Raw genomic sequence first — 57,671 nt, 5'->3', positions numbered from 1 at the left:
AGCTCCAGCATTTAGTTGAGCGGAGGTACGTACCGGCGTTACATAGTAAGTTAATTGGTTTTGTCCAGGTGAAACCAACTGTGGTGTACTGTACTCACCTAAGTTAATTGGTGAACGCGCTGCATCACTTAATTGCAGGCCAATCCCCTGAACACCGATAACAGCTGCCAAGCGCGGGTCTTGAGTATCTATAGGAGCCAAAAAGCGGATCTTCATTGAAGGCATTTGTTGGCTCCACAAAAGATTCCCCTGTGCAGTGCGGCTGCGGCTTTCACCACTTAGACAATCTTCTAAACGTAGCTCAATCGCAACAGGATTACCTGTTTGCCCGACATGCTGAAGCTGTCCGGTTCCCACAGTACCTAAATTAATAGTTTGATATGCTGATGACATTGCTAAACGACAAGCACTTTCCGTCAAGGCCCCATGGACATATAGCGTGCCATGTGAACCATCTACATCCCAGTTATCAACTTTATTTAGAGCTGTTCCCATCGCCATGTTACTGAATAAATTCAGCGCTAAACTTCCTAAGCCCACATAACGGAGCATCCTGCTTGTGTTTGCCATGATATTCTCCTGCTATCTCATCGCACATTTCAAATCAGTCTATTTTTTTTCAGGTACCACATGGCAGCTATTTCCCTGACATGTAAACGACAGTGTTGGACGACCACCGTAATCATTGATATAGGTCAGCACAGGTTTATTACCTAATGCGTCTGCACTGACGTTCAGTGCTTTGCTGCTTTTTGGTGCCACCATCACTGGCTCAAACCCTGCGACCGTTTGTCCATTTTTGTTGGGAACAGCATCGACAAAAGAAACGTAATAGGCAGTTGGGTTATTAATCGTATACTGGTTACCTTGGCGAGTAAGAGTCACTTTTTCCTGCCATGGGTTATCCATTTGCTCACGTGTCGGAATGATTGCTTTCGGTCGATAAAACAATTTGATACGTGTCTGTAACGCCAGTTGCAGTGTATTGGGCTTATCACTTTTTGGTGGGATCTCACGCAAATTAAAGTAATACACGGATTCTCTGTCTTGCGGCAGTGCCGCTGCACTTGGCAGTGCTTGGATTTTGATTTGGCTTTTTGCCCCTGGCTCAACACGTTGCACCGGTGGCAATACCGTAAATGGATCGCTTATTTTTTCACCTTTCTCATTTTCCACCCAACCTTGAGCGAGATAAGGTAATTGTTTGTTTTCATTGCTGATATTTAAACTGATCGATTTTTCGTCTCCCGTAATAATCGCTCGAGTTCTATCTAATGCAACTGCCGCTTGAGCAGAAGATAGCGTTGTTGAAGTCAACACAACGCCAGCCAATGCGAATACTGCTCTATGGGCATTTTTTTTGTTCATCAATTTGTTTTTCATCATGTTATTCATCATATTGTTATCTTCTATGGTTAAGGAGCACTCATCGCTCTTTGCGTACCACCATTTTTATTATTTTTGTAACCAGCGACTTGGTTCCTTTGGCGCCGTTCTTTCAACTGCAGGCACAACAAGTTCTGCTGCTTTCGGCATTGCTTCTAATGCACGACTCGCTGATTGTGTCTTTATGGTCGCTGGCGATGCGGCTTTTGCTCCCGGTTTGTGGCATGGTAGTAACCAGCTTGCCTGTAAATATTCATCTTCTGGCAAGGTATTAGGGAGTGTGATTTCACACTGCACTTGGTCATCCCAACGAACTTGCAAGGTATCTTTTGCATTTAAACCAGTAAGATAGGTATTTCCATCATCACCCACCATACCGACTTGCTGACCACGACCGTTTAAGACTATTGCTCCGAAAGGTGGTGTGCTATTGTCCGATAGCCTTAACAACGCCATCGCACTGTTTCCTGCGACAACATCAAATTGACGGTAGCCAATTGCCCCTTCTGTTAAAGTGCCTTGCTTTATAGATTGAGACACTTGCGCTTCATCTGGTAATGCATTCAAATCAACGCTAATTTGGTTACGGTAATAGCTATTCACGTCACTAATAACGGCTTGTCCAAAGCGGTTGGTACGCACAATAGAGCCGTAACCACGTAGTGGAATATTAGGTACACCATCGGTATCAACAAATATGCGAGTACCGCCAATTTGACTACCACGATGCAGTACGGCACCTTTCTCTGTTGCGGTGAAACCACCTTGCAAAGAGAACCCCGCAGACCGATAACGGTCTTGTTGGTACGTTGCGTTTGCGTTGAGCTGTGCTAAGTCCCCCTGATGAGTGTAATAGCCACTCACGAGCGCACCTGAACGCGCCCATCCGGTACTTAGCTGATAGTTATTTCTCTCATCGATGGTGCTGTAGTAACTCACACGTTGTGAGTTATCATTTTTATCCCAACTACTGTTATAACTAACGGAGCTTTTTTCACCCCAAGGCACGGTGAGTGACGCATATACGCCATCATCATTACTTTCACGATAACGATTTCGATAGGCCGTCAAGTTGAGGCTAAGATTCTTCCATTTACCAATATCAAAGTAGCGCGCTAACGAAATACTATAGCGGTCGTTATCAGGTTGATCCCAATAGGTTTGATGGTAATAGTTAATGAACGCACTTAGTCCTAACTCTGAAAATTGTTGGTTATAAGAGATGGTATACATTTCTTTGCTGTTGTATTGGCGAGCACCTGTTTCCTGCGCATCCAAATACTCAGACATACTCATAAAACCTTGCTCAGAGAATCGATATCCTGCAAATGTCACTTGGCTGTTATAGGTATCAAAACGTTTAGAGTAACTTAAACGATATGAGCTCCCACGATACGTTTTGTTGCCAATATCACTTAAGTTGGTTAGATGCGCCCGAGCATGAGTGATATCGAATGACAATGCACCGAATACCATTAAGTCACGACCAATCCCTATAGCCGCGGATGCATAGTTTTCCGCACCAATTCCACCCCCATACAGTGACCAGCCGTTGTTAACTCCCCAAGAGAACTCGCCACTTGCGAAGGTATCGCCACTAACATGATGGCGCCAATTTGTTGGGCGCCCAGCGGCTAATTTGTAACGCAGTTGTCCCGGACGTGTTAAATACGGAACACTTGCAGTATTGACAGTGAAATTCTGTGTTGAGCCGTCTTGTTCTTTAACTTCAACATCGATTTGCCCAGCTAATGCATCATTCAAGTCTTGGATACGAAATGGACCCGCAGCGACTTGAGTTTGATAAATAATTCGTCCTTGCTGGCTCACAATAACTGTCGCATTACTTTTTGCGACCCCAGTAATTTCTGGTGCGTATCCACGTAGATTGGGTGGAAGCATATTGGTATCGGTAACCAGGCTAAGCCCTGTAAATCTGAAACTATCAAAAATATCAGAGGTTAAATAATCCTCACCTAAAGTGAGTTTTGCACCTAATGATTTGATTGCTCGGTAGACATAATAACGAGTCCAATCTAGTGATGTGGTCGTGCTTTGTCCTTGCTGCTTATCAATACGCATTTGCCAGTCAGCGCGAACACGCCAAGCACCCAAGTTAACACCAGCAACCCCATTACCGCTGGTACTGTAGTTGGTTTGTTGTCCAGAGCGGGTTTGCTGGCCCACTTGTGCATTTAGGTTGTAATCAAACAATGCGCCGGGTAACCCTTCTTCCCAGCGTGCGGGAGGATCCCAATTTTCAGCGGTATATTCGAGGTAGGCTTGCGGCAAACTAATATACATAGCCGAAGTCGCAAGGTCGGCTTTAACCTCAGTTCCGGGTAAACTTTCAAGTGATAGACACTGTCCTTCGTGCCACCACTTCAATGTCGACATCAATTCAGGCTTGATACCGAATTTTTCAACTAAAGCAGGGTTCAGGCAAGGGAGGCTTTCATCCGACTCACCTTCAGGCGCATAGTAAAAGACAGTTTCTTCCGGCATGCTTTGCTTGTTTAAGAAAACCGTAAAACTGTATTCACCAGGCATGAGATAGCCTGGACGCGCAAATTGGCTTAAATCAATGTTGTTACGATCATTGACGTCTAGCATATCCATATTAAATGTAATATCGGATGCGTGACCACCAAAGCTAATAGCCAACGCGACTAAAAGCCCTAATCTGCAAGGCCGAGTTATCCGTAACACAGGCGTGTGAATGAAATTCAGGGTCATCATCTCGACCTTCTTTTGCGTTCTTTTATCCGTAATGTCATTTCGCTCACGAAGCTCGTCCTACAAAGGAGATCTTCATTTCTTAGAGGAACCGACTATTCATAATCCAGTTTGAAACGTAATTGACTGTAGTATTGACCTGATGCCAATGGGCGGTTATTCGCCACCAACCGTAGCCGATAGGTGAGATCTTTTGTTCCAGCTGTTAGTGCGCTCATTGACATTCCTTGGCCTGGTATGGCAATTTCACCATCTCCCTCACGTTGAATTTGTAATCCAACACCTTGAGCTTGTCCGTTTACACCAAATAACCCCCTATCATGGGAGCCATCGAATGTTACGCGAAAATATTGCCAATTCGGTTTGTCAGGATTTTGGCGTTCAAGAACACAATTCACTAATCGGATAACAAAAGGGCGAGCAGGTCCTTGCCCATCACGGCGAATTTGAGTCAGCGCAATACTTCCCATATCAATAGTTTGATCACGGCTGCCGACATCAATTGCACATGCTGTTTCAATAATGCTTCCATTCATACTCACTGAGCCTTGAGCATGTGCAGTTGATACCGCAGGCAACGTGCCTATACTTAAGATCAATGAAAACACTCCACTGGTTATCGAATTATTCATTGCTCCCTCTCTTACACCCAATTCAGTCGGAATGAGCCAACAAATTAATTTGTTGGCTCAAGATGAATTACTCGTAAGACAGAGTGAAATCCGCTACTGAGCTAAAGTCACCGGCAGTGATAGTGTCGATATCGCCACCATTACCTTTTAAGTAAGCAGCGAAATTCAGTGTGTTGTTACCATTTTGAACTTGTTGGAATGGTGCAGCTGTTCCTAAAGTCACCACATTGCCGCTACCATTAGTGATCTGAACACCAGCGCCAGCACCAGTACCAACAATACCCAGTGTTTTATTGGTATTGTCGAAAGATGCAGCAGCACCACTAAAGGTTAATTGAACACCTTTAGTCAGTTTAGTGATATCACAGTTCTCTAAAGTGATTTCGAATGGACGTGGAGTTGATTTACCGCCATCAACTAATGCCATGTTAGAAATTTGGCCTAATTCAACTGTTTGGTCGATTGAGCTAGGAGAGATTGAGCATGGAGCATCGATAATAGCGCCTTTGAACGTTACTTTACCGTGGCCTTGATCAGCAGCATTTGCTGCAGAAGCTAAACCCAGAGCCATAAAAGTTGCCATTGCAATAGATTTCATTTTCATGAATATAAAGTCCTATGTTTTTTGTTAAATAAAGAATGAGTGTCAATTTTCATTGCTCATTGCAGACACTCTATTTGCAATGAACTGGAAAAAACAAAGCACTAGTATTTGATTTAAAAAAATCAAATACTAAAAATTAAATTTTAATAATTAAAAAATATATTTAGTCTTCTATTAAAAAAAATTGAATTGGTACTTTAAATAACTCAGATAATTGAGAAAGAAAATCAATATTAATATGATTAATTCCTGATTCATAACGGGAAATTTGCTGTTGACTTACGCCGATATATCTCCCTAACTCCTCAGTAGTTAATTTCATTTCTTTTCTATATCTTTTTATTTTCTTTCCTACAATAATATTAAATGTTGGTTTTATTATATTTTCTGACATAAGGTTAAGCCTATTTCATAAATTGACTAGATCCTGAAAACCATCCTTCAGCTTTAAAATAACATTCCATATTATGGATATAATTTACTGAGTTATTTTGAAATCCAACGCCATCTAATAAACAATTAATATCAATATCAAGTGAGTTCGCAATTTGCTTAATTTGCTCTAGGTGTAGTCGAATAACGCCGCGCTCAATACGTGAAACATGCTGCTGTGAGCATAAAAGTAAGTCAGCTAGCTCAGAACCACTTAGCCCTTTAGCTCGGCGAGCTTTATGTATATTGCTCCCAACAATTTCTTTAGGAGATAAGTTAGATTGCATAAAATCCTCCTCATGAAACTGAATGATTTATTAATTTAACTGTTGTCAAAATGCACCAAATTGACAATAGTTGTATATTGTTAGTTAAATATTTCGTTAATTACTTATTAACTTATATTTTATATTTTATTTTTAAAGCTATCGGAAGATTATTCCAAATAAAACATTTCAGAATATTACAATGTGTAAGTTTGAGATGTTACGGAGAGTTTTAACGTGTGAAAAAATTAATAAATTCAATGATCTTTTAATAATGGAATGTGCTTATTTTTAGTAATATATACATAGCGTTATTTACACGCTACGTATTTGACGTGTATTTTCATTTAACTTAAGATGCACCTAATTCATTACGTTTGTCAATTTGGTGCATTTTGACAACTCTTTTAACGCCTTTATCTCACCATACTCCCCGAAATCTTGCTGGGTTACTTGCTGTGTATCGTACGGTATGTTGTATATTTGTGTGTCCCAAATAATCCTGAATTAGACGTGTATCGGCGCCTCTATCCGCTAATGCATAACCACATGCATGTCGTAACATATGGGGATGAATACCTAGGGTTAGCTCAGCTAGCTCACCAAGTCGTGAAAAAAGTTGATAAAAGCGCTGACGAGTCATCGCAGTCCCTCTTTCAGATAAAAATAACCACTGACTTTCTTTCCCTTTCCATGTATTTCTAGTTTTTAGCCAAGCTTTAATGAGTGGGATCTCTTCATCAATCAGTGGGTGATTAACTGAAAAACCATTCTTTAAACGATGTACATAAAGCTCATTACTTTCTAAGTTAAGATCAGATAATTTTAGTGATAGGGCCTCGCTTGCCCTTAGACCATGTATAAAGCACATATAAATTAAGCAAGAATTACGTTCGGGATGTCGCGACAAATGACAAGCAGCTAAAAGTCGAGATATTTCCTGTTGAGTTAAATACTTACGAGTGGACATGAACGTTTCCCCATTTAGTCAAAAAAGGTCAATCATATCTAAATTAATCGGCCTAACATATTAATTTTTTTAGATAAATATAATGCTTTTATTCTATAGGTGAAATAAAAAATTATTTATTATCCGTCAGGTCAGTAATCAAAGATTAATTAACTAAAATTTTATATTTTATTAAGCAGTTTTTATTCTGCTTTATAAATGTGAGAGAAAAGAGATTATTTACTTGTAAAACAATACTTACTCGTCGATGAAAGCAGCTAATTTCCATTTTTCGTACCGAGCTATTAATCATTCTACGAGTTATTTTTAAGGAGCTAGTGTCATGTTTTCTCTGAGTATTTTATGGTTAAATTCCTACCCATATCTTTAAATTGAAAATTTCTTTAAGATGAAATGAAATTAAGTCAAATAAAGTCACTGTTAGGTTCTCATGAGAATACTATTAATTGAAGATCACCTAAAAACCCAAGGGTGGGTCAAAAATGGGTTAGAAGAAGCAGGTTTTCTTGTGGATGTGGCTGATGATGGTCGCGACGGTCTCTATTTTGCTTTAGAAAACAGTTATCAGTTGGTGATCCTCGACATCATGCTGCCCGGTATGAATGGCTGGGAGATTTTAAAAATCTTACGCACAGCAAAAAATATTCCTGTTATCTGCCTCACTGCACGGGATGCCGTTGATGACAGAATTAAAGGCTTAGAGCTGGGTGCTAATGATTATCTCGTTAAGCCGTTTTCATTTTCTGAATTATTAGCTCGGGTTAAAAACCAATTAAAAGTTAACCAGCCAGTCTCAACCACCATGGTTATTGCGGATTTAAAAATCGACTTAACTCGCCATGATGTTGAGCGGGCTGGAAAGAAAATCATCTTAACTCGGCAAGAGTTTTCCTTATTACTGTTCTTTGTTCTACATTGTGATGAAATTTTACCTAGAACCTTAATTGCTAGCGAAGTTTGGGGGATCGATTTTGAAAGTGACACGAATATTATTGATGTGGCAATCCGTCGATTGAGAAAAAAAATCGATGATGAATTTGACGTTAAACTCATTGAAACTATTCGTGGGATGGGATACCGCTTAAATAGGCCGATAGAATGAAAAAGAAGTCACTTCGTTTTAAACTTATTTCTTTGTTTATCATTCTTATGATTGCTAATGCCGGAGTGGTGACATGGGTTTTGTATCATTCACTCAAAAATGAATTATCTGAACAAGATAATAACTTACTGGTTAACCGCGCGGAGCAACTTGCTAAACTCATTGCTGGTGGCATTGATATCAAAACACTCCCCATGTATTTTCAAAGCATGATGGATATGCGACAAGACTTAATCCAAATTTCTGATGCGGCAGGGCACATATTGGTCACCACCAATCGCGAATTACTGGGTTCTCAACCTCTTCAGTTAGTCAAACTTGAACAGCTAAATATTAATGCCATCAACCATTGGCAAACCGCTCAAGGTATCCCTATTTCTGCGGTTTATTTCTCGATGAATTCCCCAAAAGGGCCGCTCCATGTGGTACTTGGTAAAGTATCTGTCGACCGTAGTGGCGTGTTGACTCAATATCTCACCCAAAGCGTAGTGATTTCTGTCCTCTCAATTTTGTTGATGGGGCTGCTCAGCTTATGGCTGTTGAAAAAAGGGTTATCCGACATTCAAGCATTGAGCCAGATAACGGTCAAAACAGACGTTCATGCGTTAAATGACCCAATCGATATTGACCAGCTACCACAGGAATTGAAAGAGCTGGGCGAATCGATGAACACGATGCGTCAGCGCTTAAAGCATGATTTTGTCAAACTTACTCAATTTGCCGATGACTTGGCGCATGAACTGAGAACCCCAATTAATGCGATTCGGGTACAAAATGAAATTACACTCCAGCGCTCGCGTAGTGTTAGCGAATATGAAGGGATGATAGTCAGTAATATTGAAGAGCTCGATAAACTGTCACAAATGATCCAAAGTACTTTGTTTATTGCCCGTGCTGAAAATAAAAATATTACCTTAAATCGAGAAAACCTTTCTTTATATACGTTAGTTAACGATGTCTATGAACTCTTTTCTGCCTATGCAGAAGAAAAACAGATTGAACTGTATAGCGAGCCCTCATCCCTGACGCTTGATGCTGACCCTGTATTACTCAGCCGAGTTTTAGTGAATATTGTCTCCAATGCGATTAAATATTCTTACCCGGGCACCCGTGTCGTTACCCAAATTAATACGCTTTCGCAACAACGGGAAATTAAAATCACTAATCAAGGAGAACTTCTACAAAACAGTGATGAAATTTTCACCCGTTTTTGGCGTGGGGATAATGCTCGAACCACAGAAGGAACTGGGCTAGGGTTGGCGATTGTGAAAGCGATAGTGGAATTACATGGCGGGTCAGTGAGTTTTGAACATCATACAGGAACCAGTACTATTACACTGAAATTTCCTACAATTAAGTAAGATGACAAATTTGTCATCTTACTGTCAGCCATTTTTACTGCGCTTTCAGTATAACTGATCTCATTTCCCTTTTGCTATGGAGCGCATGATGAAAAAGTTACCTAAAATTCCCGCATCTCAAATCACGGATGAATCCCTCTTTTTTATGAAACGCCGTCAGTTACTTAAGGCATTAGGCATTGGAGCCGCTGGTTTAACCGTTGCGGCGACGGCCAATGCGGGGCTGTTTTCTTGGTTCAGTGACGATACACCAGCACCTCCGATGACGCCAAGAAAACCGCTGACATTTATTCAACCTGAAGAGTTTCAGCCATCATTAACCCTCACACCTGAAGATAAAGTGATTGGTTATAATAATTTTTATGAATTTGGGTTGGGTAAATCCGATCCTGCCGAGAATGCCCATACTTTAGTGACGGATGAGTGGACGGTAACGATTGATGGAGAAGTAAATCGTCCCCTGACCCTTAATTTAGATGATATAAACACTAAGTTTCCCTTAGAGGAGCGTATTTATCGTATGCGCTGTGTTGAGGCTTGGTCGATGGTCATTCCATGGGTTGGCTTTCCTTTAGCGAAATTATTGGCTTTAGTTGAACCCACTAGCAAAGCCAAATATGTGGCTTTTGAAACACGCTACGCTCCAGAACAAATGCCAGGACAAAAAAGTCGTTATATTGGTGGTGGCTTATCGTACCCCTATGTTGAAGGGCTACGCTTAGATGAAGCCATGAACCCACTGACTTTGCTGGCGACTGGCGTTTATGGCAAAACATTACCCAACCAAAACGGAGCACCGATCCGGTTGGTCGTACCATGGAAATATGGCTTTAAAGGAATTAAATCTATCGTCAAAATTCGCCTTACTGAGCACATGCCTGAGACTACATGGAACCTATCAGCACCGAGCGAATATGGCTTTTTTGCCAATGTGAATCCAGATGTAAGCCATCCTCGTTGGTCACAAGCCACCGAACGTTTTATTGGTGCAGGAGGCTTAGGCCAAGTGACTCGCCAACCAACATTGTTGTTTAATGGATATGGTGAACAAGTGGCAAGCTTGTATCAAGGAATGGACTTGCGGAGAGATTATTGATGCCCCAAGACAATAAGTTTATTGTTGGATTAACCAAAGGGAGCTTTCATCTTCTTGCTTTGCTCCCTTTGGTATGGCTGATTTTTTTAGTCGATACCCAACAGCTTGGAGCTGACCCCGCCAAAGATATCCAACATTTTACAGGAATAGCGGCTTTACGTTTGCTCCTCGTTATTGTATTGATCCCTCTGGCTGCAAAACTATTGCGATTTACGGCATTGTTTCAAACGCGAAAATTACTGGGGTTATGGTGTTTTTTCTGGGCTGTGCTGCATTTAAGTAGCTATCTATTACTGGAAATTGGTGTAAATAATTTAGCGCTATTTTTCGAAGAGATTTTTTCGCGACTCTATTTAGTGATTGGCGCGGTAGCTTGGTTGTGTTTATTGTTGATGGCGGTCAGTTCATTCAACCGTATACGCCTTTATTTGGGCGTATGGTGGAAAAGAATTCATATGCTGCTTTACCCAACGATTTTACTCGCATTTTGCCACTATATGCTGTCATTAAAAACCTTAACACCTGAACCATTTATCTATTTAGCCGCCGTTGGGAGTGCATTTGCGTATCGCATGTGGAACCAGCAATCACAACGAATAAAACCTTCATAAAGGTTGGCGTGCTTAAATTGTATTCTTACTTGGTATTATAAAATGCCTAATACTGCGGTTTGCTAGGATTAGGCATTTGGTGTGCATTACAATATAGTGTAAAGCAAATCTATGCTTCGTTTTATGATAATACTTTACCACCTTACTCAACCCCTTCTTACGATAACCGTTAAATCGTCACTCTTTGAATTGATCTTAAACTTAGTGTGGCTAGCAAGGCTCTCACCTTTCTATAGATAAAAATATTTAAAAGAAGTTTTCATTAGAATTTCTTTAAAGCTTAAAGTTATACATTGATATATAATTTTTAAATACTCGTTATTTGTGTAATTAATATCCTTATTTTTGGGTAATATCGGGATTTATTATATGTGGGTGATGATTTTTGTGAGATATAATTTCGTTGATAAACTTTACAATTATTTATAATTAATTTGTTGGTGTTTGTAAATAATGAAGTTAAGATAAATCTTAAAAAAAATATTTAATAATTTACAAACTCAAAATTCGAGTAATACTACTTTTTTAAGTTGTATTTTATGGTTGAAATTTAACCATAAAATACATCTGATTAGTAAAAGATATGTTTTAATATTTTCAAATGTATCAAAATGTAATTTGAAAGGTGATTGGCTGAAGTTTTATGTCTATAACATGCTGTTATTTATATTATAAATTTCAGTGTGGTTATTTTCTGTTACATTTATCCTATGTTAATAGAGCGATAAATGATTTTAATGGTAATCAATTTGCCCTATCGATTATACAAAATAAATAATCAGACATATAATCATCAAAAATTTTAGGACGGTATCTATGGTTCAGATGGTGCCTATAATTAATTTTTAATATAAAGGTTAAATTAAATGACTTATTTTTCTAATGAGATAAATAAAGAAATAGGGCAGTATTTGAGAGGAATTAGAAAAGAGCAAAACTTAACAGGGGAAGATTTGGCAAAAAAGTTGAATATTAGCCAACAGCAGATATCCCGATATGAAACGGGAAAAACAAAGCTGACATTTGAAATGATGGATACAATTTTAGTGATATTCAATAAGTCATGGAGAGACCTTTTTAATCATGTAATAGATAGATACGATAATGAAAGATTACAGTATACCATAAAAAATGAAAATAATTATTTTGCTATCTTAGATAAAGACACTAAAAAAATGTGGCGTTAATTCGGCCAATAAAAAATCAAATCTTTTTGGTGAAGTGTAATTAGTAAATATAATAAATTTAGCCTATTCATATGATAACTTTATTAAAAGTAATCATTAATTTAATTAAAATAATGATTACTTTTATCTAAAGTTGTTATTAACAACTCTTATGGCGAAACATACATTATACAAGTATTATACAGGATTAAATAATCATGAAATTGAATAAATTTGTAATGGGTGCTGTATTTGCATCAGGCTTTGCTTCGTTCGCAGCAATGGCAGCTTATACGGGTACACCTACTAACGGTACTATCGAATTTTCAGGTGAATTAGTGAATTCTGCTTGTGGTTTAAGTGAAGAATCAAGTCCTGTAAAAGTAAACTTTTATCAGATCCCTGTTTCTAATTTAAAAAATGGTGAGCGTGCAGGTAATATTAAGAAAGATATCGTTCTGCAAGGTTGTGATACTACAGTTGCACAAACTGCAACTGTAACTTACACACCATCAACTATTAACCCTAATGATAAGACATTAGCGGCGTTCACTTCAGGTACTGCAAGTGGTGCTGGTATTGGTTTAAGAGACAATGGAAATAAAGATGTTGTTTGGGGACAAGCTTCTACTGCAGTTAATCTAACTGAAGGTAAAACTGCTATTCCATTCGTTGCTTATTTAAAATCTGATAATGCATCTAATGCAGTGACTCCAGGTAGCTTTGATTCAACTATCAATTTCAAAATTGATTACCAATAATTTGTAATTGGTTTTATATCAATATGCGGAGTATTTAATACTCCGCATTAATAAAATCTACCAATAACTAAATGGTATTGTCCATGATAATTCGGGTTGCAAAAATAGCACTAGGCTCTAGTTTGTTATGGCCTCTATTAAGTTGGGGAATGACCGGCAATAACACCCCTGGTGATATTGTAATGCAAGGTGAATTAATAGAAGCTTCATGCACGATTGATCCTGAAAGCCGAGAGCTTTGGGTTAATTTTGGGGAAATCAGTGCCCGAGAAATCACGCCTGAAGTCAATATGTTGGTGAGTAAGAATTTTGCTATAAAACTTGTTGGATGTACGTTGCCTTCTAATGACAAAGGTAGTGCATCGCGCGCGCAAATAACCATGATGGGAACCTCTGTTAATGATGATCAACTTTTACAAGTGAGTGGTGATTCAGAAGGGTTTGGAATTCAATTTAGGGACTCTCACGGTGAAATACTTAAACTTAATAGAAAAATGCCGGATTACACATTATTAGAAGGGCGTAATAGATTAGATTTTACTGCAATTTTAGTTGCTTATCAAAAGCATATTAAGGCAGGTGATTTCGCAGGAGTTCTACGATTTAGAATGGATTATTTCTAAAACTAATAATAATTACATATAAAAGAGAATTGAGCTAAATCTCTAGCCTAATGAGTGAATACTGAGTAACTAAAATGATTATTTTAAATGGAAATATAAATAATATAAAAAAACTATTTGCAATATATATTGCAGTACTTTGCTATTCACCAAATATGTCTGCAAATGATCTTGTTGAGTTTAATGTTGACGTATTAGATGTTGGTGATCGTAACAATATTGATTTAACTCGATTCTCTAAAGATAACTTCGTATTTCCAGGAACTTATTTATTGGATGTCTATATTAATGGACAATCATTGTCGCAGCAGAAGGTCACTTATATTACCGATCCTCAAGATAGTGAAAAATCATTAGTCTGTTTTACCCCTAAGCAAATTGAAATGTTAGCGCTCAAAGAAGATGCGTTAAAAAAAATCCAAGCCATATCTCCTGAATGTTCAAATATTTTACCTATTTCAGGTGTTAAAATTAATAATCATGAAGGCAAACTGGATATCACTATTCCACAAGCATGGATGAAATATTCCGATCCTAGTTGGGTGCCGCCTGAGCGTTGGGATTCAGGGGTTTCAGGCCTTATATTTGATTATAACCTGACAGGGTCAATTTCACGTTCTTTGACGACACATACGAATAAGCATTCATTGTCAGCATATGGCCAAACCGGGTTTAACTTAGGAGCGTGGCGCTTTAGAGCTGATTATCAAGCTAATTATAACGAGCGTGGCGATAGAAAATTCGATTGGAACCAGTTTTATGCATATCGCCCTCTGATCCACATGGCGGCTAAGCTGACACTGGGTGAAATTTATTTAAATTCTCAAGTTTTTGACACGATTCGTTTCACTGGCTTTAACCTTGCCAGTGATGAGCGTATGTTACCGCCAAATCTGCGAGGATACGCACCACAGATTAATGGTATTGCGAAAAGCAATTCAAAAATTGTTGTAACCCAAGCTGGGCGTGTCGTTTATGAAACGACGGTACCTGCGGGGCCATTCAGTATTCAGGATTTGCAAAGTTCAATTCGTGGAACCCTAGATGTCAAAGTTGAAGGTGATGACGGTGAGGTATCGACTTTTCAAGTTGATACGGCAAATATCCCTTATTTAACGCGTCCGGGCTATGTGCGTTATAACGCTTCGGTCGGTAAACCATCACGATTTAATCATAAGCCTGAGGGGCCAATGTTTGCCACGGGAGATTTCTCTTGGGGGCTGAGCAATAACTGGTCACTCATTGGTGGTCTACTTTTTGCGGGTAGGGATTATACCGCTATATCTGCTGGATTAGGCCGTGATTTATCTGTATTTGGGGCACTTTCTGCGGATGTCACACAATCCATTAGCCGAATGCCAGGTGATAACACGCAAACGGGTTCTTCTTATCGCCTGAGTTATTCAAAGTCATTTGATGAACTTAACAGCACGATTACTTTTGCGGGTTACCGCTTCTCGCAGGATAAGTTTAGAACACTGTCGCAATATTTAGATGAGCGTGAAAACAAATATCTGGGTATTGGCCGTCAAAAAGAGATGTATACCGTAACAGGGAATAAAACTTTTTGGGCTGATGATCCTGATTGGAGAACAACAGTATTCTTAACGTATACCCATCAGACCTTTTGGGACCAGACATCTCAAGATAGATATGGCTTATCTGTGGGTCGAACATTTCGTTTAATGGGCATCAATGGTGTTTCAACCAATATTGCGGCCTACCGTTCTGACTATCGGGGTCGACGTGACGATAGCATTTCACTTTCGGTTTCAGTGCCTGTTGGTGATAGCCGTTGGGCGGGATATGACTTGCAAAATAGTGGTAGTAAGACCAGCCACATGCTGTCTTACAGTGACAATAGGGATATGAATAACTTATGGCGAGTTAGAGCCGGTCGAAGCAGTGATGATCGCGTACGGTTTGATGGATATTATCAAAAACGGACGCAACTTGCTGAAGTTAATACTAATGTCAGCTATCAAGAAAGACAAACGGCATCGATCAACGGGACATTGCGCGGTGGTTTCACTGCTACCAAGCATGGAGCTGCATTACATAACAGTACCGGTACAACGGATACAGCAAGAATTATGGTCGATACCAACGGTGTTGGTGGCGTGCCGTTTAACCATGAAAAAACACGAACTAACTGGGCCGGTATTTCTGTTGTGCCTGATATTGTCAGCTATTACAGCTTCGACACGCGTATTGATGTCGATAAGTTAAAAAATAACGTTGATACCAATAAGGCGATAGCAACATCGACATTAACAGAAGGCGCAATAGGTTATCAGCGCTTTGATGTTGCAGAAGGTGAAAAGCTCATAGCAACTATTCGTTATAACGATACGGTACCTCCATTTGGTGCTGATGTGACAAACGCTGATGGCATTAACATTGCCATGCTGATGGAAAATGGATTGGCGTATTTGATGGCAGTAAATCCTAAAGAAACATTAACGGTATCTTGGGGCGGAAAAGCGCAATGTAAAATTCAACTGCCTGAAAAAATTAATTCGGGTATGTCAGTTTTGCTGCCTTGCCAATAATGTAATGACAGTTTGAAAAAGTATTCTATAAGGTAGAGAAAATGGCGATTCGTATAAATAAATGGGTAGGTGGTTTGCTAGTTATGATGGTTGGCGTAGGGCAATCATATGCGGGTATTTCACTGGATAGAACACGACTGATTATTACAGGCGATGAAAATTCTGCGAGTGCTAATTTATCAAACACCAGCTCAAGTATTCCTTTTCTTGCTCAGTCATGGGTTGAAGATGCCAATGGGAAAAAAATCACATCGCCATTAGTTGTATTGCCACCATTACAGCGCATTAATGGTGGGCAAAAAGGGGTTGCCCGTGTTTCAAAAACAGCCGAGATAGATAAGTTACCCCAAGACCGAGAAAGCCTGTTTTATTTAAATGTGCGCGAAGTTCCGCCAAAACCCGATAAACCGAATGTTTTACAGTTAGCGATGCAATCGCGCATTAAATTATTTTATCGGCCGACAGCCATTATTCCTGAGTCTAAAAGTGCAGTTTGGCAAGACCAAGTCATATTTTATAAACAGGGAAATAATTGGCGTGCTGAAAACCCAACCCCTTATTTTGTGACCATTATTAGCCTTAATAATAAACCGGTGGCAGAAGGTGGAAAAAAACTAACTGATTTTCCAGGGGTGATGATTGCACCTAAATCGCATCTCGATATTAAGGTCAATAGTTCAGGCGAGAGTTTCACCATGATGTATGTGAATGATTATGGTGGTCATCCAGAACTTAAATACAGTTGTAGCGGAAATACGTGTAAAGCGTTACCACCAGAGCAACAGATTCGCTAGGAGTATTGATATGAACATTAGGTGCTTAGGGATAGTGTTATTGGGGCTAGGAAGTTTCTCCGCAGTTGCAGAAATTGCGGATGAAAAGCTGTCCCGCCAAACATTGCTAGACGTACATAGTACTGTGCATTTTACAGGGAGCGTCTATGCATCGCCTTGTGTTCTTGAATTAGAAACACAAGAGCAGTATGTCGATTTAGGTGAAATCAATGCTAGAGAGTTTCATCGTATTGGCGATAGAAGTACTCCTGTTGCATTTAATATTCGCCTCAAAGATTGCCAACGCGGAGCATCCAAGTCATTTGTGAATTCTGCCGGAGAAGCAACTCAAAATGCGCAGCGTTATTACTTGACGGGAGAAAGCGCTGTTTCATTGAGCATTGCGGGAGATACGGATTTTTTTAACCCTGATCTGGTGCGAGTGACAGGTGATATTCGAGGTGCCGGGTTGCGTATTTCTAGTAAAGAACATCAAAACCTAATGGTCAACCAGCCAACAAGTTCATGGGTGATCAAACCTGGCGATAATAACATCACACTTAATGCATCATTGGAATCTACAGCACGGTCTGTTTCGGCGGGAACCTTTAGCGGATTAGTTAGGCTAAAACTGGAGTATTTATAACCATGTTTGTATCCAACAACAAAAAACTAAAAGATATGACTATTGTGGCTGGTTTACTCACAATAGGGGTCTTGCCGTTATCTGCTTTAGGTTATCCTCACGGTTCCGCTATACCGGACGGGGGAACTTATACATTCGAAGCGAGAATGAATAATCAATTACTCGTTAATGAGAAGGATGCAGAAACGGTATTCAATTTTGATGTGGGTAACTGGCCTTACTTTGATATTTACTGCCAAAGCTACATGAATCCAGGAGGGGTTGGGAATACCGGTCCTGATTCAGGAATGACATTTGATTTAATGTCAACTATTCCTACATCAATGCAAAACCCGGGGTACCTGAACCTTAATGAATATTTTGATGTAAAAGTTGAAATTCAAATAGGGGGAAGGGTTGGTCAGAAAGTCACTGTTCCAGTGAAGGATATGTGGAATGGGGGTTCTGACCCAATAGAGTGTAGACCACCGAGTGTTAATAGCCGTGATTATGGTGTCGAGCTACGGACAGGGTCGAGTGGAACAATCACGTTTAGACTGAAAAAACCGATTATTAATGGCATTACCATCAACCAAGCGGAACTGGTGCAGGTTTTTGCTAAAAAAGGCAGTCCAGCGAATGGCAGTACAGCTTATGCGCCAATTCCATCAACTCGAGTCGTTTTAGGGGCAGGAATTATCACGGTTGCTGATGAGTGTACGATTAATGAAGGCAACCCAATAGATATTAATTTTCTTGATGTGGCAAACACGAGTGAACAGTTAAATGGCACTAATTATGCTCAGCCCTTTAAGATCCCAGTTAAATGTACCGGTGGCAGTTTTACGACAGGTGATTTAAATATTAAGCTGTCATTGTTGCCAGGAGCGTCAGGCAGCGCGGATTTTAACCCTGATTATTTCGGTACGTTAAAGAACGGTGTGAAACGCACAAATCTTGGCATTGTGGTGACTGATAATTTGACCGGAACCTTGGTAAGACCAAACCAAGCTTATCAAGTGCCTAATTTTATCAATAACCAAGGCACTTGGAACTTAACGGCTGCGCCAATAGCTGCGCCTGGTAGCAGCGTGGAAGAAGGTGAATTTACAAGTACCGGGACAATTCTTGCTGAATTCCAATGAGGCCGATCATGCGAAATAATAATCAGATAAAGCGTAATAAATATTTATTGTCGATTGGCTTATATTTACTAATCTCAGGGTCGGTGAGTGCAAGTGTGATCCCGAGTAATATGGGAAGCTATTCATTCAGAGGCATGGTTGTTGCTACGCCATGTCAGATAGCGCCGGGAAGTGAGAAGGTCCCTGTTGATTTTCAACAAATTTCGGTTAAAGACCTTTATAAAGAAGGTAAGTCGAAACCTTTAATTTTCTCAATCCATTTAACGAATTGTAATACGACCATATTTAAATCGGTGACAGTGACTTTTAATGGAATTGAAAATAAAAATCTTCCTGACCATCTTGCGATTAGTGACCAAAGTGAGGCAAGCGGAATCGGTATTGGGTTATTAAACTTAAATGAAACACCCATAGAATTGAATACGCCATCATTAGCGCAAAATTTGGCAAAAAATGATACGGAAATTCAATTCAAGGCTTATGTCGAAGCTGAGCCAGAAGCGAGAATTAACGAAACGATTACCTATGGGAATTTTTATAGCACTGCATACTATACATTAAATTATCAATAACGAATGAAACATGATGTTTGCAATCAAAATTAAAGATAATAAAAAAGAAAGTTATCCATGGGTACTTTTAGTTTTTGTCGTTATATTTTTTGGCATTATATTGCATATTTATCTGCCGAATATGGGCGGAACAGGTTTGTCATTGCCATTCAATATAATTAGTGGTTTTTTTATTGCTTTTTTTATTGTGATGATTAGTATTACACAAATTAAAAATTTAACCTTATACTATTCTAAGTCGAGTAATTATATTACGATTGGGTTAGTCTTATTATTAGGCTTGTGTTTTTTTGCGCCAGAAAATTACCAGCTTAATGCGTACTTGACTGCGTATTGGTTATTGGGGGCGTTGTTTTTTTATCAAGCTTTATTGCAAATAAATATTTCAGAAACTGTATTGAAAATAATTGTTTGCAGTGTATTATTTGCTGCTATTATTGAGAGTCTATATTCAATAGCACAGGTTTTTAATTTTTTTCCGATATCAGGGGATAGGCCATATGGTGTATTCCAACAAGTTAATGTTCTTTCTAGTTTTATTTGTGTTGGTATTGCCAGTGCAATAGGCATGTTTATTTTAATGAGAACTGTCACACGGTATGCGTTTGCCATTATCATTGTGAGTCTCATTTTAATGAGCATGGTATTGCCATTGTCCCAATCATTAACTGGATATTTAAATTTATTATTAATTGTTATTGTTTTTTATTTTTTCGCAAAGTATCATCGTCAATATATTGTTTACTCTTTAATAGCGATTGTTATCGGTCTTATTATTGGCTATGGAATAAAAGTTAGTTTTAATATTTCTGACTTTTCTGAAAGTAAATTACAAACATCACATATTAGATGGGTGCTATGGCAACATAGTTTATATTTATTTAGCGAAAATATTTTATTTGGTTCTGGGGTTGGTAGTTTTGAATCTGTATTTTTAGAGCGTTTTGGTGGTGGTTTGCTAGGAACCAGTGAAAAGGTTATTTCACATCCACACAATGAGATATTGCGTTGGATGGTTGAAGGTGGGTTAGTTGGTATTGCGGCAATATTGTTAGTTATTATTGGTGGTGTGCATCTACTTTATTCTTCATTAAAAAATAAAAATAACAATTATGTTTTTTTAGTTATTGCGTTACCAATTGTTTTTCATATGATGACAGAGTTTCCATTGTGGCTATCCATACCTCATGGTGTGGTATTGATATTGTTAATACGTTGTGCCGATGTTCCAACTAAAAAATATTCATTGAATAAGTTTGTAGGGTATTTTTCGAAAACAATTATTGCGTTAGGTGGTTTGTTATCCATGGGGTTATTGTATTTTACTTTGCAAACACAGCAATATTTAACATATATAGAAAAAACAGGACAGCAGTATCTTCTTTCAATGAATGAGCCTGATTATAGTGAATGGAAATACTATTTAATCGATGACCGTTACAAATTGGATCTCAATATGGGGTATTTATTACGCTATAACGAGACACAAGACCCTTATTATTTGAATTTATTTTCATCTTGGGCAGAAAACTATTCGCGTTCTTGCCCAGATCTTAATGTTTATTTTTCTTGGATCCTTGTTTTAAATGAATTAGGTGAGAAAGAGAAAACAAAAAGCGTCAAAGAAAAAGCGATTTTTTTATTTGATAATAATGAGAAATTAGAAGGATTGAATTTTTAATTATTCATGCGGTAATTCGTGTGTTAATTAAAAATATAAAGGATTTATTGGTGTTAATTATCAATAAATAGGGCGTTTTATTAATTAAAATCTATATTAAAGGAAATAACATGAAAAAGTTAAATGCTATCGAAGCTGCTGCTGTAGTTGGTGGAACAAAACAAGTTTGTACTAATTCTTACGAGAGCATCACTGTTGGTGGTGTTAAATCTTGCCAATTAGTGACCACTTGTACTGATAAGCACGGTAATAAAACATACAAAGCAAAAGCTGTTGGTGCATCAAACTGTGATGTAACAGCTCCATAGTATTAAATTTGATTTTTATTAATTGATACATGGGGAGCTATCCCCATGTATTTTTCGTACCGGAATGGAATTAACTGTTATGAATACTCGTTTTAAACCAATAACTATTACACTTTATACTCTATTTGTTATTATCGCTTCTTCACTCATGACGGTTTTGTTCTATCATATTTTTGTTTTTAACACTTTCTCAAATGATGATGCACAAAGCTCTTCTTTTATTGAATTTAATAGTGAACAAGTTTTATTGAGTCCAATAAAAGAAAATAACAGTATCATAGAAGTCCTTTCTTATGGTTGCCATTATTGTGCCGTAAATCATGATAATGTCAGTCAATTCGAAAAAACACTCCCTGAGAACGTCAACTTTAAAGTCGTGCATTTAGCCATGGATAATAATATGGGGCTTGCTGCCTATGCGCCTATTTTTGCGACATTGGAAGAGATGGGGGTGGAATCTCAATACCGTCAGGATCTTTATACCGCAGTTATCAATGATAAGCTTGATTTAGCTAATAAAGATGTCTTAAACCAATGGTTAAAACAGCACAATGTTGATTCAACCCAATACCTAAAAACCAGTGAGAGCCAAGCGGTTCAAGAACGCCTGAAAAACATGCTTGAAATTAGCAAGTTTTATCAAATTACTGGAACACCTGCATTTATTATCAATAAACGCTATGTCGTCTATCAAGACCGTGATTTTGCAGACTTTACTGCTTATATGCTTGAGTTATTAGACAAAAGCAATAAGGAGTTACGGTGATCCGGTTTTGCATTGTCTGGACGGTATTTACAGTGAAAAACTGTTTGATGCCGTTTAAAAAAGGATATCAAAAACTTAATCATAGTGGACTTGCCTTTTTACGGTTGTTATTGCGCCGAGGCTATATCACATCGGTATTATTTGTCTCCAATTTATTATGTCGCGTCGGCTTATTAGGTCGTCAATATCGTAATCGGAATAAAGTCGCCACGGAAAACTTTCGTAGTTTAATGGAAACGAAAGGGCATATTGATATGAGCTGGATAGCTGTTCGACGCTTCATTTTGGAAGAGGCAGCCACATGGGGACAAAACCAAAAAATCATGGCGCAAGTTCGAGTTTGTACCCTTGAACTTGATAGCGTCGTTGCGCCTTTGCACCAACAAAATAACCCCGTTGTACTTGCTCCATTGCATATGGTTTCTGATGTTTTAGCTACCATGGTTGGCGCGGGGGTGACTCCAGGCAATGCGACGGTGGTGGTTTCGTTGAGTGCAGAACAGCAGAAGTATAACGCCTCGGCACGTGAGTTAGGGCAGGTGAATTTATCGTATTGTTCTATTCATCAAGGGAATAAAGTATTAGCTAGCCAGTTAATGACTGCGATGACAGAAGCGGCGACAGGGCAAAAGAATATAATTGTTTTTCCTGATATCACCCCTGATTACACGGTTCAAACAGAAGAAGGGGCGTCGAGCAAATTATCGTGCCATTTATTTAACCGTGCAGCAAAGCTGCACAATGGTGTAGTGCGTTTATCCAGTGCGATTTCGGCACAGGTGGTTTTTTATCATCTGTACTACCAAAACGGTTTAAAAATCAAGGTTTATCCGCCTGTTGCAGCAAAAGATGTTGCAACTCAAATGCCCGCCATCATTGAAAATGCGGTTCGTCATTATCCCAATGATTGGCTTTTATGGCATAGCCATTCACTTTATTTTATTAGCCATTAAATAATAATGAAAAATATTATTCCAAATTTTGTTTCTCAAGAAGAAACCAATGAATGTGGCTTAGCATGTATTGCGATGTTAGCACAAACTCAAGGTCTCAATGTTTCTCTTGAAACGCTGCGAGAGGTGTATCCAGCATCGGATCATGGAACTTCTTTGATTGACCTTTCGTCCATTTTAGCTAATTACGGTGTTGCGACGACACCAGTGCTATTTGAGCACCAAGAGCTCAATAGCTTACCACTTCCCGCTATTTTACATTACGGAGCAAGCCATTTTGTACTGCTTGCTTATCGCAAAGGAAATAACGTGTGCGTGATGAACCCTGCAATTGGGCAGCAGTGGTTACCTTTCTCTGCATTAAAAGCGGAAATCAGCGGTTACGCATTAATTTTAGAACCAGATACTGCGCTGGAAAAAATTGAATCACTCGCACCAGAAGACAGAAATGATGGGACTACAGGGAAAAAAGCCCCTCATGCAATGAGTCTGAAAGAAACCTCAGAAATTCGTGGTGTTTATTGGTTGATGATATTCGCTTTTTTGGTTTCTTTAACGCTATTTTTAATGCCAGCAATGGTGAGCAATGCGATCAACCAAGCTTTTTCCGACGCTAAAAATGCCATTTTCCCTTACGGCTGGTTCATTGTTGCCTTTGTGGTTGCAACACTGTTAGCACTCGGCGTGAGAATACTAAGCGAGCGTTTCGTAAAACACTTTGTGTTGATTAAAAGCGGGGTGGGTTTTTCACGTTTATTGAGTAATCCATTGCGCTTTTTTGAAAAACGCGCCCCCGGGGATGTGTTTAGCCGTTTTGTTGCTTGGCAGGGGGCATTAACCGAAAAAATCGAGCTGGATAACGGGCTACGAACGGATTGGGTTATTTGTGCGATAGCATTAGGTACCATGTTTTGGATTGCGCCCGTATTAGCGGCTATTTCAGCTGCGGGTGTTACCGTGATGGGCTTAATTAGTGTATGGGCGATAATTCGTGATCGGTGGTATACCCAACAGTTACAGTTAAAATCAGCAGAATTAAATGACTTTTTTATGGAGACGCTGCAGGGCATTCTGACCATAAAAACAGCAGGGATAGAAAATCAGCGTAAGGCGCAATTTGCATGGTTAAGCCGTGAATTGTTTACCTGTATGCAACGCAGAAATGTGTATCAACAAATTAAAGATGGCATCTATCAATTAACCGGTAGTTTGGAGATGGTCATTTTTATGTTAGTGGTTTTACCCATGGTGGCCAATGAGTTAATTTCTTTGGGGGATTTCTTTGCTTATAGTTTCTTGCGTCAAATTTTCACCAATTATGTGACGCGTATTTTTTATGCGATTATCCATAAGTCGCAACTGCATATTATTGATACACGTGCCCATTCTTTATTCCCTAAGAAAAGTGAGCAGGACACCGCGCCATTCCACGAAAAACAAGCCGCAGTGCTAGGAAAAGCCCCTCACTTATCTTTCAATGGGATTCATTTCAGTTATGACCCTGCGAAACCGATTTTAAATAATGTGTCATTAGACTTACCTTCAGGTACGCAGGTTGCCATTGTTGGGGAGTCAGGAGCAGGAAAAAGCACATTATTACGGACAATCGCGGGTTTATTCAGTCCACAGCAAGGAGTATGCGAGTCCAACGGTGAGGTTGTCAGTGTGCAGCAGCTTACGCAATTGGTTTGCTTGCAAAGCCAAGAAGATATTTTATTTAATGCGACCGTCTTAGATAACATCACGCTATTTGACCCTAACTTCCGCGAAAAAGATAAAAAAAGAGTCGAAGTGTTGCTTGATAAACTGGCTCTCGGTGCAGTGATTAATCAATTACCTGGTGGGGTTAATGCGTTAATAAGAGAAAGCCATGCGGCGCTGTCACTTGGGCAACGTCAACGTTTGTTATTGGCTCGTTCGTTATACAGTGCCCGTCCTATTTTGTTATTGGATGAGCCCACCGCCAATTTGGATGAAGAAACGGCGAAAATAGTCATGGCGACCATTCAGTCACATTGCCAGAAAACAGGTAAGACATTGATTGTTGTCACTCACAGTGAAGAGCTGGCGGCTAATTTCGATGCACTTTACCGAATAGTTGATGGGAAATTAAGTCTTGAGAACAGCCCTAATAAAGCCCCTTGTGTGACAACAGGTACGCCTCAACCTGAACCTTCTTTGTTAGCGGCAATGGAAGGAACTCCCTCATGACCTCTCGCCACGTAGCACCAAAATTGGGTTTAACGACTCAACGATTACGCATTTTAGGTGGGTTGGTAGCACTACTTGTGCTGATCGTGGTGATCGGCCGTTTTGTTTGGCAATCACCCGCGCCAGCGTTGCATGAAAACGTAATTTTATCGGTGGAACGTGGCGATATTGAAAAAGTTGTCATGGTCACGGGGACATTAAAGCCCTCAATACAAGTTAACGTAGGGGCTCAGGTTAACGGGCAAATCAAAAAACTGTATGTAAAACAAGGCGACAAAGTAGTTAAAGGGGAATTGTTGGCAGAAATCGACCCAACTATCCAGCAGTCTGAGCTCAAAAATGCAACCGCTCGGTTATCCAGTGCTCAGGCGCAAAAACGGGCTGCAGAAGCGACATTAATACAGTATATCAAAGCCTATCGGCGCCAAGTGGTGATGCAGAGAGATGGCTCTGGTATTCGCAGTGAATATGAACAAGCACAAGCCCAATATGAGGCGCAATTACAGCAGGTTAATGTCAATGAGGCGTTAATCACGCAATCAGAAATGGACGTGCAAACTGCACAAGCTAACCTCAATTTTACACGGATCATCGCGCCGATTAGTGGCGAAGTACTGGGTATTGTGGCGAACGAAGGGCAAACCATCGTTTCTTCACAGACAGCACCGACCATTTTAGTGCTGGCGAACCTAGATAAAATGCAGGTTCAGACACGAATTTCGGAAGCGGATATTCAAAAAATTCGCCCAGGTCAACCCCTCACATTCTATGTGATTGCGGACCCTGAAACGCACTACGAAAGTACCATGGGGTATGTTCAACCCATTCCTCCCGAAGCGCTTGATGAAAATAACAATAATTCTGGGGGGCAACAGAACAGTGCAATTTATTACAATGGAACATTTGAGGTCGATAACGCCGATCGTGCATTAAAGACATCAATGACAGCTCAAGTATTTATTCGTGTTGCACAAGCGAAAGATGCGTTACGACTCCCCGTTAGCGCACTGGGGCGAGCGGTAGGTGCAAACCAATATGAAGTGACCGTGATCAACAATGAAAAACCGGAAATTCGCACTATCAAAGTGGGGATTAATGATCGCCATTTCGTCGAAGTACTTGAGGGGATTAGCGAGGGTGAACACGTTGTTATTCAATCAGATAATGTGGCGAGTTAATGATGGCGACGACACGAAATGTATCTTTTACCCGCCCCTTGATTGAACTTCATCATGTTTACCGTGAGTTTTCAGCAGGTACGCAAACTATTCCTGTTTTGAATGATATTTCGCTATCAATTAACCAAGGAGAAATGGTCGCTATCATTGGCGCATCAGGTTCAGGTAAATCGACTCTGATGAATATCATTGGTTGTTTAGATAAGCCTTCTCAAGGAGAAGTGTTTATCAATGGGATTGCGGTTCATGAGGTGAACAGTGACCAACTGGCGGAATTACGTAGCCAATATCTTGGATTTATTTTTCAACGTTATCACCTGATGCCCTACCTGACTGCAGAGGAAAATATTGCTATCCCTGCTTTGTATACGGCAATGCCAGAAGATGAGCGGAGCGCACGAGTTGCTTTATTAGCAGAAAAGTTAGGGTTACAAACACGCTTGGATCACAAACCTTATCAGCTATCTGGTGGGCAACAGCAGCGTGTTAGTGTTTGTCGCGCCTTGGTCAATGGTGCACAAATAATTCTTGCAGATGAACCTACAGGGGCATTAGATAGCGCCAGTGGCCATGCATTGATGGATATTTTACATCAGCTTCATCTCGATGGGCACACTGTTGTGATTGTGACCCACGACCAAAATATCGCTCAGCAAACTCAGCGAATTATTGAAATTAGTGATGGAAAAATTGTTTCTGATAAGCAGAACCAAGCACAGACAGACACAAAACAACGGCACCAGCTTCCTTCTGTTGAAGATAATGGCCGTGCATCGGTGTGGCGCAATATTATTGAGTCCATTCGTATGGCATGGCGGGCCTTACTCGGTCATCGTATGCGTGCATTTTTGTCGATGTTGGGAATTATCATTGGTATTTCTTCTGTGGTGTCATCAATGGCCGTGGGGGAAGGTGCAAGACGCTCCATCATGGATGAAATCGGGAAGCTTGGTAGCACAACACTGGAAATTCGCCCCGGTACTGGGTGGGGGGCAAAGCGGCCTGATATGGAGCGTGCGTTATCGTTAAATGATGTTAAAAGCCTAAAGCAACTGCCATGGATTGAGTCTGTTTCTCCCGTCGCGAGTAGCATGACGATGGTCGTTAATAAAGGCTTGGATAACTCCATCATGCTTAATGGTGTTTCAGAAGAGTATTTTGCGGCACAAGGGTTTCAGCTTTTACATGGCAGTTTATTCAGTACGCTCGATATGGCTGACAGTGAGCCCGTTATTGTATTGGATGAAGGAAGCCGAGAAGTACTTTTTCAGCCAGAAGAAGAACCGTTAGGGCAAATTGTGCAGATTGGCCATTCACCATGGCGAATTATTGGTATTGCCCGTAAACCGGGGCCCAAAATGTCGAGTGGCTTTGTTATGGGATGGGTACCTTACTCATCGTTACAGCAACGTGTGGTCGGGGACAAACCTATTGAGTTTATTTCACTGCGCTTCCCTGAAAGCTTAACCTCTCAGCAAGCTGAATTACAGGTTGAGCGTTTGTTATTACGCGAACATGGTAAAAAGGACTTTTTTATTCAGTCGGATGACCAACTCGCCAATGCATTACAAAAAACATCCGATTCTATGTCATTACTGATCACTTCGATTGCCGCTATTTCCTTATTGGTTGGCGGCGTTGGGGTGATGAATATCATGTTGGTTTCTGTAACGGAACGAACTCATGAAATCGGGATCCGCCTTTCCGTCGGTGCGCGTCCTCAAGATATTATGAACCAATTTCTGATAGAAGCTGTGATGATTTGCTCGCTTGGCGGCTTAATTGGTATTGTCGGTTCATGGTTAACGGGGTGGATTTTCTCTTATTTCACCACTGAATTTACGATGGTGTTTACTCTGTTCCCTGTTTTATTAGCGTGCGGTTTCTCTGCTTTAATTGGTTTGGTTTTTGGTTATTTTCCTGCCCGTCGAGCTGCCAAACTCAACCCAACGGAGGCATTGGCACGCGAATGAATATCAAATCACTTTATATTATTTCTGCTTTATTTTTGCTTAATGGCTGCGGCAGTTTTACGCGTACCGAATACCAACGCCCTGAACTCACATTGCCTCAGAAGTGGGATGATAAAATACGCCAATCTGGTGCGAATGACGTGATTACGTCAGTGCAGGGGGGGAATGTTGCTGGAAATTGGTGGGATAAGTTTAAAGATCCTCTGCTATCCCAACTGATCAATCAGGTACTAGAAAATAATAATGACTTAGCTACCGCGGCAATTAAATTAAAGCTTGCGCGAAGTACTGCTGGGTTAGCAAATACCAATATAACCCCGGATTTCTCCCTTGGCGGCTCAGCAAGTAATACGAAATCCATTCGCCATGGCACTTCCCCTCAAGAAAGCTATAGCTCAAACCTAACCTTAAATTATGAAATCGATTTATGGGGAAAACTGGCACGTATTCGTGAAAAGAATGAGTGGGAAGCTATAGCAACCGAACAGGATTACCATGCAACAGCATTAGTGGTTATTAATACGACAGCACAATTATATTGGAATATTGCGCTGTTAAATCAACAGATTGATAACCTGATAGCAAGCCAAAAGATTGCAGAAAAAAGTCAGCAGCAAATTAAGTCATGGTATTTGGCAGGAAAAGTTAGCCAGCTGGATTTTTTACAATCACAGCAAACGGTGATTAGTCGAAAAAATGAATTGCGACGACTCATTAAAGAGCGTGATAGTTCCCGTAATGCATTAGCACTATTGTTAAACCGCCCTGCAGAGCAACATGTGCGTGAGCTTAGCGCACTTAATCGAAATCAACGGATTGAAATTCTTAACGCGACACCGTTGGCCGTATTAGCACAGCGGCCGGATATTCAAGCCGCCGAGTCACGTTTACGTTCCGCGCTTGCTGATTCTGACGCTGCTAAATTGAGCTTCTACCCGACACTGTCTTTGCAAGGTGCGCTTAATGCGGGTAGCCAGCTGTTTTCTCAATGGTTTAGTGACCCGACACGGGTTGTTGGGGGTTCGATTTCTTTGCCATTTATTCAGTGGAACACAGTGAAATTGACCATTGAACAATCCGACTTACAAGTGCAACAAGCTGCGGTGGCATTTCGTAGTGCGGCTTATACCGCCTTGTCAGAAGTCGATAATGCGATGGAGGCCCGTTTTGCCGCGGATGAAATTCGTCAGCAATTGCAGCAGTCATTATCACTTAGCCAGCAGCGACTAAAACTAACCAACAGCCGTTACAGAGCCGGTGCTGTGGATTATCAAACACTGCTTAATGCGCAAGATGACCTTTTAACTATTGAGAACTCATTAGCGCAAAATCAATACGATTATCTTTATGCAACGCTACAACTTTGGCTAGCACAAGGTGGCGGTAGCGCTCGACAGGAGGACAACCCATTATGAACCAAAAATCTCACTTTAAACGCGTTGTTGTCACAGGCTATGGGGCTGTCACTCCTCTGGGTGATACGGCTTCGGCATGTTGGCAAGCAATTATGGATAAAAAGCTCGGTTATCGTTACGTTGATAAAACCGCGCAAAATATCCACAGTCATTTTTTAGGGCTTATTGATAATGAACCTAGCTTAAAAGGGGTTCCCGCGGCTATTCGTCGTCGTTTACCACGCCATACGCGTTTAGCCTTGGGGGCAGCGCGGGAAGCCATGGATATGGCCTTCGCAGGCACGCCATTAACTGATTTTTATGACCCACTGATGTGCGGTGTCATTATGGGAACGGGATGGGCAGGGCTTGATGAAAGTTATATGTCAGTAAGTGAATTTGAAGCGACAGGGATGACCTCGCCTTTCAACTGTTTTTATGCAATGCCAAATGTGACAACGGCGGCTTGCAGCCAGTTTTGGAATTTGCGTGGATATCAAAATACCACCATCGCGGCTTGTGCGACAGGCACTATTGCGATTGGTGATGCTTTTGAAGCGATTCGTCATGGACGAGCCGATATGATGCTCGCTGGTGCAGGGGAGTCCTTGCGGACAGATTGTGCTGTATGGAATATCGATGTTCTTGGTGCTTTAACACGTGAAGCGGAAGACCCGACTCGTGCCAGTTGCCCATTTAGCGCAGATCGCAGTGGTTTTGTCCTTTCTGAAGGTGCGGCCGTGTTGTGTTTAGAAGAGCGTGAGAGCGCTATTTCTCGTGGCGCCACCATTTTGGGCGAGATTACAGGGTATGCGAATTTTTCTGATGCCTTTGATTTTACATCACCAGCAGAAGATTGTGTTGCCCGAGTGAAAACCATTGAAATGGCTTTACAACAAGCGGGAGCTGCTCCTGAATCTCTCGATTATATCAATGCCCATGGAACCTCAACGGCTCTTAATGACTTAAATGAAACAGAATCATTGAAAAAGGCATTAGGTGCGGCAGCTTACCAAGTCCCAATATCCAGTACGAAATCCTATACGGGACATTTAATTGCCGCTGCTGGCAGCTTTGAAACCATTATTTGCTTGCAAGCGATGGCGCATGGTGTGATGCCTGCAACTGCGAACTTGCACCACTCGGACCCGCAATGTGACCTCGATTATATCCCTAATGAACACCGCATTGGTGAAGTTAAGCGTGCATTAAACCTAAGTTTTGGTTTTGGTGGGGCAAATGCGGCACTGATTTTAGAGAAAGCGTCATGAGGACTTTACGCTATACCCTTGAGGATGCAAAACAGTGGGCCTCATTTTCTGGTGATGATAACCCGATTCATTTCGACCTTGAATGGGTCAAAGCAAAGGGTGGAGATCAACTGAGTGTGCATGGCATGCGTGCATTACTCGATGTGAAACAATTCGCGAGTGAATCATTAAATCATCCATTATTGGCTTCAAAAGAGGTTACCGCCCCTGAGTTTATCAAATGTGTTGTGCGACTGCGTAATCCCCTGTGGAACGATAAAGATTATCAATTAGTTGCACGAAATAAAGCGGGGTCTGTAGCTTTACTTTCTTCTGATACACAACAAAATTGCTTAACTTGCCAATTGTCGAACAGTCCTCCACCTGTATTACATGAAATCGCCAATGAGATAACGATTTCGGCCGCAGAGATGGTGAAATTGCAGTCAATATTTTCTCAGTTTTCCAACGAAATGTATGAATGGCAGTTTATTGACGCAGTTTTGTTCTGGTACTTAATTCATGATAGCTCGTTATTTGAACAACAAGAAATCGCACAATGGCTGCCGGTCGGCTCAACATTGAAAGATATTTTTTGCCGTTATCCTATCGTACAAACCCATCAAGAGGTGGTGTTTGACCGTGAACTTCTGACTAAATGGGTTCCTATCACCTCTCCTGAGCCTATTTACCTACGTATTTTGCCGGCCTTAGTGATCGCCGATAGTGAGAGTGGTCGATTAGTGAGTATTAGTATCGCTGCTCGTTACAGAGAAAAAATAATAAATAATTCAATAACATTGAAAGTTAATTCAATAACTCAATAAGAATGCAAGGATAAAACAAATGAGCCAATATCAAGAAATTTATACCAAAATTAGTGACATGATCTGTGACGCAAAAGATTTAGAAGCAGAAGAGCTGAATGCGGAGATGACTTTAGTCCAGTTAGAGTTCGATAGCTTAGATTATGTTGAACTTATGGTGCTGGTTAAACGTGACTTTAATGTTGCTTTAGATGCGGAATTTTTCCTAGAACATCCAGAAATTTCGGTGAAAGCGTTGTGTGAACATATTGATAAGGAGTCGAAATCTTAAAATGGCAAATAATCAATGGATACTCGTGACGGGAGGAAGCCGAGGAATTGGACTTGCACTGGTTAGCGAATTGCGACGCCATTGGAATGTAGTTTTTACTGGGCGTAGCGTTGATGGTGTTAATGAAACTCAAGCGAATCTTGAAAACCCCGATTTAGATACATGGGTGAAAGGATCCCCGTGTGATGGTAAAAATGAAGCCCAAGTTGATGCGCTTTCTAGCTCGTTATTGGAACAATTTGGAGCGCCTACGGCGATTATTCATAATGCAGGTATCACTAGGGATGCCTTACATATTCATCAAGATGCTGAAATCTGGCGAGACGTGCTAGAGAACAACGTCATTTCCGTGATGAATTGGCACCGTAAATTATTACCTGCCATGTTGATGGCGGGGAGTGGCTCAATCGTATTGATGTCATCAATTACTGGGTTAAAAGGCAATATTGGTCAAACAGCTTATGCGGCGAGTAAATCGGCGATGATGGGGTTGACGCGTTCATTGGCTCATGAAGTTGGGCGTTTTGGATTACGTGTGAATTGTATTGCTCCGGGGCTTATTGATAGTGATATGACCCGTGCAATGCCTGAAGCTAAATTAAAAGCTATGTGCCAAAACATCCCTTTACGTCGCTTAGGGCAACCTCAAGAAGTGGCAGAGCTAGTTGAATTTTTGATTGGTAATAACAGCCAGTACCTAACCGGGCAAACATTGGTCTTAGATGGTGGGTTAACGGCATAATCGACAGTTTAAGTGCTGTTAAAAGAAAAAAGTCACTAGATAAGGTTAGTTTCTATGTTTCCCCTTAAACGCTTTAGTCAATTTTCGTTTAAGGGGATTTTTTATGGATAGAGACTCGGAAATAAATGAAAAACAGTAAACTCAAGTTAAAGAAGAATGGAATTATATTATTTCAATTTAATTCATAATTAAACATTAAAAATAATTATTTTAATTTTAGTCTGGCTTGAATGACTCGATATAACGTATCAAAACCACACAATTTGTATTGGATTGTTGATCGTGCACAATACCCCACGGTGCCTCGGTTATAGAATGGTAATTGGAAGTTGATAAATAAATTAAAGATAAAAATAAATTTCAGAAAACCATTTTAAAACGCTGAAGCAATGTAAAGTGAGGCAGATATGAGTAAAGCATTATCTGAGGGAGTACTCCAATCGGAGATCAGCCGCAGGAAGCTAATGCAAACCAGTACCGTCGGGGGACTCGCACTTGCAAGTGGAGCGCTAAGTTTACCTTTTAATAGTGTTGCTAATACCAGTGAAACCGCATCCAAAACAACCATACCTGAAGAGAAAATAGTTTGGAGCGCATGTACTGTTAACTGTGGGAGTCGCTGCCCACTGCGTATGCATGTGGTTGATGGTGAAATCAAATATGTCGAAACCGATAATACCGGAGATGATGTTTACGGCAATAATCACCAAGTTAAAGCCTGTTTACGTGGTCGCTCAATGCGCCGTCGTGTCTATAACCCTGACCGCTTGAAATACCCAATGTTGCGCGTTGGGGCGCGTGGTGAAGGTAAATTCAAACAAATCAGTTGGGATGAAGCCTACGATCTAATCAGTGGTAACCTAAAACGAATTATTGCCGATTATGGTAATGAAGCAGTGTATTTGAACTATGGTACTGGCACATTAGGTGGCACAGTCGCACGTTCATGGCCGCCAGCGAATTCACCCATCGCCCGTTTGATGAACTGTATGGGCGGCTATTTAAACCATTACGGAACCTACAGTACGGCACAAATCAGCTGTGCAATGCCGTATACCTATGGTAGCGGAGCGGGTAATAGCGTTTCCGATATCGAAAACTCAAAGCTGGTGGTTCTCTTCGGTAACAACCCTGCAGAAACCCGTATGAGTGGTGGTGGGATTACTTATCAATTAGAACAAGCTCGTGAGCGTTCTAATGCAAGAATGATAGTGATCGACCCGCGTTATACTGATACAGCAGCAGGGCGTGAAGATGAGTGGATCCCAATCCGCCCAGGAACAGACGCCGCATTAGTGGCAGGGATCGCCCATGTGTTGATCACTGAAGATATGGTTGATCAACCCTTCTTAGACCAATATTGTGTAGGTTATGATGAGAAAACCCTGCCAGCAGATGCCCCGAAAAGCAGCCACTATAAAGCGTATATTTTAGGCCAAGGGGATGATGGCGTAGAAAAAACACCACAATGGGCTGCGCAGATTACCGGTATTCCGGCTGATAAAATCATTAAACTCGCGCGTGAAATCGGTTCTGCAAAACCTGCGTATATTAGCCAAGGTTGGGGGCCGCAACGTCATTCGAATGGTGAACAAACCGCACGTGCGATTGCGATGTTACCGATTTTAACCGGTAATGTTGGCATCAATGGTGGTAATACAGGGGCTCGTGAAGGGAATTATGATATTCCATTTGAGCGGATGCCAACGTTAGAAAACCCAGTCAAAGCAAGCATTTCCGTATTTTTATGGACTGATGCAATAGAGCGCGGCCCAGAAATGACCGCAACTCATGATGGCGTACGCGGCAAAGATAAACTGGATGTTCCGATTAAGTTTATTTGGAACTACGCCAGCAACAGCTTAATTAATCAACACTCTGATATTAATAAAACGCATGACATTCTTCAGGATGATAAAAAATGCGAAATGATAGTAGTGATTGATAACCATATGACCGCCTCAGCGAAATATGCGGATTTAGTCCTACCAGATTGCACCGCCTCTGAACAAATGGATTTTTGTTTGGATGGTGCCGCCAGTAATATGGGGTATGTCATTTTCGCCAGCCAAGCTATCGAACCGCGTTTTGAGAGTAAAACAGTGTATGAAATGTGTACACAAATTGCGCGTCGCATGGGCGTTGAAGAGAAATTCACCGAAGGGCGAACCCAAGAAGAGTGGCTACGCCATTTGTATGAAATCTCACGACAAAAGTTACCTGAGCTACCTGATTTTGAGACATTCCAGCAGCAAGGAATTTATAAAAAAATGGACCCGCAAGGGCATTTTGTAGCACACAAAGCCTTCCGTGAAGACCCTATTGGTAATCCATTAAATACCCCGTCAGGAAAGATTGAGATCTATTCATCTCGCTTAGCGGATATTGCGAAAACATGGACTCTAGCGGAAGGTGATTTGATATCAGCACTTCCAATGTATTCCCCAGGCTTTGAAAGCCATGATGATAAGCTCACCGAAAAATACCCACTGCAATTGAGTGGTTTTCACTATAAATCACGAGTTCACTCCACCTACGGTAACGTTGATGTGATCAAGGCGGCTTGTTTACAAGAGATGTGGATCAACCCTATTGATGCAAAACGTCGCAATATTAAAGATGGCGACATGGTGCGAATTTACAACGATAGAGGGGAAGTACAGATCACTGCCAAAGTGACTCCACGCATCATCCCAGGCGTTGTCGCAATGGGGGAAGGGGCTTGGTACGCACCTGATGAAAACAAGGTAGACCATGGTGGTAGCCTAAACGTACTGACGACTCAACGCCCGTCACCGTTAGCGAAAGGTAATCCGCAACACAGTAATTTGGTTGAAGTGGCAAGGGTATAGGGGGATAAATCATGACAACACAATATGGTTTTTATATTGATTCCGCACGGTGTACGGGATGCAAAACATGTGAGTTAGCGTGTAAGGACTACAAAAATTTATCTCCTGCGGTGAATTTTAGGCGCATTTATGAATATGCAGGGGGAGATTGGCAAGAAGATAACGGTGTGTGGCATCAAAACGTATTTAGTTATTATTTGTCGATTTCATGCAACCACTGCGAAGACCCTGCTTGTGTCAAAGTGTGCCCAAGCGGCGCGATGCACAAACGTGAAGATGGCTTTGTCGTTGTAGATGAAAGCGTGTGTATTGGCTGCCGCTATTGTCATATGGCTTGCCCATATGGTGCACCGCAATTTGATAGCGAAAAAGGACATATGACCAAGTGCGATGGTTGCTATGAGCGTGTTGCAGTTGGTAAAAAACCGATTTGTGCCGAGTCTTGCCCATTGCGTGCATTAGACTTTGGCCCCATTGATGAATTACGTGAAAAACATGGCAATTTGGCCGAGATTGCGCCACTACCTGAAGCGCACTATACCAAGCCCAATCTTGTCATTAAACCAAATGCCAATAGTCGCCCTGTCAATGATACGACAGGCCATTTAGCCAATCCTCGGGAGGTATAACATGGGCAATGGATTACATGAATGGCCGCTAATTTTATTTACGGTATTAGGCCAAAGTATTGCAGGTGGTGTGATTGTAACGGGGCTTGCATGGTTATCGACAGACGATAAACCCCAAAAACAGCGTATTGTGAATGCGATGTTGGCATTATGGGTATTGATGGGCTTAGGTTTTCTCGCTTCTATGATGCATATGGGCTCACCGATGCGTGCATTTAACTCGATGAACCGTGTATTTGCCTCGTCACTGAGTAACGAAGTGTTATTCGGCTCTATTTTCTTTGCTTTAGGTGGTTTATGGTGGTTGTTCTCCGCAATCAAAAATATGCCAACAGGACTCGATAAGGTGTGGTTAATCATCACCATGTTGATGGGATTGCTATTTGTTTGGGCAATGACACGAGTTTATATGATAAGCACAGTACCGACATGGAACACGCCACATACCACTATCGGCTTCTTTATGACTCTGTTTGTTGTGGGGCCAATTTTAGGTACTTTACTATTACGAGTTGCTAAATTTCCATTTAATAGTGGTAAATTAGCGGCAATTAGTGTCGTTGCTTATATCGTGACTATTGCATCAGTACTACTGCAAAGTGGTGAGATTGCGCTTATCACCACCTCAGTACAGAAAGCTGTGGATTTAGTCCCTGACTTTGGTGTTTTACAAGTGGTACGCATCGTGGTGACAAGTATTGGGCTGTTGTTATGGATTTTGCCTGTTGTGCGACAAAATCAGCCTTCGGTTTTGAGCTTACTTCTTGGTACCGTGCTGGTACTGGTTGGTGAATTTATCGGTCGTGGGCTATTCTATGGTTTACATATGACAGTCGGCATGGCTGTAGCTTAATTAGTAAACTTTCAGCGCAGGGTGTGATTTCCCTGCGCTGATAATTTCAGAGACAATCAATATGCAACAAGCGCACTTTCTTGAACACGTCGCAGTGACAGGGCGGGTTTTGGGATCTTTATTTTATTTCTCCCCAGAGAATGAAAACAATACAGAAATTATCGCGATTTTACAGGAGCCGACTTGGCATAACGAATGGCCATTTGCTTTACCTTCCTTAGTAAAAATTAGCCAGCTTTTGCAATCCAGTGCTCAGGGGAATGAACCACTGAGTGAAGCATGGCAGCGCTTGTTTATTGGGCCTTATGCTTTACCTGCTCCCCCTTGGGGTTCGGTTTGGCTAGATAAAGAAAAGATTGTTTTTGGCGACTCAACCGTTGAATTGCGTCAGTGGATGCGTATTAAAGGTGTTGAACCCGTAACGACACAAAAAGAGCCTGAAGACCACTTTGGGTTGATTTTGATGTTAGCGGCTTGGCTGGCTGAGCAAAATCGCAGAGCAGATTTAGAAGAGTTGCTCGCTTGGCACTTATTACCTTGGTCGGCACATTTTCTCGAAGTATTGATAGATTCGGCTAACAGCGATTTTTACCGCGCATTGGCGATATTATCGAAAGAAACACTGGATGGGTATCAACAGCAATTGACTTTACCTATATCAGAGAAAAACGTGTACCTCACCAGAAATAGTACCCTGTAGCATTCTGTTTTTCATTGGTAATAAATTTATCTAATTCAATTGCCTGCAATAAATCTATGGATAGTGGTACTATTGATTATTGCTGCGATTTTTAGGTGACTAACTCAATATGAATGATGCGCATTTATCTCTGATCCAACAACTTTGTACCCGTCTTGCTGAAATAGACAATACACCTTTGTATGTAAATTTGCTGAAACGGTGAAATTTGCTGTGCGAACAGGGGTTTTGCATCAAGGTGATATGCTACCCAGTGAAAGGGAATTAGGTCAGCAGACAGGGGTGTCACGTATTACCGTTCGAAAAGCGTTAGAGCTACTTGAACAAGAAGGCGTTATCATTCGGTCACAAGGTTATGGCACCCAAATTAGTGATAAGTTTGAGTATTCACTCAAAGAAGCTAAAGGTTTTTCACAGCAAGTTGTTTTACTTGGAAAAAAACCAAACACACTTTGGGTCAATAAAAGTATCGTGCCTTGTTCACAGGAGGTGGCAGAGTCACTCGCGCTCCCCATCAATAGTAATGTATTTATGTTAAAACGTATTCGCTATGTGGATGAACAGCCGGTCTCTATTGAGGAGTCATATGTTCCTATTGGGCTGATTGGTGATGTCGATGATATTGGCTTATCTTTGTACGATTATTTTCGCAGCCAAAATATTTATCCTACACGAACAAAGAGCAAGGTGAGTGCTCGAATGCCAGATGAAGACTTCCAAACGCACATTAAATTGGAAAAGACCGTACCTATTTTAGTGATTAAGCAGGTGGCTTTCGACCATAAAAATGTGCCCATTGAATACAGTTTTAATCAGTGTCGCAGTGATATGTATGTATTTGTCTCTGAAGAGTAAAAAAGAGGCTAGGCCTCTTTTTTCTCTGATGATTAATATTGCTGTAAATATGCGGTGAGTTGCTCAGACGAAGGCGCACAATCCCCTCCGCGATGGCTAACTACATAGGATGCGACAGCATTTCCGAGTAACACGGCGTCTTCTAGTGCCCAGCCGGACGCCAATGCCGCAATCACGCCTCCTGCATGGCTATCTCCTGCTCCAATGGTATCGACAACGGTGGTTTCAAATGGTGCCACCCAGCCTGATGAACGACCACTTTCTTGAAAGAACGCGCCTTCTTTGTCGACTCTAACAATCACGGGAACTAAAAATTGAGAATGCCAAATATTGGCTAATGCTTCTGTATCCATTCCTTGATGCGCGATATCAGGGAATAATGTGACGATATGTTCGACTTCTTGGCGGTTCAACGAAATGATTGGTTTTAAAGCCATTAATCGTAATAATTGTGTTTTCGAAAGGTCGGCGATCCGAGGGCCAAAATCGATAAATAAAGTGACGTTATCGGAGAGCGACTCCAGCCATGAAAGCAGAGTTTCGCCACATTTTGCGGCTAGTTGGTAGCCAGAAAGATAGATGATAGTGTTAGATGTAATTGGCAATTCATCTAGGGTTTGGCGTTCCCATTGGTTTTCTACACCGCTAATTGAAAGAAATGTCCTTTCTCCATCGGGTTCAACCAAGGCTAAACACCAGCCATTATCACCTTTATTCGTTTCTATAACGGAACTCACACCTTTTTTATTGAGTTGGTTGCGGATGATATCTGCCCATACACCTTGCCCAATAGGTAATGCATTGAGTGACTGGATACCAAGACGTTGTAAGGCCACCGCAATATTCAGAGCACATCCACCGATATTGACACTCTGCTGGTGCAATTCGATGTCACTTCCGCGATAAGGCAGTGAATATGCATCTGCAATCACATCAATAACGGCAGCGCCAATCAGGCAGACAGGACGATGCTCTGCTTGCAATGGAAGATGGGCAATAAGTTCAGCAGTTTTCATAAGCTTTTTCTCTTGCAGTTCTCAATGCCATAAAGGCTTGGCTATACTGTGTAAAATCAAGTTGATTCACATCATCTAATTGTTTTTTGAGCTGTTTATCGATGGCATCAACGCCATGGAGGGCGCCACAAATGGCGGTGGCCATTGCCCCTATGGTATCGGTATCTCCCCCTAAATTAGCACACAGAATGGCACAGCGGTTGGGATCAGTTTCCGCTAATTCAACCATAGCAATGGCGGCAGGAACTGACTCAATGGTGCTCGTACCAGCGCCAACGAGTTGATAAAGCTGTTCCATTGCTTGCTCGGCGCCAATCGTGTTTTTCACCGTGTGTAAAGCAAGTTCAATACGTGCAGCTATTGATGGGCTAAAGGTTGTGACATGCTTTTCTTGTGCTAGCTTCGCAATAGCAGGTAATTGGTCGCGAATTTGCGGCCAATTTTCGCCATCTATCGCTTTAGAAATTGCCCAAGCAATAGCGACCGCCCCCGCAATTGCCACATCCGATTTATGCGTTGGCGATGAGGCGAGTGTAATTTCATCAATAAATTCATCAATAGAATGAGTTGGCAGCAAACAACCGAGTGGGGAAACTCGCATTGCGGCACCATTTGTCATGCCATTGTTTTCTAACTGAGAAATCGGAGTCCCTTGTTTTATTGCCTTTAATGCAATTTTAGAGGTCGGCCCTAAGACATTTTTATTAAAGGCATCAAATTGCTCTGCCCATTTTAAAATATTACGGCCAATAAGTTCAGGACTCACTTTGCCATCACATTCTATAATCGCGTCCGCAAGTGCGAGCGCCATTGAGGTATCATCTGTAAATTCTGCCGTATTGAAGTAGCAAGCTGCATTATTTTCTTTTGGCCCAGGTAAGAAGCGGTCTATCCAACCAAAATGTGCTTTAACACGAGAGCGAGGCCATAATTCAGAAGGCATTCCCATTGCATCACCTAAGGCTTGGCCATAAAACGTGCCTAAAATACGGTTCTCTTTGTTCATTATAATTCCTTCAATTTTGGCTAAAAACAGCGCCCTTATGTGTTGGCAGTCGGTCAATAAAGGCGTTTAATTAATGATTGCTTAACTAATTGGATGTGGGTTTTATGCCACTTTTATTAATATCAATTTCTTGAATATCACGGCTCGACTCTTTAAACATCAACATGAAAACAACCGTGATTACGACGATCATAGCAGCGCCGAAGCCCCACATACCGGCCCAGTTAAAGGTCTGGCCGTTGACAGGTTCACCGTAAGAAAAAAGTTTTTCCATCATTTGCCCACCTAGGCTATAACCCAGTAAGCTACCAAAGCCTTGGCAACAGAGAGTAATTAAGCCTTGAGCCGCTGTTCGCATATGCACAGGCGTCTTTTTGTCGACATAAATATATGCGGTGACATAGTAAAAATCGTAGCTAACACCGTGTAATAAAATACCGAGGAAGAGTAATCCGTAGGTGAATAGGTGGTCTGCATCGCCATAGATAAAGAAAGCATAACGGATAGCTGCAGTGATTAAACCAAGAAGTAATACCTTTTTGATACCAAAACGTTTAGTAAAGAAGGGCAAAGCAAGCATGAAGAAGATTTCAGAGAATTGCCCCAAGGTCATCCATCCGGTGGCATTTTTCATCCCAACTTCAGTAAGGTAGCCGTTAGCAAAAATATAGTAAAAAGCTAAAGGCATGGCGAAGAGGAATGAACACACGAAAAATACTAAGAAATTACGGTCTCTTAACAGCACAATGGCATCCAATCCGAGCATGACTTTAATACTCATTTTGCCAGTTCCTTTTGGTGGGGTGTCTGGCAAGAAATAGGTAAAAAAGCCCAGTAAAGCGGAGCTAGCGGCTGTCACTAAGAGCGGGATATTAGTCGCAGAAATATCACCAAAGCCCATCATGGAAGGTAAAAATCCACATGCAATGCCTGATGCAATCCAGCCGATAGTCCCCATTACACGAATACGAGGATAGTCACGTTCCACATCTTCCACATTGGAAAAAGCGATACTATTGGTGAGCGCAATGGTTGGCATATAAGTCAATGCATACGCCAAGAGTAGAGGGAAAAAGCTAGAAAATTCAGTTTGCTGAGCTGCGAAAAACATAAAGACTGCCCCTGCAAACATCAGTACCGCCAGGACTTTTTGCGCGGCAAAAAATCGGTCAGTAATTGAGCCTACAAGGATGGGAGAGATAATTGCAGCAATGGCTGTACAGGCGTAAGACCATGCTATTTGAGAAGGGGTGAAGCCACTTTTATTCAAAAATAGCCATAAGGGAACAAACCAAGCCCCCCATATAAACCATTCAATGAACATCATGAATGAGAGTTTTGCTGTTGTTTTTTTCATCTTTCATTCCTTTATACGGCTAATTATAGGTATTGTAGGGTACAGCAATGACAATATCACTTAATAATACCTTTTAAATACCATTCAATGAAAACTTTGAGCTAGTTAACATTGTTTCGTATAAATTGGGAAACTGGGATCGTTTAAGTAATAACACAGTGGGAAAGAGATACGCGATAACGTGAATTGCTTTGAATATAGATTAAGTCGGGGTTGTAGGTAGCCTATACGGCAGTTTTAAATAAAAAAATAGCACCGCTATTATTTGAGCGGTGCTATTGGTTTTTCATATCAATTAGCTATTGATATTTACTGTTGTGATTCACCTTGTTGTACATACGGTGTATACACACCCGTTAAGCTTTCAAGAAAGGCAACAATATCATCGACATCTTTTTGTGGCAGTTCTTTACCGACTTGATAACGTAGCATCAGTTTCACTGCTTCATCTAAGGTAGCCACATCTCCACGGTGGAAGTATGGCGCGGTTAGCTCGACATTACGTAGTGTTGGGACTTTTTGGCGTAACTTATCGCGCTCATCAGAGGTGACATTCATGCGACCAATATCTTGTGCGGTAATTTCACCGAACTCATAGTCTTTTTTCAGGCCCAGAGGTTCGAAGGAACGACCACCTAAGATCACGCCACCATGGCAGGTTGCACATTTGTTCTCTTTAAATAACTGGTAACCATGGAGCTGTTGTGCGGTTAATGCAGTTTTGTCGCCTCTTAACCAATTATCAAACGGAGAGTCTGGGGTGATTAAGGTTTTTTCGAACTCAGCAATCGCATCTGTGATGGTGTCACCCGTAAACCCTTCTGGGTAAACTGCATTAAAATCTTGTTTTAAGACAGGGTCTTTATCCAATTTTTCAATGATTTCATCCCATGATTTTGATGCCATTTCGATAGGATTTAATGGTGGGCCTCCGGCTTGCGCTTGTAAATCAGGCGCTCTACCATCCCAAAATTGCTCGACATTAAATACAGAGTTAAACACCGTTGGCGCATTGATTGGGCCTACTGCGCCACCAACACCAATTGATGTTTTACGGCCATCAACACCACCTGCATTGAGTGCGTGGCAGTGAGCACAAGAAATCGTGCTATCCCCTGACAGGCGCGCATCATGATACAAGCGGAAACCTAATGCGACTTTTGCATCATCAACATCCAGTGATTTTGGAATTGGTTGAATTGGTTCGTTACGGTGCTCAGCAGCGGTATCTTGGCTGGCATAGTGCTCTTCTCGCTGTTTAGCTATCCAATTCAAAAGGTTATTACGCTCTTCATCACTGACGCTACTTGCCCAATGAAGTGCAACATAACGAGTTGGCGGCATGGTGTGGTTCTGCATAACCCACTCAATTTTATTTAATTCACTTTGTGGTACAGGTTCTCCTGCGATGAGTGCAGCGCGAGCAGCCTCAAGGTTGAATGATTTATAACCTAGCTGAATATCGTATTCCATCAGTTGCTTAGCAATGGGGAACGATGCGTAGGCAGGTAAATCAGTTGACGGCGTGTGACAGTAATCGCATCCCTTTTCAGCGAAGAATTTGAGAACTTGATTATTTTCTGCAATTTTAGATGTCTGAATGTCATTATTTTCTCTTCGTTGATTATCGTGATACCACACATATCCAGATAACCCAAAATAACCGAGTAAAAGCAAAAATATGACAGCGACCGTAATGCGAGTAAGTTTTTTCATTACACTATCCTTGAAAGATTGCGGTCAAATATATTTAAATATTTTTTAATTAATATAATTCTACAGCCGGACTATCATGTATAAATAAGGTCGAGAGGTTCTTGATTTTTATCAATGATGGCCATCGGTTTAAGCAATTGCTGAAATAAGATTTGCCTATCAATAAGAAAAAAGTTAAAAATTAAACTTATAATTAATTTTTATTTAATTGAATTTAAAGGGTATTATTTGTTTCTGATCTTATTGTAATAAATTTTTAGTTCAATTTAATTGGTGGGTATTTATAAATAATAAATTCTGAATTATTCAAATAAATTAAGTAAAACTAATCAAAAAATTTAGTTTTATACTTTTTTAATTGTTGTGGAATAAATGCATATTATAAAATGAGTAAAATATAAATTATTCAAGAAAGCAATATTCGGAAAAATTATTGATTTTAGATAACTATAATATTAGTAAATGAAAAGTAATGATCTACATCATCATTTTTGTGCTTTCACCATTTTGTCATAAAATAAACATATTGTTGTTATGAGTCTGACTTAAGTTCGTCGTAACTCAGTTAGGAGATAGCATTATGTTTAGTGTCGATACCCTGCTGCACGATATTTTTCCTCATCAAACACCAGGCAAATGGAAACGTCGTTTATTAAAAAAGCTGCTGTTTGAACAAGAATTTCACCAATTTGCCCAAGATTATCCGCACTTAAAGGGCTTGGATCTTATTGAACAAATCATGGAGTTCTTTGATATTTCTTGCGAAATGGTTGAGGGAGACTTAGAAAATATTCCAACTCAAGGTCCTGTTGTCTTAGTTGCTAACCACCCGATAGGCTCACTCGATGGTCTTGCACTATTACGTGCAGTTGCTGCCGTTCGTCCTGATGTCAAAATCGTGGCAAATCAGTTCCTCAATTATATAGAGCCACTAAAAAGCTTATTTATTTCAGTGGACAACATGAATAACCGAACCAGTCGGCAGCAGGTTGAAGCAATACAACGGCATTTGGACAAACAAGGGGCATTAATTGTGTTTCCTGCGGGTGAAGTCTCTCGGTTTGGCCGTAAAGGGGTTCGTGATGGCCACTGGCGTACAGGTTTTTTGCGTTTAGCCGCAAAGGCCAGAGCACCTATTGTCCCCATTCATATTCAAGGGCGAAATAGCCATTTATTCTATTTAACCTCGTTGGTTTACAAGCCGTTATCGACTTTAATGTTAGTCAGGGAAATGTTTAAGCAGCGAGGAAAAAGATTAAAAATTCGTATTGGTGGCAGCATCCCATTTATTCATTGGCATGATGGCCATACAGCGGCTCATGAGCTAGCAGGGCGCTTTCGTCGCCATGTCTATTTGTTGGGAAAAGGTAAGGAAGGGCTATTTACCAGCGAATCACCAATTGCTTTACCAGAAGACAGAATTGAATTAAAAAAAGCGTTGGTGGCATGTGAGCGGCTAGGAACATCCCCTGATGGGAAAGCGATTTACCTTTATCACCGAAACCAAGAAGTAAGGTCGCCGATTTTGCGAGAAATAGGGCGATTACGCGAAATTGCATTTCGTGCTGTAGGGGAAGGCTCAGGTAAGCGCCGTGATTTAGACAGCTATGATAACGATTATTATCATCTGGTATTATGGGATGAAAGTGAACTTGATATTGTAGGGGCTTATCGGTTTATACCCACTAAAAAGCAAATTGAGACCAAAGGTTTGCAGGGTATTTACAGCTCTAGCTTATTTCATTATGACCAAGCCATGATGCCAATATTAGCGCAAGGTATTGAGCTTGGTCGGAGCTTTATTCAGCCTAAATATTGGGGAAAACGGGGTTTAGATTATTTATGGTTAGGTATTGGCGCGTATTTGGCGAAATACCCACAATATCGCTATCTTTTTGGTCCTGTATCTATGTCTGGCTCAATGCCGATTGCGGCGCGTGACTTACTGATTACTTTTTATCGGCTCTATTTTTCGGCGCAACACAGCATTGCACAGTCACATCAGCCGTATCCAGCTTCTTTGCCACAGGTATTAGCCCAATTTTCAGGGGGCAATTACCACGAAGATTTAGTTAAATTGAAAAGCTTACTCAATAACATTGGCTGTTCAATTCCGACGCTTTATAAGCAATATACTGAATTATGCGAGCCGGGTGGCGTACAGTTTATGGATTTCGGTACAGACCCCGCATTCAATGATTGTATCGATGGCTTGGTACTGGTGGACTTAACCAAATTAAAACCCGCACGTTATCAGCGATATATAGGGGTACATTTGGTTTCACAAGAAGAGTATAAAGGGCAAGTGGAAGAGGGGGACTAACCCTCTTTCACTATTGGGCCATTAAGGTACAGGAACGGCTTTGCTTTTATAGGTAACTATCAGTTAATAAAGTTATTATTGGCAGTTCTTGCTGTGCTTTATTTATTTAACATTCATATTAGTAATGTGTTTGCTAATTGAAAGAAAACAAAATAACTGTATTAGCGTTAAACTTACCTGCAGATGTGAACTTACCTGTTGTGGTTGCCTTAAAATTAAGTGGTGCTATTTGCCCTCTAGCAACGCTCTTATTATTGATATCCAGTGAAACTTGATTGACTGAAATATCAACAGGAAGATTACTTAAATAGGGAGTAGCTAATAAGCTAGCCCTTATATCAACAATATTGGTGCAGCTAAAAGCCCCTGTAGCTTCTCCAGACCAAGAGCCATTTTGGCCACTAACTGCGGAACCCAGATCAATACTCGTAGGGAAGCTAAAATTACAAGAAGTGTTTGATGGCGGTACTACCCCACAGGCAGCACTAGGCAATAAAGTGCCATAAGAAGTTCCCCAAGTTGAGATTTGAAAAACTTGGAACCCGTAACAAACCGATGAGAAGTCTGTATTTGGATAATTACCCCACATGCCAGTAACTGTTTGTGTATTGGCGGTGCCGTATTGTAGTTTCCAAGCATTAAAAGCATCCAGTGCCGTCCCATTATTGCGGATGATGACTTTTTGTTGCATGCCATAGGGTAAATTTATACCTCCAAATGTTTTAGGATCAGCGCTAGATCCCCGGTAATCATATGGGCCAACGGTTACAACACAACCTGATGGATTAAAGCAAATTACACTATTGCTATCTTCATTAGGCCATCCCCATTGAATAGTAACATCATTACCATTTCTTTGAGTAAATGCGCCCCAACTTACAGAATAAGCATTTATATTATAAATAAAGATTGATACAGTAATAAAAATTATTTTTATTACTGTAGCTTTATAATCGCGAATTATTGCTGAGATTTTCATTTTTGAATACCTATGATTTAAATGTAGCTTTTATACTTTTAGTTGTATTCTAAAAAGAATGTTAACGTTGATATAAATGTTCCATATGAAATTGTTTTATTTGCTAATGCAGAATGCTCTCCTTGGATAAAGGCTTTAAGTTTTATTTCGTTATTACCTGCTGACAATTTTTGTGTGTGATCTTTTTTGTTTATATCGATTTTTTCTCCAGTATCTGTTTCTAAACCAATAGCAATACCATTAGCTTGGCTTGCTGGGTCTAGTGCAAGATATCCAGGTAAAAAAGAGTTTTCATTGCCATTAAATGAAGCATTAATTTCACGACCTAAAGATAAGTCACAGTTAATTAATCGAATACTAAATGATTCACTTAGCGTGCGGCTATTTAAATAAAGATATTTATCTGCGATTGTTCCGAAATCTAATGTAATTAGTTCATCTCCGGGATATAGGTCACAAGTATCTTCAACAAATATACCATCAAAATTAATTGTTTCGGCCATAGATGGTAAGGAGTAGCATATAAATACTGTTAAAAATAATAAATTATAATATTTTATTGTCGAGAACATCATAATTCCTATTGAAATGTAATGGTTAATGTCGCTGTAGCATTGAATGTGTCTCCAATAAGTTTAGTTCCTGCTTTTTTGACAATAACAGCGGATAAAGCGGGTAATGTCTTTTGATCAATTACAAATGCTTTATTTAAAGTGATAGGTTGTCCATCCTTTTGAATTTGGATACCTACATTATTTCCATTTTGATCAGATTTAACTTGCAGTGTTGCATCATCAAAACCTGCACCTGCTGCTATACCAGATAATGTTAAAGAGATATTCCAAGGTTGTGTTAGATCGCCATCGCAAATAAGTTCATAAGGAATTTTTTCCTTATAGTGTATTCCATCAACCTTATTAACACCGACTTTACCAAATGAAACTTTGATAGGATCGCTATGACTTAATCGACATTTTGGCGGTATAATTAACGAACCATCAAATCCCCAATTAGCATAGGTTATATTTGCTAAGAATATTAAAAGAAAACAACATATCTGATACTGAATTTTATTATTTATTGAGTTGTTTTTCATTATTGATAGTCCACATTAAGAGTTGCTAGTGCAGTGAAATCTCCGCCATCGGAACCATCAAAACTTGTTGCAACATTTTGTACAGGACTAACCTCTAATGATGGTAATTCTAAATAATTAAAATTTATTTTTTTATTAATATCTTGTTTTATACCATTAATATAGAAGCTTAATCCTAGCTTTGGGTTACTGGTCTTGAGAATGCCATTATTAAAATTACTAGGGTCACCTTGAATACTTAACGTTAGGTTATTCATGGCTAAATTAGTGCAAGTTAATTCAAAAGGTAATTTATGCTTATAATTTACTCCATCAATCCTGCTTAATAAGATATCTCCAAAATGAATCATTGATTTTTGACTGTTATTTAAAATGCATTCAGGAGGCGTGATAATTAGATTTCCATTAAACTCCACAGTGAGTGAAGATGAATAAGAAAAAGCACTAAAAACTATTAATATATATAAAAATTTAATTTTCATATTGGCTCTTAATTTATTGATATTCAATTGTCATAATCATTTCTGCATTAAAATCCCCAGCGTCACTTAGCATTGAACCACTTGGTTTTATGGGAACAGCATAAATAGATGGCATAGCACCATAAATAAAATGAATATTTGAATTGTTGGATACTATATTATTATCTTGATAAATGGCGATACCAAGGTTATCTCTATTCGTTTTTATTGCATCAACACCATTAACTCTAAAGTTAGTCCAACTCAATTTCATTTTTAATAGATTAGTAGATAAATTTGTGCATTGTAAATTGTAGTTAACATTCGTTTTTTTATATGATGCCCCATCGATTAAATCTTGCTGGACATCGCCAAAGTCAACATTTAATGTATTTCCTCCTACAAAACTACAATTAGGGGGTTCTATGACTGTAATTGTTAAACCAATAGAAGCCATTGAAGCGCTGGCTGTATTAAAACATATTAATATAGAAATAATGCTAATAAAAACCTGCGATTTAAATAATAGGTATTGATATGATGGTTTCATATTTTTATCCTAGTCATAGACTAATTGGAATCTTATATTTGCTTGATAGTTACCAGCATTAAAATGACTATTAATTCTCACCGGAGTAATGTAATAGGTTAATTTATTATTTCCCATTGATAATAGTTTTGGCCTAGTAAAAACACCTGGTTTAATTTTTTTAAAATTTTCATCATTTAACTCAAGAGCAATGCCTTCAGCACCATTTACTTTTATTAATTTGCTATCTGTATTATCTGATACAGCAAGAAAACGAATTCTTAAGGTTGGCATGTCAGAGCTCCAAGTTATATTACCTTGTTGATCATGATTACGACTTTCACTCCTTAAACAATCTTCTAATTGAATATTAAAAGGAACAGGTGTGCCTTTATGCCCTAGAAATTTAAATGCTGAAGAACTATTTGTGCCCAAATCTACTGTTTGAAATGCAGATTGCGTGGCTAATCTACATGCACTTTCGGTAAGCACACCTCTAACCTGTAAAACACCATTGGCACCATCAACATCCCAATTATCAACTTTACCAATATCAGTAGCTAATGTCTGAAAGGCAAGTGTACTGAAAATAATCCCTATTAAAGGAGTGCTATAACTCACTATTTTACTCATACCTTCCTCTATTACTATTTGATAGATAGATTATTTATTACTTGGAGATACCTTGCATTCATTTGCTTGGCAGTTAAAACTAAGATTAGGACGGCCACCATAGTCATTGATATATGTTAGTACTGGGGTATTACCTAATGTTGCAACATCGACACCTAACGGCTGGCTATTTTTGGGAGCGATCATAATTGGCTCGAAGCCTTTTACGGTATCACCTTTAATTTTCTTTGCTGCATCAATAATGGTTATATAATAAGGCGTCGGATTAAATGCAATATATTTGCCGCCTTGCTGTTTTAAAACCAATTTTTCTTGCCATGGGTTATCGATATCATTCTTAGTTGGAATGATAGGTGTTGGCCTATAAAAAAGTTTTATTCGTGTTTGTAATGCAAGTTGCAACGTATTTGCTTTATCACTTCTCGGTGGAATCTCACGTAAATTAAAATAATATACTGACTCAATATCTTGCGGTAATTTTTCTATGCTAGCTAAGGGTTGAATTCTTATTTGACTTTTATCTCCAGGCTCAACACGTTGTACTGGAGGTAAAACAGTAAATGGATCATTAATTTTTTCACCCTGTGCATTTTCAATCCAACCTTGAGCAAGATAAGGTAATGTTTTATTTTCATTACTAATATTCAGGCTAATCGATTTCTCATTACCATTAATAATTGCACGAGTGCGATCTAAGGAGATAGCCGCATTTGCTGTCGATATACTCATCAAAAAAATAGCTGCCAATATAACTTTATAACTATTAACTAATTTTTGGTTAGGATGGGTATCCTTTTTATTTATATTTAATTTTTTCATAAACGATATAATCTCTTTAAGTTTAATTTGATAAAATTTATTATTGCTTACTTTATTGGTTTAAATAACTAGCATTAATGGTTTTATAATGACATGTGTGAAATGTTATTTTATACATGGTAATAGTAATGTATTTGCTAAATTTATTTCTGATGAAACACTATCCGGTAATGTTATATTGCACTGTATTTCATTATCCCAAGAAATATTCAATTTTTCTTTAGGATTTAAACCTGATAAATAAACGCTACCTTCATCACTAATTATTCCAACTTGCTGTTTACGTGCATTTAATACAATAGCGCCAAATGGAGGAGCACTATTATCCGATAAACGAATAGTCGCCATTGCGCTGTTACCTGTTATAACATCAAACTGGCGATAGCCAATAGCGCCTTCTGTCAATGTCCCTTGTTTTACAGAATGGGTAATTTCTGCCTTATTAGGTAAAAGATTCAAATCCACATTAATATTGCTACGGTAATAGCTATTAACATCAGCAATGACAGCTTTGCCAAAATAATTTGACCGTGTCACAATTCCATTACCACGCAAAGGGATGTTCGGGACACCACTGGTGTCAACAAAAACACGCGAAGCACCCAATTGGTTACTTCTATGGAGTGCTACCCCATGTTGTGTTGCCGTTAATCCACCTTGTATTGATAGCCCGGCGGAACGGTAACGATTCTGTTGGTATGTCGCATTTGCATTAACCTGAGCCATATCACCTTGATATGTATAGTACCCGCCAATAATTGCTCCTGACCGTGCGACCCCAGTATTAATTTGGTAGTTACTACGCTCATTAATGCGGTCATAATAATTTACATTCTGCGTTGTATTACTTTTATCCCAGCTACTGTTAAAACTGACTGTAGAGGTTTCACCCCAAGGCACAGATAACGCAATATAAACGCCATCATCATTTGTGTTTTGGTAGCTAGTACGGAATGCTGTCAAGTTAACGCTTAAATTTTTAAATTTTCCGAGATCAAAATATTTAGCTAATGATAAACTATAGCGGTTATTATCGGGTTGATTCCAATATGTCTGGTGGTAAAAATTTAAGTATGTGCTCAATCCACTGTCGCTAAACTGTTGATTATAAGAAATGGTATACATCTCTTTGCTATTATATTGTCGAACGCCACTCATTTTTGCATTGAGGTATTCAGACATACTCATAAAGTCTTTTTCTGAAAAACGATAACCCGCAAAGGTAACTTGGCTGTTAAAATATTCAAAACGCTTTGAATAACTCAATCTATAAGAGTTTCCGTTATAACTCGTTTCGTTATTTGAAGTGATTTCTTTAATTTTTGCATGTGTTCTTGTCGCATCAAATGAAAGAGCTCCAAATTGCATGAGATCGCGACCAATTCCCAACGTTGCTGAGATATATTTTTGTGAAGCAATCGTGCCACCATATAAAGACCAACCATTATTAATTCCCCACGAATACTCGCCGCTAGCGAAATTATCACCATTAATTCGATGATTGGAATCACTAGGTCGCCCTGCAGCAATTTTATAACGAACTTGCCCTGGTCGAGTAAGGTAGGGAATACTCGAGGTATTTACTGTAAAAGTTTGCGTTTTACCATTTTGTTCCTCTACTCTTACATCTAATTCACCCGATAAAGCATCATTGAGATCTTGAATGCGAAAGGGGCCAGCAGCAACTTGAGTTTGGTAAATAGTGCGGCCTTGTTGGCTAATAATAACGGTTGCATTACTATTGGCCACTCCTGTAACTTCAGGAGCATATCCCCTTAAATTGGGGGGCAACATATTAATATCAGTAACTAAACTGAGCCCTGTGAATCTAAAACTGTCGAAAATATCGGAATTTAAATAAGATTCACCAAATGTTAGCTTTGCTCCTAATGATTTGATATCCCGAAAAATATAAAAACGATTCCAATCAAAAGAATGTGTTGACTCAGAAGATGGACGCTTCTCAAACCGCGTTTGCCAATCAGCTCTGAATCTCCATGGACCTAAATTTATTCCTGCCACTCCGTTACCATTAGTGGTATAGCTTGTACTTTGGTGACTACGTATCTGTTGATTCGCTTGCGCGTTTAGATTGTAATCAAATAAAGCTCCCGATATACCATCTTCCCAACGAGTGGGTGGATCCCAATTATCTGCTGTATATTCTAAATAGGCTTGAGGAATATTAATATATAGCGTTGATGTCGATAAATCGGCCTTTGTAGTTGCACCAGATAAGCTGTTTAAATCTAGGCAGGAGTCATTATGCCACCAGGTCAACGATGATAATATTTTGGGCTTTAGTCCAAACTTATCAACTAAGCTGGGATCTAAACATACTTTACTGTCATCAATATCTTCATCTGAGTTATAATAAAAAATACTTTGCTCAGATAATATATTCTTGTTTACATGAACACTAAAAGTGTATTCTCCTGGCATAAAATAACCAGTTTTAGAGAAACGGCTTAGATCAATATTAGCACGATCATTTATATCTAAAATATCTGTATTAAATTCTATATTAGTAGAGGCGAATCCAGTATTACAGATGATAGTTATCATGCCAGCTAATATATATAATCGATTAGCTGATGATAATTTAATATGGATTTTATGATGCGCCATTATACTTGACCTTATTCAAACTCATTTATAATAAGAGAAGGTGTCTCCTATTTGGAAAAATGTTCATGTGGACAGCGTTATTTTCGATATTACTCATAATCTAATTTATACTTTATTAGACTAAAGTAATTACCTGGTTCTAAAACTTTATTATTTCTTATTAATCGTAGGTTGTAATTTAAATCACGATTGCCATCAGTTAATTCTTGCGATGACATTACCTTTCCTGGATAAACGACTTCACCATCAGCACTACTAATTTCAATGCCAAACCCTTCTGCTTGTCCATTGACAGTAAACAAATTACCATCATGAACTCCATCAAATGTTACTGTAAAATATTGCCAGTTTGGTTTTTTTGTTTCAGTTCTTTCGAGTACACAATTAATTAATTTTATTGAAAATTTTTTTTTGTTACTTTGGCCATCACGAATCATTTGCGATATAGATAAGCTTCCCATTTCAATGGTTTGATCTCTGCTACTTATATCAATAGAACAGGCGGTCTCAATAATACTTCCATTCATTGTAATTAATGATTCAGCCGAACAATATGATGACAAACTAGTTCCTAATAATAGAATGAATGTCAACCATGAAAATTTATATAGCATATTTTCGCTCTATCATTATGCCCAATGAACCTAAAAACCTATCCATGTGTTTTTAGGTTAAAATTAGAAGGTGGCTAATTTTATTCGTAAGATAAAGTGAAGTCTGCTACGGAACTGAATTCACCAGCAGTAATAGTTGAAACATCACCACCATTACCTTTCAGGTATGCAGAGAATTGTAATGTGTTACTACCATCCTGAATTTGTTGGAATGGCGTTGCTGTATTAATCGTAACAACTTCACCGTTACCGCTAGTGATTTGAACGCCTGCACCACTACCTGTACCTACAATACCTAACGTTTTATTATCTTCATCGAATGCAGCAGATGCACCAGTAAAGGTTAATTGAACACCTTTAGTTAAGCTGCTAACGTTACAGTTTTGTAGTGCGATCTCAAATGCCTTAGGTGATGATTTTCCGCCATCGGCTAAAGCCATATTAGAGATTTGGCCTAATTCAATTGTTTGGTCAATACTTTCTGGTGCAATTGAACATGGTGCTTCAATAATCGCACCTTTAAAAGTAACTTTACCGTGGCCTTGGTCAGCCGCATTTGCTGCAGAAGCGCCGCCTAAAACTAATAAGGTTGCCATTGCAATACTTTTGATTTTCATCAATCTTTTCCTTTACTGTTAAATATATAAATATGATTATTGTTAATCTCATTATGTTAATTTCATAGTGAGATTAATTAATAACAATCAGAGTTAATTGCTATTAATTAATAATAATTTCGTTTGTCATTGAATATTACAATAATGCTCTTGAATCATTGATATATAAGATTTCTTTTTCAATTTCTGACTTTAATTTAGATAAATCTAGGTCAATATGGATTGTTAACTCGATTAATTTTTCAAAACTTAGTTTTGTTGCTCCTCGCTCATATCTTGATACTTGTTGTTGACTTACATTTAGTTTTTTTGCTAATTCAGCTCCACTAATTCCTTTTTTCTTTCTCAATCTTTTTATTAAATATCCTAATTTTATATTTACATTTTCTTCATCATTCATTTGCTTTACCTAAATGTGAGGATTGAAAATATGATGAGTTAATCTTTTTTAAAGAAGTAACAGACATCTACCTTAAAATACACGGATATCAACATGATTTTAGATGTTGATATATCACTAAGGCCATTTTCGTAACGTGATAATTGTTGTTGAGATATACCTATAATTCTGGCTAAATCAGATCCACTTAACTGATATTCTGATCTTAGCAATTTAATTTTTTTACCAATATTCTTGGCAACTATATGCGTAATGTTTTTTTTGTTTTCTAAAACAGTTAAGCAAGTAAAAATAGAGTCCTTCATTTTATTAGGATACCAATTTAAATTTCAATTTTTGGATTGCTGTTTAATTTGTGAATATAGATTACTCTTGATAAAGGTATTTTCTAAATATAAATAATCAGTATGCTAAATCGATAAAATCGATTAATTACAATACATGTATCTAATTACAAGCTAAATAAGTGATGCTCTAATAATGACTTGTTTAATAGCTTGAATCTTAAATAAAAATAAAAAACATTATCAATTGAATGGTTATTTTTATAACATATTGTTAATATGATTTTTTTTGAAACAAAATATCAATATAAGATTATTCTTACTAAAATGGTTGTGAATTTTGCATTTATTAAGATATTTCTGTTCATTTTGGAACATTATTTTTGGAGGGATACTAATAGAATTAGTATTAATTGTATAAATAAGACTATCTGAATGTGATTTATTACCTTCATATTTAGATATTTTAATGGGGATATGTTATTTAAACAGTTGTGACTTTAACCAAGGGTATTTGGTTTTAGGGGAATAATACTGTGCTAGTTGGGGAATACTGAGACTTAAAATCGATAAATCTCAGTATTGGTAATGGTAATAAACTTAATAACTAGCTTATATCACTCGCATCGTGGCGTTCGCGTACTTGTTGTGCAGGGTCACCTTGTAGGCGATTAACCCGGCGACCTCGCTGTACTGCTGGGCGTGCATAGATTTCATCAGCCCAACGAATAACATTTTTATATTCATGGACAGATAGAAATTCTGCGGCATCATAAAGCCAACCTTTCACTAATGCACCGTACCATGGCCAGATGGCGATATCAGCGATGCTGTAGTTTTCCCCTGCAACATATTTATGTTCTGCTAAACGCTTGTCTAACACATCTAATTGACGTTTAGTTTCCATGGCAAAGCGGTTAATTGGGTATTCAAACTTTTCAGGTGCGTAGGCATAAAAATGCCCAAAACCGCCACCAGCAAAAGGTGCTGAGCCCATTTGCCAAAATAACCAGGATAAGGTTTCAGCTCGTTCCGGCTGAGTTGTGGGTAAAAAAGCAGAAAATTTTTCGGCTAAATAGGTCAGAATCGAGCCTGACTCAAATACTCGGATAGGCTCCTTGCCGCTTCTGTCGACTAAAGCGGGAATTTTTGAGTTAGGGTTAATTTCAACAAAACCAGAACTAAATTGGTCGCCTTCACCAATGTTAATTAACCAAGCGTCATATTCTGCCTCTTTAATGCCAAGGGCTAATAACTCCTCTAACATGATAGTGACTTTTTGCCCGTTCGGCGTTCCTAAGGAATATAGCTGTAGTGGGTGCTTACCTATAGGTAAAGATTTTTCGTGAGTTGCACCGGAAACAGGACGATTAATATTGGCGAATTTTCCGCCGTTACCTTGCTCCCATTGCCAGACTTTTGGGGGAATATAGGGGGTGTTTGCCATGAGTTATCTCCTTAACCGTTTGCAAAGGTGGCGATTTTTTTCTCATCAATTTTTTCATTATGAAGGTCTTACACTGTAGCAATCTCTAGTGAATTCTCCACTGTTTTTATCGTATTTGGTTTGGTGGGAGGGCTAAATAGCACAGAGTGCAAGAACATATAGAGGATAAGCAGATGAGTTAAGTATTACTGCTGAGCGACTTTTTAGTCTGGGGGTCATTGTTTATACGCACAATCATAGTTGAGTTATTCATCGAAATTAATATGCATTTTGAATGGTTAGATAATAACAAAAGGTAAATATCTTCATGTTCAATAAAAACCAGCGCTTAAAATAAGACGTAAGTAACAAAATTGTTAACAAATTCGTTGTGCAGATCACTAATTCAAATAAAAAAAGGGTGTGAATAATTTGTGAAGATTGGCACTAATTTGCTGGAGTGTATTTTATACATTGATAGCATATCAGTCATATTCAGGTGTATCGGAGTGTGTCCATGCTTGCGCCAAATTCAAACATCTACCAAAGCTTATTACAAAGAGCAAAAGTGCAGCCAGACGCTGTTGCGATTGTATTTGAAGAGCAAAGTTGGAGTTATCACCAATTACTTGAGAAAGTAAACCAAACAATGTTGTGGCTAACTACAGCCGCACAGTTGAAAAAAAGTGATCGGATAGTACTCGGCTGGGGAAATACGATTGAATTTTGCCAATTATTTTATGCTGCTGTAGGGCTGGGCATTCAGGTCATTCCTTTAAGTACTAAAATGAAAGAGTTTGAAGGCAAAGAGCATTTATCTTGTATTAATGCGGATGCTATTTTTTGGGATGACACATATCAGCCATGGTTAGCTCAGTTCAGTACAAAAGGGATGAGTCTTTCTCAGTGGC

55 protein-coding genes and 1 pseudogene (2 of these 56 only partly in view) are annotated in these 57,671 nt (G+C 39.5%); 31 read left to right on the top strand and 25 right to left on the bottom strand.

Translation table 11 applies throughout. The features are described from left to right. The 8 genes from ACU696_RS20695 to ACU696_RS20660 form a co-directional block, all read right to left on the bottom strand. Positions 1–570, bottom strand: partial view of a fimbrial protein gene (locus tag ACU696_RS20695; RefSeq protein ID WP_109912791.1) — the 5' portion only. 39 nt of this gene lie to the left of the window's left edge; only the first 570 of its 609 coding nucleotides appear in the window; the start codon lies at positions 568–570; its stop codon lies beyond the left edge, outside the window. A gap of 39 nt (positions 571–609) precedes the next feature. Then, a complete protein-coding gene (locus ACU696_RS20690; RefSeq protein WP_004907602.1) occupies positions 610–1,398 on the bottom strand; it encodes a fimbria/pilus periplasmic chaperone in 789 nt (262 codons plus the stop codon). Between the two features lie 57 nt (positions 1,399–1,455). Continuing rightward, positions 1,456–4,125, bottom strand: coding sequence for an outer membrane usher protein (locus tag ACU696_RS20685; protein WP_196718281.1), 2,670 nt, complete (start codon positions 4,123–4,125; stop codon positions 1,456–1,458). Positions 4,126–4,217: 92 nt separating this feature from the next. Further along, entirely contained in the window at positions 4,218–4,754 is a 537-nt protein-coding gene (locus tag ACU696_RS20680) for a fimbrial protein (protein WP_196719620.1), read from the bottom strand. Positions 4,755–4,821: 67 nt separating this feature from the next. After that, positions 4,822–5,358, bottom strand: a complete 537-nt coding sequence (locus ACU696_RS20675) for a fimbrial protein (RefSeq protein ID WP_004907609.1) — start codon at positions 5,356–5,358, stop codon at positions 4,822–4,824. Between the two features lie 163 nt (positions 5,359–5,521). Then, positions 5,522–5,752, bottom strand: a complete 231-nt coding sequence (locus tag ACU696_RS20670) for a helix-turn-helix domain-containing protein (protein ID WP_209101739.1) — start codon at positions 5,750–5,752, stop codon at positions 5,522–5,524. A 10-nt stretch (positions 5,753–5,762) separates the two neighbouring features. Then, complete coding sequence (locus ACU696_RS20665; protein WP_004907614.1) at positions 5,763–6,077, bottom strand: helix-turn-helix domain-containing protein; 315 nt, start codon at positions 6,075–6,077, stop codon at positions 5,763–5,765. Between the two features lie 400 nt (positions 6,078–6,477). Then, entirely contained in the window at positions 6,478–7,026 is a 549-nt protein-coding gene (locus ACU696_RS20660; protein ID WP_004907617.1) for a tyrosine-type DNA invertase, read from the bottom strand. A 430-nt stretch (positions 7,027–7,456) separates the two neighbouring features. On the opposite strand from ACU696_RS20660, the gene ACU696_RS20655 reads away from it, so the two are divergent. The 29 genes and pseudogenes from ACU696_RS20655 to ACU696_RS20515 all read left to right on the top strand — a co-directional run bounded on the left by ACU696_RS20655 (position 7,457) and on the right by ACU696_RS20515 (position 38,856). Then, positions 7,457–8,128, top strand: a complete 672-nt coding sequence (locus ACU696_RS20655) for a heavy metal response regulator transcription factor (protein WP_109912788.1) — start codon at positions 7,457–7,459, stop codon at positions 8,126–8,128. Next, on the top strand, positions 8,125–9,489 hold the full coding sequence (locus ACU696_RS20650; RefSeq protein WP_004907623.1) for a heavy metal sensor histidine kinase: 1,365 nt from the start codon (positions 8,125–8,127) through the stop codon (positions 9,487–9,489). Before ACU696_RS20655 ends, ACU696_RS20650 begins: the two co-directional genes overlap by 4 nt. A gap of 85 nt (positions 9,490–9,574) precedes the next feature. Continuing rightward, the gene (gene msrP / locus ACU696_RS20645) at positions 9,575–10,585 is read left to right on the top strand and encodes a protein-methionine-sulfoxide reductase catalytic subunit MsrP (RefSeq protein ID WP_181937062.1); all 1,011 of its coding nucleotides are present in this window, start codon (positions 9,575–9,577) and stop codon (positions 10,583–10,585) included. Further along, a complete protein-coding gene (locus ACU696_RS20640; protein WP_109912787.1) occupies positions 10,585–11,196 on the top strand; it encodes a protein-methionine-sulfoxide reductase heme-binding subunit MsrQ in 612 nt (203 codons plus the stop codon). The genes msrP and ACU696_RS20640 overlap by 1 nt, the downstream gene beginning before the upstream one ends. Positions 11,197–12,062: 866 nt before the next feature. Next, complete coding sequence (locus ACU696_RS20635; RefSeq protein WP_004907630.1) at positions 12,063–12,383, top strand: helix-turn-helix domain-containing protein; 321 nt, start codon at positions 12,063–12,065, stop codon at positions 12,381–12,383. A gap of 197 nt (positions 12,384–12,580) precedes the next feature. Next, positions 12,581–13,123 (top strand): fimbrial protein, encoded by a 543-nt coding sequence (locus tag ACU696_RS20630; protein WP_109912786.1) that lies wholly within the window; start codon positions 12,581–12,583, stop codon positions 13,121–13,123. Between the two features lie 83 nt (positions 13,124–13,206). Further along, positions 13,207–13,746, top strand: a complete 540-nt coding sequence (locus ACU696_RS20625) for a fimbrial protein (RefSeq protein WP_004907638.1) — start codon at positions 13,207–13,209, stop codon at positions 13,744–13,746. 74 nt (positions 13,747–13,820) lie between these two features. Continuing rightward, a complete protein-coding gene (locus tag ACU696_RS20620) occupies positions 13,821–16,298 on the top strand; it encodes a fimbria/pilus outer membrane usher protein (protein WP_110731616.1) in 2,478 nt (825 codons plus the stop codon). A gap of 41 nt (positions 16,299–16,339) precedes the next feature. Next, on the top strand, positions 16,340–17,092 hold the full coding sequence (locus ACU696_RS20615; protein WP_109912784.1) for a fimbrial biogenesis chaperone: 753 nt from the start codon (positions 16,340–16,342) through the stop codon (positions 17,090–17,092). A 10-nt stretch (positions 17,093–17,102) separates the two neighbouring features. Beyond that, on the top strand, positions 17,103–17,717 hold the full coding sequence (locus tag ACU696_RS20610) for a fimbrial protein (RefSeq protein ID WP_117162613.1): 615 nt from the start codon (positions 17,103–17,105) through the stop codon (positions 17,715–17,717). Positions 17,718–17,719: 2 nt separating this feature from the next. Next, positions 17,720–18,841 (top strand): fimbrial protein, encoded by a 1,122-nt coding sequence (locus ACU696_RS20605; RefSeq protein ID WP_004907648.1) that lies wholly within the window; start codon positions 17,720–17,722, stop codon positions 18,839–18,841. Between the two features lie 8 nt (positions 18,842–18,849). Beyond that, a complete protein-coding gene (locus ACU696_RS20600; protein ID WP_004907651.1) occupies positions 18,850–19,413 on the top strand; it encodes a fimbrial protein in 564 nt (187 codons plus the stop codon). A gap of 10 nt (positions 19,414–19,423) precedes the next feature. Beyond that, positions 19,424–21,094 (top strand): O-antigen ligase family protein, encoded by a 1,671-nt coding sequence (locus tag ACU696_RS20595; RefSeq protein ID WP_109912782.1) that lies wholly within the window; start codon positions 19,424–19,426, stop codon positions 21,092–21,094. A gap of 110 nt (positions 21,095–21,204) precedes the next feature. Further along, a complete protein-coding gene (locus tag ACU696_RS20590) occupies positions 21,205–21,402 on the top strand; it encodes a DUF4762 family protein (RefSeq protein WP_004907658.1) in 198 nt (65 codons plus the stop codon). Positions 21,403–21,481: 79 nt separating this feature from the next. Beyond that, a complete protein-coding gene (locus tag ACU696_RS20585; RefSeq protein ID WP_231136532.1) occupies positions 21,482–22,168 on the top strand; it encodes a thiol:disulfide interchange protein DsbA/DsbL in 687 nt (228 codons plus the stop codon). Then, positions 22,168–23,121: an ABC transporter gene (locus ACU696_RS20580; protein ID WP_447343233.1), complete on the top strand. Its 954-nt coding sequence runs from the start codon at positions 22,168–22,170 to the stop codon at positions 23,119–23,121. The genes ACU696_RS20585 and ACU696_RS20580 overlap by 1 nt, the downstream gene beginning before the upstream one ends. 6 nt (positions 23,122–23,127) lie before the next feature. After that, positions 23,128–25,332: a peptidase domain-containing ABC transporter gene (locus ACU696_RS20575; RefSeq protein ID WP_109912779.1), complete on the top strand. Its 2,205-nt coding sequence runs from the start codon at positions 23,128–23,130 to the stop codon at positions 25,330–25,332. Further along, positions 25,329–26,510 (top strand): efflux RND transporter periplasmic adaptor subunit, encoded by a 1,182-nt coding sequence (locus ACU696_RS20570; protein WP_245211120.1) that lies wholly within the window; start codon positions 25,329–25,331, stop codon positions 26,508–26,510. Before ACU696_RS20575 ends, ACU696_RS20570 begins: the two co-directional genes overlap by 4 nt. Then, positions 26,510–28,483 (top strand): ABC transporter permease, encoded by a 1,974-nt coding sequence (locus tag ACU696_RS20565; protein WP_109912778.1) that lies wholly within the window; start codon positions 26,510–26,512, stop codon positions 28,481–28,483. The genes ACU696_RS20570 and ACU696_RS20565 overlap by 1 nt, the downstream gene beginning before the upstream one ends. A gap of 2 nt (positions 28,484–28,485) precedes the next feature. Further along, positions 28,486–29,898 (top strand): efflux transporter outer membrane subunit, encoded by a 1,413-nt coding sequence (locus tag ACU696_RS20560; RefSeq protein WP_123382305.1) that lies wholly within the window; start codon positions 28,486–28,488, stop codon positions 29,896–29,898. After that, the gene (locus tag ACU696_RS20555) at positions 29,895–31,148 is read left to right on the top strand and encodes a beta-ketoacyl-[acyl-carrier-protein] synthase family protein (RefSeq protein ID WP_109912777.1); all 1,254 of its coding nucleotides are present in this window, start codon (positions 29,895–29,897) and stop codon (positions 31,146–31,148) included. Before ACU696_RS20560 ends, ACU696_RS20555 begins: the two co-directional genes overlap by 4 nt. After that, positions 31,145–31,954: a MaoC family dehydratase gene (locus ACU696_RS20550; protein WP_109912776.1), complete on the top strand. Its 810-nt coding sequence runs from the start codon at positions 31,145–31,147 to the stop codon at positions 31,952–31,954. Before ACU696_RS20555 ends, ACU696_RS20550 begins: the two co-directional genes overlap by 4 nt. A gap of 19 nt (positions 31,955–31,973) precedes the next feature. Continuing rightward, positions 31,974–32,225: an acyl carrier protein gene (locus ACU696_RS20545; RefSeq protein WP_004907686.1), complete on the top strand. Its 252-nt coding sequence runs from the start codon at positions 31,974–31,976 to the stop codon at positions 32,223–32,225. Between the two features lies 1 nt (position 32,226). Further along, positions 32,227–32,967: an SDR family NAD(P)-dependent oxidoreductase gene (locus ACU696_RS20540; protein ID WP_004907691.1), complete on the top strand. Its 741-nt coding sequence runs from the start codon at positions 32,227–32,229 to the stop codon at positions 32,965–32,967. A 407-nt stretch (positions 32,968–33,374) separates the two neighbouring features. Continuing rightward, entirely contained in the window at positions 33,375–35,819 is a 2,445-nt protein-coding gene (locus ACU696_RS20535; protein WP_209101741.1) for a DMSO/selenate family reductase complex A subunit, read from the top strand. An 11-nt stretch (positions 35,820–35,830) separates the two neighbouring features. Continuing rightward, on the top strand, positions 35,831–36,448 hold the full coding sequence (locus ACU696_RS20530; protein ID WP_004907698.1) for a DMSO/selenate family reductase complex B subunit: 618 nt from the start codon (positions 35,831–35,833) through the stop codon (positions 36,446–36,448). Position 36,449: 1 nt separating this feature from the next. Continuing rightward, complete coding sequence (locus ACU696_RS20525; RefSeq protein ID WP_209101744.1) at positions 36,450–37,301, top strand: DmsC/YnfH family molybdoenzyme membrane anchor subunit; 852 nt, start codon at positions 36,450–36,452, stop codon at positions 37,299–37,301. A 61-nt stretch (positions 37,302–37,362) separates the two neighbouring features. Then, positions 37,363–38,001: a Tat proofreading chaperone DmsD gene (gene dmsD / locus ACU696_RS20520; protein WP_209101747.1), complete on the top strand. Its 639-nt coding sequence runs from the start codon at positions 37,363–37,365 to the stop codon at positions 37,999–38,001. Positions 38,002–38,110: 109 nt separating this feature from the next. Continuing rightward, positions 38,111–38,856 (top strand): annotated as a pseudogene (locus tag ACU696_RS20515) (GntR family transcriptional regulator). A gap of 32 nt (positions 38,857–38,888) precedes the next feature. On the opposite strand, the gene ACU696_RS20510 reads toward ACU696_RS20515, so the two are convergent. The 4 genes from ACU696_RS20510 to ACU696_RS20495 all read right to left on the bottom strand — a co-directional run bounded on the left by ACU696_RS20510 (position 38,889) and on the right by ACU696_RS20495 (position 43,951). After that, positions 38,889–39,872, bottom strand: a complete 984-nt coding sequence (locus ACU696_RS20510) for a PfkB family carbohydrate kinase (protein WP_164529216.1) — start codon at positions 39,870–39,872, stop codon at positions 38,889–38,891. Then, positions 39,859–40,878, bottom strand: a complete 1,020-nt coding sequence (locus ACU696_RS20505) for an ADP-ribosylglycohydrolase family protein (protein WP_004907711.1) — start codon at positions 40,876–40,878, stop codon at positions 39,859–39,861. Before ACU696_RS20505 ends, ACU696_RS20510 begins: the two co-directional genes overlap by 14 nt. Positions 40,879–40,963: 85 nt before the next feature. After that, positions 40,964–42,235: a nucleoside permease gene (locus tag ACU696_RS20500; protein WP_004907714.1), complete on the bottom strand. Its 1,272-nt coding sequence runs from the start codon at positions 42,233–42,235 to the stop codon at positions 40,964–40,966. A gap of 309 nt (positions 42,236–42,544) precedes the next feature. Beyond that, the gene (locus ACU696_RS20495; protein ID WP_115168044.1) at positions 42,545–43,951 is read right to left on the bottom strand and encodes a cytochrome-c peroxidase; all 1,407 of its coding nucleotides are present in this window, start codon (positions 43,949–43,951) and stop codon (positions 42,545–42,547) included. A gap of 580 nt (positions 43,952–44,531) precedes the next feature. On the opposite strand from ACU696_RS20495, the gene ACU696_RS20490 reads away from it, so the two are divergent. Beyond that, a complete protein-coding gene (locus ACU696_RS20490) occupies positions 44,532–46,274 on the top strand; it encodes a lysophospholipid acyltransferase family protein (RefSeq protein ID WP_109912768.1) in 1,743 nt (580 codons plus the stop codon). Positions 46,275–46,407: 133 nt separating this feature from the next. Here ACU696_RS20490 and ACU696_RS20485 read toward each other — a convergent pair whose 3' ends face one another. The 13 genes from ACU696_RS20485 to yghU form a co-directional block, all read right to left on the bottom strand. Then, positions 46,408–47,253, bottom strand: coding sequence for a hypothetical protein (locus tag ACU696_RS20485; protein ID WP_209101753.1), 846 nt, complete (start codon positions 47,251–47,253; stop codon positions 46,408–46,410). 38 nt (positions 47,254–47,291) lie between these two features. Beyond that, positions 47,292–47,756 (bottom strand): fimbrial protein, encoded by a 465-nt coding sequence (locus ACU696_RS20480; RefSeq protein ID WP_227024194.1) that lies wholly within the window; start codon positions 47,754–47,756, stop codon positions 47,292–47,294. Between the two features lie 77 nt (positions 47,757–47,833). Further along, positions 47,834–48,349, bottom strand: coding sequence for a fimbrial protein (locus ACU696_RS20475; protein ID WP_110731623.1), 516 nt, complete (start codon positions 48,347–48,349; stop codon positions 47,834–47,836). After that, positions 48,349–48,831 (bottom strand): fimbrial protein, encoded by a 483-nt coding sequence (locus tag ACU696_RS20470; RefSeq protein ID WP_227024195.1) that lies wholly within the window; start codon positions 48,829–48,831, stop codon positions 48,349–48,351. The genes ACU696_RS20475 and ACU696_RS20470 overlap by 1 nt, the downstream gene beginning before the upstream one ends. A 13-nt stretch (positions 48,832–48,844) precedes the next feature. Beyond that, complete coding sequence (locus ACU696_RS20465; protein ID WP_227024196.1) at positions 48,845–49,360, bottom strand: fimbrial protein; 516 nt, start codon at positions 49,358–49,360, stop codon at positions 48,845–48,847. Positions 49,361–49,369: 9 nt separating this feature from the next. Further along, complete coding sequence (locus tag ACU696_RS20460) at positions 49,370–49,972, bottom strand: fimbrial protein (RefSeq protein ID WP_209101754.1); 603 nt, start codon at positions 49,970–49,972, stop codon at positions 49,370–49,372. 30 nt (positions 49,973–50,002) lie between these two features. Continuing rightward, positions 50,003–50,791 carry a fimbria/pilus periplasmic chaperone gene (locus ACU696_RS20455; protein ID WP_109912762.1) on the bottom strand — a complete coding sequence of 263 codons (789 nt, stop codon included), beginning with the start codon at positions 50,789–50,791 and terminating at the stop codon, positions 50,003–50,005. A 105-nt stretch (positions 50,792–50,896) separates the two neighbouring features. After that, the gene (locus tag ACU696_RS20450; RefSeq protein WP_209101756.1) at positions 50,897–53,419 is read right to left on the bottom strand and encodes an outer membrane usher protein; all 2,523 of its coding nucleotides are present in this window, start codon (positions 53,417–53,419) and stop codon (positions 50,897–50,899) included. A gap of 89 nt (positions 53,420–53,508) precedes the next feature. Then, positions 53,509–53,946: a fimbrial protein gene (locus ACU696_RS20445; RefSeq protein ID WP_109912800.1), complete on the bottom strand. Its 438-nt coding sequence runs from the start codon at positions 53,944–53,946 to the stop codon at positions 53,509–53,511. A gap of 167 nt (positions 53,947–54,113) precedes the next feature. Beyond that, positions 54,114–54,650, bottom strand: a complete 537-nt coding sequence (locus ACU696_RS20440; RefSeq protein ID WP_109912761.1) for a fimbrial protein — start codon at positions 54,648–54,650, stop codon at positions 54,114–54,116. 136 nt (positions 54,651–54,786) lie between these two features. Continuing rightward, positions 54,787–55,050, bottom strand: a complete 264-nt coding sequence (locus tag ACU696_RS20435; protein ID WP_109912760.1) for a helix-turn-helix domain-containing protein — start codon at positions 55,048–55,050, stop codon at positions 54,787–54,789. Between the two features lie 38 nt (positions 55,051–55,088). Further along, a complete protein-coding gene (locus tag ACU696_RS20430; protein WP_109912759.1) occupies positions 55,089–55,355 on the bottom strand; it encodes a helix-turn-helix domain-containing protein in 267 nt (88 codons plus the stop codon). Positions 55,356–55,941: 586 nt separating this feature from the next. Next, a complete protein-coding gene (gene yghU, locus ACU696_RS20425) occupies positions 55,942–56,781 on the bottom strand; it encodes a glutathione-dependent disulfide-bond oxidoreductase (protein ID WP_109912758.1) in 840 nt (279 codons plus the stop codon). Between the two features lie 496 nt (positions 56,782–57,277). Between yghU and ACU696_RS20420 the strand changes: the two genes are divergently transcribed. Next, positions 57,278–57,671, top strand: the 5' portion of a protein-coding gene (locus ACU696_RS20420) for a class I adenylate-forming enzyme family protein (protein WP_117162604.1). The gene runs 1,124 nt beyond the window's last position; only the first 394 of its 1,518 coding nucleotides appear in the window; the start codon lies at positions 57,278–57,280; its stop codon lies beyond the right edge, outside the window.

It is taken from the genome of Providencia sp. PROV_01 (assembly GCF_053098325.1).
This window is presented reverse-complemented; position numbering and strand designations above follow the sequence as displayed.

Bases quoted from the DNA above. Each gene is read 5' to 3' on its own strand.
- ACU696_RS20540 (WP_004907691.1), top strand. From the start codon at position 32,227: ATGGCAAATAATCAATGGATACTCGTGACGGGAGGAAGCCGAGGAATT.
- ACU696_RS20685 (WP_196718281.1), bottom strand. From the start codon at position 4,125: ATGATGACCCTGAATTTCATTCACACGCCTGTGTTACGGATAACTCGG.
- ACU696_RS20625 (WP_004907638.1), top strand. From the start codon at position 13,207: ATGATAATTCGGGTTGCAAAAATAGCACTAGGCTCTAGTTTGTTATGG.
- ACU696_RS20615 (WP_109912784.1), top strand. From the start codon at position 16,340: ATGGCGATTCGTATAAATAAATGGGTAGGTGGTTTGCTAGTTATGATG.
- ACU696_RS20530 (WP_004907698.1), top strand. From the start codon at position 35,831: ATGACAACACAATATGGTTTTTATATTGATTCCGCACGGTGTACGGGA.
- ACU696_RS20610 (WP_117162613.1), top strand. From the start codon at position 17,103: ATGAACATTAGGTGCTTAGGGATAGTGTTATTGGGGCTAGGAAGTTTC.
- ACU696_RS20575 (WP_109912779.1), top strand. From the start codon at position 23,128: ATGAAAAATATTATTCCAAATTTTGTTTCTCAAGAAGAAACCAATGAA.
- ACU696_RS20590 (WP_004907658.1), top strand. From the start codon at position 21,205: ATGAAAAAGTTAAATGCTATCGAAGCTGCTGCTGTAGTTGGTGGAACA.
- ACU696_RS20585 (WP_231136532.1), top strand. From the start codon at position 21,482: ATGAATACTCGTTTTAAACCAATAACTATTACACTTTATACTCTATTT.
- ACU696_RS20535 (WP_209101741.1), top strand. From the start codon at position 33,375: ATGAGTAAAGCATTATCTGAGGGAGTACTCCAATCGGAGATCAGCCGC.
- ACU696_RS20460 (WP_209101754.1), bottom strand. From the start codon at position 49,972: ATGAGTAAAATAGTGAGTTATAGCACTCCTTTAATAGGGATTATTTTC.
- ACU696_RS20620 (WP_110731616.1), top strand. From the start codon at position 13,821: ATGATTATTTTAAATGGAAATATAAATAATATAAAAAAACTATTTGCA.
- ACU696_RS20505 (WP_004907711.1), bottom strand. From the start codon at position 40,878: ATGAACAAAGAGAACCGTATTTTAGGCACGTTTTATGGCCAAGCCTTA.
- ACU696_RS20545 (WP_004907686.1), top strand. From the start codon at position 31,974: ATGAGCCAATATCAAGAAATTTATACCAAAATTAGTGACATGATCTGT.
- ACU696_RS20640 (WP_109912787.1), top strand. From the start codon at position 10,585: ATGCCCCAAGACAATAAGTTTATTGTTGGATTAACCAAAGGGAGCTTT.
- ACU696_RS20600 (WP_004907651.1), top strand. From the start codon at position 18,850: ATGCGAAATAATAATCAGATAAAGCGTAATAAATATTTATTGTCGATT.
- msrP (WP_181937062.1), top strand. From the start codon at position 9,575: ATGATGAAAAAGTTACCTAAAATTCCCGCATCTCAAATCACGGATGAA.
- ACU696_RS20455 (WP_109912762.1), bottom strand. From the start codon at position 50,791: ATGAAAAAATTAAATATAAATAAAAAGGATACCCATCCTAACCAAAAA.
- ACU696_RS20555 (WP_109912777.1), top strand. From the start codon at position 29,895: ATGAACCAAAAATCTCACTTTAAACGCGTTGTTGTCACAGGCTATGGG.
- ACU696_RS20475 (WP_110731623.1), bottom strand. From the start codon at position 48,349: ATGAAAAACAACTCAATAAATAATAAAATTCAGTATCAGATATGTTGT.
- ACU696_RS20440 (WP_109912761.1), bottom strand. From the start codon at position 54,650: ATGAAAATCAAAAGTATTGCAATGGCAACCTTATTAGTTTTAGGCGGC.
- ACU696_RS20525 (WP_209101744.1), top strand. From the start codon at position 36,450: ATGGGCAATGGATTACATGAATGGCCGCTAATTTTATTTACGGTATTA.
- ACU696_RS20605 (WP_004907648.1), top strand. From the start codon at position 17,720: ATGTTTGTATCCAACAACAAAAAACTAAAAGATATGACTATTGTGGCT.
- ACU696_RS20595 (WP_109912782.1), top strand. From the start codon at position 19,424: ATGATGTTTGCAATCAAAATTAAAGATAATAAAAAAGAAAGTTATCCA.
- ACU696_RS20495 (WP_115168044.1), bottom strand. From the start codon at position 43,951: ATGAAAAAACTTACTCGCATTACGGTCGCTGTCATATTTTTGCTTTTA.
- ACU696_RS20650 (WP_004907623.1), top strand. From the start codon at position 8,125: ATGAAAAAGAAGTCACTTCGTTTTAAACTTATTTCTTTGTTTATCATT.
- ACU696_RS20485 (WP_209101753.1), bottom strand. From the start codon at position 47,253: ATGAAAATCTCAGCAATAATTCGCGATTATAAAGCTACAGTAATAAAA.
- ACU696_RS20690 (WP_004907602.1), bottom strand. From the start codon at position 1,398: ATGATGAATAACATGATGAAAAACAAATTGATGAACAAAAAAAATGCC.
- ACU696_RS20500 (WP_004907714.1), bottom strand. From the start codon at position 42,235: ATGAAAAAAACAACAGCAAAACTCTCATTCATGATGTTCATTGAATGG.
- yghU (WP_109912758.1), bottom strand. From the start codon at position 56,781: ATGGCAAACACCCCCTATATTCCCCCAAAAGTCTGGCAATGGGAGCAA.
- ACU696_RS20490 (WP_109912768.1), top strand. From the start codon at position 44,532: ATGTTTAGTGTCGATACCCTGCTGCACGATATTTTTCCTCATCAAACA.
- ACU696_RS20430 (WP_109912759.1), bottom strand. From the start codon at position 55,355: ATGAAGGACTCTATTTTTACTTGCTTAACTGTTTTAGAAAACAAAAAA.
- ACU696_RS20665 (WP_004907614.1), bottom strand. From the start codon at position 6,077: ATGCAATCTAACTTATCTCCTAAAGAAATTGTTGGGAGCAATATACAT.
- ACU696_RS20655 (WP_109912788.1), top strand. From the start codon at position 7,457: ATGAGAATACTATTAATTGAAGATCACCTAAAAACCCAAGGGTGGGTC.
- ACU696_RS20510 (WP_164529216.1), bottom strand. From the start codon at position 39,872: ATGAAAACTGCTGAACTTATTGCCCATCTTCCATTGCAAGCAGAGCAT.
- ACU696_RS20445 (WP_109912800.1), bottom strand. From the start codon at position 53,946: ATGAATGGAAGTATTATTGAGACCGCCTGTTCTATTGATATAAGTAGC.
- ACU696_RS20670 (WP_209101739.1), bottom strand. From the start codon at position 5,752: ATGTCAGAAAATATAATAAAACCAACATTTAATATTATTGTAGGAAAG.
- ACU696_RS20550 (WP_109912776.1), top strand. From the start codon at position 31,145: ATGAGGACTTTACGCTATACCCTTGAGGATGCAAAACAGTGGGCCTCA.
- ACU696_RS20570 (WP_245211120.1), top strand. From the start codon at position 25,329: ATGACCTCTCGCCACGTAGCACCAAAATTGGGTTTAACGACTCAACGA.
- ACU696_RS20450 (WP_209101756.1), bottom strand. From the start codon at position 53,419: ATGGCGCATCATAAAATCCATATTAAATTATCATCAGCTAATCGATTA.
- ACU696_RS20630 (WP_109912786.1), top strand. From the start codon at position 12,581: ATGAAATTGAATAAATTTGTAATGGGTGCTGTATTTGCATCAGGCTTT.
- ACU696_RS20675 (WP_004907609.1), bottom strand. From the start codon at position 5,358: ATGAAAATGAAATCTATTGCAATGGCAACTTTTATGGCTCTGGGTTTA.
- dmsD (WP_209101747.1), top strand. From the start codon at position 37,363: ATGCAACAAGCGCACTTTCTTGAACACGTCGCAGTGACAGGGCGGGTT.
- ACU696_RS20470 (WP_227024195.1), bottom strand. From the start codon at position 48,831: ATGAAAATTAAATTTTTATATATATTAATAGTTTTTAGTGCTTTTTCT.
- ACU696_RS20465 (WP_227024196.1), bottom strand. From the start codon at position 49,360: ATGAAACCATCATATCAATACCTATTATTTAAATCGCAGGTTTTTATT.
- ACU696_RS20435 (WP_109912760.1), bottom strand. From the start codon at position 55,050: ATGAATGATGAAGAAAATGTAAATATAAAATTAGGATATTTAATAAAA.
- ACU696_RS20565 (WP_109912778.1), top strand. From the start codon at position 26,510: ATGATGGCGACGACACGAAATGTATCTTTTACCCGCCCCTTGATTGAA.
- ACU696_RS20680 (WP_196719620.1), bottom strand. From the start codon at position 4,754: ATGAATAATTCGATAACCAGTGGAGTGTTTTCATTGATCTTAAGTATA.
- ACU696_RS20635 (WP_004907630.1), top strand. From the start codon at position 12,063: ATGACTTATTTTTCTAATGAGATAAATAAAGAAATAGGGCAGTATTTG.
- ACU696_RS20480 (WP_227024194.1), bottom strand. From the start codon at position 47,756: ATGGCCGAAACAATTAATTTTGATGGTATATTTGTTGAAGATACTTGT.
- ACU696_RS20660 (WP_004907617.1), bottom strand. From the start codon at position 7,026: ATGTCCACTCGTAAGTATTTAACTCAACAGGAAATATCTCGACTTTTA.